A 40,654-nucleotide genomic window follows, 5' to 3' on the forward strand; every position below is an offset into this window, starting at 1 on the left:
GACCAGAAATGCAAACCAGCTTGCAATCCGGGAGGCGTCCACATAAGGCACTTTGAAGTACTGGCGCGGCATGGACAAGCATGAGCATTGCGAAGACGACGAAATGAAGCCCGGCAAGAGTTTCGGGGAGCCGTTCATAGTCACGCGCGAGACGCCGGAAACGGTTGAGCCAGCCAAAGCTGCGCTCGACCACCCAGCGCCGGGGGAGCAGAACGAAACCCCTTTTCGTTTCGTCGAGTTTGATCACCTGTAGCTCAATGCCTTCGTCGAGTGCTGCCTGCGCTGGCTCCTGGCCCGTGTATCCCTGATCGGCGAATGCCACCTTGACCGTGCCTCCCGTTACCTGTTGGACCTGACGCGCAAGCTCTGTTACCTGCGCGCGTTCCTGCTCATTGGCCGGTGTTACGTGTACTGCGAGCAACTGTCCCAACGTGTCCACTGCAATATGTACCTTGCTGCCGCGTTTGCGCTTATAACCGTCATAGCCCGCACGCGGGCCGCTCTCGCAGGTCGACTGGATCGTGCGGCCATCGAGGATGATTGCGCTGGGCTGTCCCTGCCGGCCCTGTGCCACGCGTATCACCGAACGCAGGTCGCTCACCATGTTCTCAAAACAGCCTGCCTGCAACCAGCGTTGAGTCTGCTGATACACCAGTTCCCACGGTGGGAAATCATGGGGCAGCATCCTCCACGGCGCGCCGGCACGAGCCATCCAGCGCAAGGCATCAAACATGTTGCGCAGTTCGTATTTGCGCTGGGGTGCGTCAACGTCCATCAGCGTCAGATACGGGGCCGCGAAACTCCATTCCTCATCCGACACATCGGTCGGATAACCTCTGCGGTTTGTTCTTTTCATCCCGCCAGGATACCAGATCTAGACCGAAGTTCCTAACACGCTCTAGGCGCTACGCCGCGCGATCAGTCATACAAACAGCAACGGCAAACATCCGCGACAAACGGCTTCGCCCCACCACGTCACTACGTCACCACACAGCCACACCACCACCCGACAGCAAGTCCGAACCTCCCGACATCGTCGCTTCGTCATACGCGGCGATCCGCTCTTCGGGCATACCGCTTGCGCGTCAGGAAACCGAGCGCAATCCGCGACGATTCCGCCTAAGCTGAGTTGACGCCGCGTTTTTCGCGCGCATCCGCATCTGCCTCGCAATCACACGCTTCGCCACACCCTGGCCGCGCCTTGCATCGTGCGGTGCATGGCGTCCCGAATTGCGCCCCGAATCGCACCCCGAATCGTATCCCCCAAACACGCCTTGACCCGCCCCGCACGCCATGAGCGAAACCACCCCACGCCTGTTCATCGTCTCGCCCCATTTCGACGACGCCGTCTTCAGCTGCGGCGCGCTGCTCGCCGCGCATCCCGACGCCGCCGTCTGCACGGTGTTCGCCGCGTCGCCCGAGCACGACATGCGCACCGAGTGGGATAAAAAAGCGGGCTTCGCGAGCGCGCGCGAGGCGATCCGCGAACGCACGCGCGAAGACAATCGCGCGCTCGACGTGCTCGACGCGATTCCGCTGCGCATGCCGTTTCGCGACGGCCAGTACGCCGATTCGCCGTCGATCGGCCAGATGGCGGCCACGCTCGAGGAAACGATCTATCGCACGACCGCCAACACGCTGCTGATGCCGCTCGGCCTGCAACACGACGACCACGCGCGCGTGTTCGAAGCCTGCTGCGAAATCCTGCCGCGGCTCACGCATCTACGCTGGTTCGGCTACGAGGAAGCGATTCACCGGCTCACGCCGGGCGCGCTGCAGGCGCGGCTCGCCGATCTCGCGCGGCGCGGCATCGTCGCGACGCCGGCGCACCCGAGCGCGGACCATACGATCGACATGCAACGCCGCGCGCAACTCAAGCGCGAAGCCGTCAACGCCTACGCGAGCCAGTTGCGCGCGTTCGGCGCCGGCCATTACGACGACGTATTCGCAACCGAGCGCTACTGGCAACTGAGCGTCGGCCGCCGCGCGAAAAAATAGGGAAAAGTAGCCGACAGGAAGCGTGGCCAGCGCCTACGCTTGAATACAAAACGACGGAGACGGGCAGCGCATTTCGGCAGCGGCCCGCATGCATGGACCGTGTTGGCCCGCACTGGCCCTTACTGGCCCGCGGCAACCCCTCTCCGCCCGATTTCGCGCATTCCAACCGCAAAGGTGACGCCATGAGCGACGACCTGCACACGAGCCCGATTCCCGACCCGAACGCCGATCCGAACCGCGACCCCGAGGCCGATCCGCTCGTGCCGCCCGCGCCCGGCCATCATGTCGAGGAGCCGCAGCGGCCCGACGGACCGCCGGACAAAGACCCCGTATGAGCGATGCCGCTCACGGCGCCCCGGCATCGCACGCAGCGCGGGCCGCTCAGCGCATCAGGTCGGTAAAGCCCTGCAGCAGGCGGTCGATATCGGCCGCATGGATGTTGCCCATCGTCGAAATGCGGAACAGCTCCGCCGACAGACCGCCCTGCCCCGCATAGATGACGAAGCCGCGCGCCTTTAGCGCGTCGTGCAGTTGCGGATACGCGATGCCGTCCGGCAAGCGGTACGCGCGCAGCACCACCGACGACTGATCCGGCGGCAACACGCTACCGATGCCGCGCTCGGCGAGCCCCGCGCGCGCCTGCTCGGCGAGCCCCGCATAGCGCGCGTGACGCGCGCGCCAGCCGCCTTCGTCGGCGAGTTCGCGCAGCGCTTCGACGAGCGCGTAGTACGCGTGAACCGAGGGCGTGAACGGCGTATTGCGCTGATCCTGCAAGCGCGCGAGACGGCCGAGATCGAGGTAGTACGTGCGGCTCGCCGCCCGCGCGAGCGCCGCGCGCCGCACCAGCACGAACGACGCGCCCGGCACGCCGTGCAGACATTTGTTCGCGGTGGCAGCGACCGCATCGAGACTCGCGTCGGCGAAATCGATCGCCTCGGCGCCGAAGCTGCTCACGCCGTCCACCAGCAGACGCAGGCCGCGCGCGCGGCACAGGGCGCCGAGCGCGGCGATGTCGTTCAGACGCCCCGTGGTCGTCTCGTGGTGGATCACCGCGACGTGCGTGAACGACTTGTCGGCGTCGAGCCGCCCGGCGATCTTCGCGAGATCGGGCGCGTCCATCCAGTCGTGCTTCAGCGCTTCGTGCGCGATGCCGTATTGCGTCGCGATCTGCGCGATGCGCTCGCCGTACACGCCGTTTTCGACGACAAGCAGCTTGCCGCCCTGCGGCACGAGCGCGGCCGTCATGCTTTCGACGGCGGCCGTGCCGGAGCCCGTCATCAGCACGGCCTGCCATTCGTTCGGGTCGAGCCCGTACACGTCGACAAGACGCGTGCGCGCCTCTTCCTGCAAATCGAAAAACTCGCTTTCGCGATGGCACAGGTCCGTCTGCAACAGGCTGTTGCGGACGCGCTCGGTGAGCGTCACCGGGCCGGGGTTGAGCAGCAGCATGGGGGTTCCTTCAATTGCGATGGGTTCAGGCGGCGCCGATGTGGCGCATCAGGCGCATCTTCACATCGGGCGGCGTGATGGTCGGGCGCGGCAGGCCGTCGGGCGTGCCGCGGCGGATCGTCAGGCGTGCGAAGCGCGGACCGTCGAGCGGCGGCGCGGCAAACAGCGCGTCGAGCACGGCCGGATCGTCGCTCTCGACCGCCGACGCATAGCCGCACGCGGCCGCCACGCCCGCGAACGACACCTGCGCCGACACCGTCGCCTGGCCGCCGGTCGAATCGTGCGCGCCGTTGTCGAGCAGCACGTGCGTGAGGTTCGCCGGACCGTATGCGCCGAGCGTCGCGAACACGCCCATGCGCATCAGCGCGGCGCCGTCGCCGTCGAGCGCGACCACGCGCAGGTCCGGCCGCGCGAGCGCAAGACCGAGCGCGAACGGCGTCACGCAGCCCATCGAGCCGACCATGTAGAGCTGGTTCTCGCGATCGTCGATGGCATAGAGTTCGCGGCCGCAAAAGCCGGTCGAGGCAAGCACCACGGTCGAGTCGAGCGGCGTATGCGCGATGACCTTTTGCAGCGCATCGTGACGCGTCGCAAGTTCGTTGGCGGCGACGCCGCGGAACTCAGCGCGCGGCGCCACCGGCGTCTTGCGCGCGGGCGCGCCGCCGTCCTTCAGTTCGTACGGCGCGACGCTGCCCTTTTGCATCACGAGCGCATACGGGCGGCCGGTCGCGTCCATGTGCGCGACCGCGCGCTCGAGCGCCGGGCCAATCGCATCCGCCTCGGTCGGGAAGGTCTCCCATGGGATTTCCATCGTGTCGAGCATCGCCGGCGTGATCGGGCCCATCAGCGCGTGCTGCGGCTCGTCGGCGACGCCGGGCTGGCCGCGCCACGTGACGATCAGCAGTTGCGGCAAACGGAAGGTCCATGTCAACGAGGTCAGCGGACTCACCGCGTTGCCGAGCCCCGAGTTCTGCATCATCGTGATGCCGCGCCGGCCGTTGCGCGCGCCGAGCGTGACGCCCGCGATCAGCGCGACCGCGTCGCCCTCGTTGGCCGCCGATACGTAGTGCAGCGAGTCGTCCTGCAACACGTAGTTGATGAACGGCGTCAGATATGAGCACGGCACGCCCGCGTACCAGTCGAAACCGCGCTCGCGCGCCGCCTCGACGAACTGTGCGGCTTCGATCATCGCGCGTCTCCGTGTGCTTCCTGCTGTGCTTCATGCTTCGCTACCGCGCCCTCCGCCGTCGCGAACGGCGCCTGCGCGTGGGCGAAATCGCCCGCGCGGCGAAAGTCGTCGAGATCGTTGACACCGCGCCAGTGACCATGCACGTATTGCACCTCGATCGATTCGCCGGCTTCGATCAGCGCATTGAGCAGCGCGGGCATGTCGAGCGAGGCGAAATCCGCCCGTGCCTGCAACTGCGCCATCACGGCCTGCAAGCGCTCGCGCCCCGCGCCGCGCACGTTCAGCAGACCGACCCAGCGGCCATGCGGCGCCTGTGCGGCGCTCGCCGCCGCCGACTCAGCCTGAGCCTGCCCGCTCGCGACATGCCGCAGCACGACCTTCGTGCCGAACAGGCCGCGGTCGTCGACCGCCGAGCACCACGCGAAATCGCGCACGCTCGCGTTTTCCGCGTCGGTCAGCGACGAATCGACGACCACGCTGAAGGCCGCCTCGCTCTCCACCAGATCGCGCATGATATAGCTGCGGAACAGCAGATCGCCGTACGAGATCACGGTATCGCCGCTCAGCGTGTCGAGCGCGCACGCGAGCGACGCGAGTTCGCCAGTCTGCGCATGTTGTTCGTTGACGACGAGCTTGATGCCGGCCGTTTCGATCGCGTCGGCGCGATAGCCGCCGACCACCGTGATGTCGTTGACGCCCTGCTTCTTGAACGCATCGACGAGCCAGCGCAGCAGCGGCTTGCCCGCGATCGGCAACATGACTTTCGGACGATCCTCCGTGACGGCTTCAAGCCCCTTGCCGCGGCCCGCCGCGAGCACGACGGCGGAGCCGGCCGCACGGCCGCTCGACAGATAGCGGTCTTCGGCTTCCGAGTATTCGTCCGCATCCTGCAGGCGGAAGATTTCGTTGACGGCGGCGATGCTGTCCTCGACGTTGACGAGCGTTTCGCTCGCATGGATGTCCTTCGCGACCGCCTGCATCGCCGAGGTGGACGCGCGGATCAGATGGTTCGCCCAGATCACGGCGCTGATGCCCGCCTCGCGGAACACGTCGGTCGGCGTGCTGTAGTACTTGGTCGGCACGATCACGAGCGGCGCGCGGCCGGCCCATTCGCGCGCGAATTCGAGAATCTCGTCGGGGCGCGACAGCTTGCTGTGAATCAGGATCGCATCGGCGCCGGCCTGGCGGTAGGCTTCGGCGCGGCGCAGCGCTTCGTCCATGCCCCAGCCCGCGATCAGCGCCTCGACACGCGCGACGATCGAGAAATGCTCGTCGTTCTGCGAGTCCTTGCCGGCTTTGATCTTGCCGCAGAATTCGTCGATCCCGGCAAGCGGCTGCGCCTCGCCGTTGATAAAGCTGTTGGTCTTCGGAAACTGCTTGTCTTCGATACACACGCCGGCGATGCCGCGCTGTTCGAGCTTGCGCACGAGGCGGCGCACGTTGTTGAAGTTGCCGTAGCCGGTGTCGCCGTCGAGCAGGATCGGCAGATCGCTCGCGTCGGCCATGAATTCGAGCGTGTCGACCACCTGAGTCCAGCTCGCCTCGTTGTTGTCGCGCACGCCGAATTGCGCGGAGATCGCGAGGCCCGAGCCCCAGATCGCCTTGAAGCCGGCTTCGCGAACGATGCGCGCGGACAGGCCGTTATGGGCCTCCATCATGAATTCGAGCTCGTTGCTGAGCAGCATCTGGCGCAGACGCGCACTGCGGGATTGGGAAACAAAAACGGGTTCGCGGGCGTTCATTTTCAATACTCCTGATGGCGGGCTTATTGGTGTTTTTCTATGCCCGGCTGGCGACGGGAAAAGCGCGACTATAACGGAATTCTTTATGGCGGGTTTTCTGGAATACACACGCATTTCCGGCGTTGCGATTAAGTGGAGAAATGTGCTGTTTTTTGCGCCTGCGGTCGAATAAAGGAGTTCTGTGTTTGTTTGGCGTTTTGTGGAGTCTTGATGCGATGGCTTACTGTGTGTTTTTCCATGAGCCTTTCTGGGTATGGCTCAGATGGGTATCTGGCTTACACGGTGGTTTTCTGGCGCCTATATTTACTCATGCTTTGAATCGTTATTTTTCACGGAGAATTGCTACTGAATTAAAATTCGCAAATATTATTTTTAAATACATATCAAATAATGCACCAATAACAGCACCAGAATCGCCACCACAAGCATCGGCTAAACCGTTTATAAACAGACACACAAGCCAGCGAATTGGCACGCAAAACGGCAGATTTTCCTGCTGGTAATCAAACCGAATTGCGCCGTCAACACAGCGAGCGGTGCATAAACAGCAATCCAATAGACGCTCGTGGTCCAAGCCCCGCTGCACCGGCTCCCGATTACAGTGACGCCCGGCGCGCTCGCGCCAGGCGTGATGCTGCTCGTGCAGCGGGTCACCCTATGCCATCGGTGCGCGAGCGGGCTAGTTGTCGGCTAACTTCCGCGAGACAACGTAGACATCCACGCTACCCATGGAACATTCGGCAGACGATGCTTCGCTTGACGTGATGACCTCGATCACGCGCCCCGACTTGTCATGGAACGTCATGTCGTACACATCGCGATAAAGGTCCTGGCCGACTTTCTGCGATGCGATGCGCACCGCTTGCGTTTTCGACGCGTCGAGCTTTGTGGGATCGATGATGCCTGCATTCCGCAGCTTCACTTCGGCGATGCTCCTGGGCCAGCTAACGCACTGCGCAGGTGAGCCCACCATGGCAAAGGCGGGAGCAGTGAGAAGGATAGATGCGGAGATGGCGATTGCTTTCATTCATGGCGTTGCAGCGTATAGGCGTCCGCGTGCTGGTCATTTCTCAAGCGCTCCTTCCCGTTGGTGAAAGCGTTCACCGTAGACGCACGGGCCGATAGCGTGCAATCGGACGACTCCTAAATGCGAGCGACAAGCCGGCGAGCAAGCAAAAAGAAGGCGCTCCACAGGCCGGGAGCGCCTCTTCAACACGCCGCGTCGGAGTTGACGCATCAATCGAACGAGCCAGCCGCGCCGATTTTGCAAGTCCGCGCGTTTTTTTATCTGGCCGGAACTGCCCCCACCTCTTTGCGCCTCGACCGCTCGCTCAGCCATCCTTGCATAAGCCTCGCCATTAAATTACGTTTTCTTTACAATCATGCAGCAGCGACGGTCCTCCCCATGCGCCCGCAGCGCCTTGCAATCGCGCAACCGGCAATGACCGTCGCCTCGCGCCGCCGGCCACGCCGCCCTTGCGTCCTGGCGTACCGGCGGCCTCGTTCAATCGAGAGTCCCGTTATTCGCGCCCATGATCCACAAGAAGAAACCGCCGTCGCTCGATCCCTACGCGCCCGTCGCGAAGAACCCGCTGCTCGCCGCGCGCCTGCCCGCGTGGCGCTCGACATTCGTCGTGCTGCTCGTGTTCGGCGCGTTCGCGGCGCTCGCGGGCCGCGCGTTCTGGGTGCAGATCGTGAACCAGGACTTCTACGCCGGCGAGGGGCAAAAGCGCTATCAGCGCGTGCTCGAACTCGATGCGACGCGCGGACGGATCGTCGATCGCCACGGCTCGATGCTCGCGGTCAGCCTCGCAACCTACGAAATCTGGGCCTCGCCGAAGCTGCTCGAAGAGGGCGCGCTCGCGCCGCTCGCGAAGCTGCTCGACCTGCCGCTCGCGGAGTTGCGCAGACGCGTCGGCGGCGAGCACAGCTTCGTGCTGCTCAAGCGCCAGGTCGATGCCGACACCGCCGCGCATCTGTCGCGGCTCGGGCTCGCCGGCATCACGCAGATCGCCGATTCGAAGCGCTTCTATCCCGAAGGCGAATCGGCCGCGCACGTGGTCGGCTTTACCGACATCGAGGACAACGGCCAGGAGGGCGTCGAGCTCGCCGCCAACGAACGGCTACTCGGCGTGCCGGGCCAGCGCGAGGTGATCCGCGACCGGCTCGGCCGCGTCGTGTCGGAGACCCGGCCGCTCGTGCCCGCGCGCAACGGCGACACGATCCACCTGACGATCGACCGGCGCATCCAGCAACTCGCGTACGCGCAACTGAAGGCCGCGATCGCGCAGCACAAGGCCGAAGCGGGCAGCGTGGTCGTGCTCGATGCGCGTAACGGCGAGATTCTCGCGCTCGCCAACTATCCGAGCTTCGATCCGAACAACCGCGCGCGCCTCTCCGGCCGGCAACTGCGCAATCGCGCGGTGATCGATACGTTCGAGCCCGGCTCGACGATCAAGCCGCTCGTCGTCGCGCTGTCGATCGACGAGGGCAAGGTGCGGCCGCACAGCGTCATCGACACGGCGCCGGGCTGGTACCGGATCGGCCCGGCCGTGATCCACGACACCTCGAATCACGGCGCGATGACGGTCGCCGAGGCGGTGCAGAAGTCGAGCAACATCGCGCTCGCGAAGCTCGCGCTGAACCTGCCGGCCGAAACCATCTGGATCAAGTACCGGCAATACGGGCTCGGCGCGAAGCCCGAGCTGACCTTTCCGGGCGTGGCCGCCGGCAAGGTGCGTCCGTACAAGCGCTGGCGTCCGATCGAACAGGCGACGATGGCGTACGGCTACGGGTTGTCGGTATCGCTGCTGCAGATCGCGCAGGTCTACACCGCCTATGCGGGCGACGGCACGATGCAGCGCGTGAGCCTGTTGCGCGATCCCGATGGCGCGGACAGCGCGGCCGGCGTGAACATGAACGCGGCCATGAACGCAAACGCCGACGATGCGCTGCTGGCCGCCGAACGCGGCGTGCCCGTGACGACGCCGGCGACCGCGCGCGCGATCCGCAATATGCTCGAAATGGCGACCGGCGCGGGCGGCACGGGCCGCGCGGCGACGGTGGACGGCTACCGCGCCGGCGGCAAGACCGGCACCGCGCGCAAACAGATCGGCGCGGGCTACGCGAAAAACCGCTATCGCGCGCTCTTCGTCGGCATGGCGCCGATGAGCGACCCGCGCCTGATCGTCGCCGTGATGATCGACGATCCGGCCGGCAAGGCGTTCTATGGCGGCACGGTGGCGGGGCCAGTGTTCAGCGGCGTGACGGGCGGCGCGCTGCAACTGCTCGGCGTGCCGCCCGATGCGGCGCAATCGCTCTGAGCGTCGGTGGGAGCGTCGGCGGACAGGTCAACGCGGCAAGGGTCGTGCTCACCTTCGCGAGACCGCACACGCGCCCGCACATCTGCGCGGCAGTGGCGCATCTTTTAAGTCTCGCTTAATTCTTCCCTGCAACTATCACGCAAACCATCCCCTGTTGAGCCGCCAGAACATCGGCGGCGCTTTTTCTCTCAACGGGTATCAAAGACGCGAGGCGAACGAGCCGATGGCCGCGAAGAAAAAGGAGGCACCCATGGTTGAAGAGATGGTTTTCGAACACCTGCGCGCCATGCCCGATCACGAATGGACTCGCCAGATCCACTCCTGCAAGGTCTCCGATCCGCTGCAACCGCCCTGGGGCCGCTCCTACCGGCTCGTCGAATGGACGATGAAGCACACGCCCGAAGCCAGCCGCCGCGTCGTTCCCGCCGAAAGTACTCCGCTCGAAATCGCACAGGCCGTGGTGTCCCACGTGCCGGGCCGGCGCTTCTGCCAGCACAGCGATTGATCTCCGCCTTCACGACACGCAGCGCGTTACCGCGTTGGCTGCGGCCTTGATTCCAGCCTTGATCCCGGCCTTGACTCGCACATCAACTCGCGCATTCACCCCGTCAGTTCCGCTCACCACTCGCCGGCATCGACACGCAGTAGTCCAACGCATCGTCCAGCCGGTCGTTACCCCAGAACATTTCCGCGCCGACAAAAAACATCGGCGCACCGAAAATGCCTCTCGCGATCGCCTCATCGGTCTGCTCGCGCAGGCGCAGCTTGTTGGCGTCGCTTTGCGCATCGGCGATCAGTTGCTGCGCCGGCAAGCCGAGCGCATCGAGGGCTTCGCTCACGACGTCGGGCGAACCGATGTCGCGGTCGTCGGCGAAATTCAGCTGCATGATCTTGCGGCAGTACGCGGCGATCCACGGCTCGTTCGCACCGAGCAGCGCCACGCGCATGGCCAGTAGCGCGGCGCGCGGAAACGTGCCCGGACGCGTGAGCGCGATGCCGTATTTGCGGCATTGCCGCTCCATGTCCTTCCACACGTACGCGCCTTTTTCCTTCTGCAGCACGAACGGCGAGTTGTCGTAGCCGAGCCTGCGAAACACGGGGCCGAGCAGGAACGGGCGCCATAGAACCCGCACGCCGCGCGCAGCCGCCAGCGCCTCGATGCGCATCATGCTCAGATAGCTGTAGTTGCTGCCGAAGTCGAACCAGAACTCGATGGCGCGCGGCGCCGTGACAGACGACGCCGACGCGGCAACCGGTGAAGACGCAACCTCATTCATGACTGTCTCCCGAATCATGAGCGATGCAACTCGCGCGTACCGCGGCATCGCTGCCTTGCAAAGCTTAACAGTTGCATGCAGCGCTTCTGCCTATGATGGCTTTTTGCGCTTCGCACGAGACGGCCACGCCATGAATTATCCGTACGACATGCTCACCGCAACCTGTCTGTTCATCATCGTCGTTTCGTCGCTGATTCTGCTCGCGTTGTCCTAAGCTCACTGAACTCACGGCAGTCCGCTTACGCGGCTTCAACAATCCCTATCTTTACGGCGCATCCCCATCCGCGGGACAGATTATACTGTACGCATATACAGTATTTTACATCTGAACAATGCGTCTTCCTCCCTTCGAGCCACCCACGCTCGTCGAACTGCGCAGTTGGTGGCGCACACGTGACGAGCAGGCCGTTCAACGGCTTATCCTCGAGATTCAGCGGCACAGGCTCGCGCTGCTGGAACTGCGCAGCCTGATCGACAACGGCGTTCAGCAGGCACGAGCCGCCGACCGCTCGCTCGTCGAGCACGGCCAGCCGCTGATGGCGCTACGCATCCGGATCGCGCAGGAAGTGCTGCGCGTCGGCGACATCGACGATACGCGGCAAAAAAGCCGCACCGAGCAGGAACGGCGCGCGCTTAGCACGCAAAACCAGATGGAGTACGCGCGCGAGGGCCGTTTGCGCAGACAGCGCCGCAATGTCTAGCGTGAAACGTGGCCCAGTCTCGATCGCGAAATGCCCTCGAAGCAGCCTCGCAGCGACCGCGAAACGTCCAGGACGCGTCCAGGAAGCGACCGAAGAAAAACGACCGGCTCGCCTCAGCGCGTCTGCACGGCCACGCGCAGCCCGAGCGAAATGAACAGCACGCCGATCAGCTTGTTCTGCCAGCGGGTCAGCCAGGTCAGGCGCTTGACGAGCTTGCCGAGCGGCCGCATGGTCAGCACGATCGACGTCGTATAGAGCGCGCTCATGCCGACGAAAATCAGCCCGAGCGTCACGAACTGCAGAAACGTCGAGCCGTGTTCGGGCCGTACGAATTGCGGCAGGAAGGCGAGGAAAAACAGCGCCGTTTTCGGATTCAGCACCTCGGCGGGAATCGCCTGAAAAAACGCTTTCGAGCCCGATACCGGTACGACGGCCGGCCTATGCGGACTCGCCTGCTTCTCGCGCAATGCGCGAATGCCCAGATAGACGAGATACGCGGCGCCGACGAATTTCACCGCGTTGAACGCGAGAGCGGATGTCATCAGCAGCGCGGAAAGACCCACTGCCGCGCCGAGCGTATGCACGAAATCGCCCGTTGCGATACCGAGGCCGGTGAGAATGCCGGCCTTGCGTCCGCCGTGCAGGGTGCGCGTCAAAACCAGCAGCACGGCCGGGCCGGGAATCAGAAAGAGCCCGAGCACGACGGCAACGAAAGTCCCCAACGTGGATAGATCAAGCATGTGGTCTCCTTGCGCGCGCTGAAGCGGGTCAATGGATGCGCGTTTAACGGGCCATTGTAGACGAAGCGCTCGCCCGCGCATCGCGCCTGCCCACGTGCCTCGCCTGCATCGCTTGCTTCGCCTGCCTCACTTGCCCCGCCTGCCTCGCGCTCCCCACGCGCCCGATGCATGGGCGATCCGTTACCATGGCGCGCACGGCCCCGCGCGCGGCCGCCTCTTTTCATCCACCGAAGTCTTTGCCTTGCCCACTTATACCCTACCCGCGCCGCTGAGCGCGGAACTCGAGATTCGCAAGAGCCGCTTCATCGCCCACGCGATACCGGTCGCCGATCGCGACGCCGCGATGGCCGAATTGCAGCGTCTGCGCGAACAGCATCCGGCCGCGACGCATGTCTGCTGGGCGCTGCTGGCGGGCGGCCAATCGGGCATGTCCGACGACGGCGAGCCGTCCGGCACCGCGGGCCGGCCGATTCTCGAAGTGTTGCGGCATCACGATCTCGACGGCGTGCTGGCCGCCGTGGTGCGCTATTACGGCGGCGTGAAACTCGGCGCGGGCGGCCTCGTTCGCGCGTACACCGACGCAATCGCATCGGCCCTGCTCGACGCGCCGCGCGTCGAGCGGATTGCTCAGGTGTCGTTGAGCGTCGAAGTGACTTATGCCGATGAAGCGAAGGTACGCAGATGGATGGACGCCGAGGGCTACGCGCTCGTGGAAAGCGCATACGGCATGCTCGTGAAAATGACGATGCGCGTGCCCGCGAATGCGCTCGACGAGGCGAAGCGAACGCTGATCGATATGACGCAGGGCAAGGCGGGTTTCTTCTAACAGCGCTGCCGGTTCAGCGCTTCCACCGTTGAAAAGGCGAGGAAGCGCGGCAAGCGGTTTCACGCTGCCCGCAGGCGTCACGACTGGCGATGTTCGCTCACGCCGCGCGCAAGCGCCATCCGCGCATATTCCCCGGTATCCATTGCAAACACGGCCAGGTATGATGAGCGCGTTTGTCGACTCGATGCGGTCGGCTCGATACGGCCGGCCCGCCAGGCGAATCAGCCACGGGACCGGTACGCGGGCCAGCAGTCCGGCCCATTGCTACCCTGCTGATTGTTCTCCAGCGCGATGACTTCATTTAAACGGGCAACTTCCCTCGCTTCGCTCGCATCCGTCTCCCGCATGGCTCGCGCGCATTCGCCGCTAGGAGCCGTCGTGCTCAGGGGTTGCGGCGTCATGATGCTGCCGCTGATGCTGTCCGCCTGCTCGTGGTCGTGGTTCGGTCTCAACAGCAGTGCCACGCACGCCAAAGCCCATGGCACAGGGTCGCTCAGCGTGGCGCCCGCCGACGACTTCGCCTACCTGCCCGCCCGCGCCGACCATATTTCGCCGAACCGCATCGAAAATACGGCGATGACCGGCATCGTGCTCAAGGACGATATCAACGAAGTCGTGCGCAAGCGCATCGCCTACAGTCTGCGTAGCGCCGGTTTTCGCATCGACGACAGGCGCCGTGTACTCAGCGGCAGCATTGAAACGTTTACGGTGGACGACATGCGTTCGCCGGCATTGTGGACGCTGAAGATACGCTACGTGGTCATCGATACGGCCACGCAGAGGGTCATGTTCACGACCGCCTGCACCGTCAAGCGAAAGGCGCCGAAGTTCACGAGCAATACGATCGCGATCGAAGACACGGTGCAACTGAGCATCGATACCTTGATCGGCGATCCGGGCTTTATCAAGGCGGTGAACTGAGCGAACGGCCCGCGAAAGTGCGCGGCGGCGTCGCTACCATGCCTCTGCGAGCGTCGCGCGATCCGCCGCCGCGCGCTGCACCGTCACCTCACGTTCGGAGTGCGAGCCGTCATGTCCCTCACCGCCTGGCTGTTCTTCCTGCCCGCCTGTTTCGCCATCAACCTCGCGCCCGGACCCAATAACCTGCTATCCATCAACGTGGCCGCGCGCCATGGTTTCGTGAAAGCGTTCGCCAGCGGCACCGGTCGCCTGCTCGCTTTCGCGATGATGCTGGTGCTGGCCGCCACCGGTCTCGCGGTCGTGCTGCACGCCTCCGAATGGATCTTTCTCGCGATCAAACTGGCAGGCGCGGCCTATCTGATCTGGCTTGCCATTCAATTGTGGCGCAGCGACGCACCCGCTATCGATACGTCGCAACCTCAGGACGCGGCGCTCATTCGCCTCGCGCGCCAGGAATTTCTCGTGGCCGCCGGCAACCCGAAAGCGATTCTGGTTTTCACCGCGTTTCTGCCGCAATTCGTCGACGTCTCGCAGCCGATACTCCCGCAGTTTGCCGTGCTCGGCGCGAGTTTTCTCGTGCTCGAATGGGTCGCGATCGCGCTGTACTCGTGGGCCGGCATGTATCTCGGCAAATGGCTCGGGCGCGCAAAAGTCCGCCGCTGGTTCAATCGCTGCTGCGGTGGATTTCTGGCGGCGATCGGAGTGAGTTTTCTGCTGGTTCGGCGTGGGTGAGGGACTGAAGTCAGGACGACTGTTCATGCTCGTTGACCTTTATATTTCCGAATCATGAACGGCGGAACGTTCGGCGATTCGATTCGTTATCTTTCCGGTTGGTCAGCCGAATGAAAAACACACATCCGTATAGCGGCAGATATTGACCGACGAGTCGGCTTCGTGGGTAGCTCGCGGCATCCGGTCTCGGCGTATCTGGCGCCCGACTGTCCGATCCCGGTATTCGTCGCGATGGGCCGATCCGGCACCCATACCACACCGGCCCATTCGTTTTTGCGTACGCATTTTTTGCATGTCCCGCCCGCCTCGGCCCGGTAAAACCACCACGGCAAACATTCCTCATTGCACGCCCATCCAGCTCAAACCGCACCGGTTTTCCCACGATTTGCGCAAAAGCGTACCTGACAGCCGCTTTTCACCAGGATGACACCTTATGCCATCGCATCTCATATTGCGAAGCCGCGACACACGTCCTATTGTCGTGCAAGGCGGGAATCCCGGAGCGGCGGGCCCAGGCTATATGAAATAGAAATACATATAGGAACGGCGCGATGACCTGTGCACGCTATACTCCGCCGCTTGAAGAAAATGTATGAAGCGCCGATAACAGAAGAATCTCACACACAACTACGTTGATGGGAGCGGGTCATCGCGCAAGCCTCGACCCCGCGCGCCAGCCCCGCCCCCAGTCCATAGGAGACTGACTATGAGCAGCATCAGCGAGCCTGACGGCCAGCAAAATTCCGCCCCATTCTTTTCCAAACAGGCCACCGTCGCCCAACCCGGTTTTTCACGCTGGATGGTGCCGCCCGCCGCGCTCGCCGTGCATCTGTGCATCGGCCAGGCGTATGCGTTCTCGGTGTTCAACGGCCCGCTCACGAAAGTGATCGGCATCACGCAGTCCGCCCCCGATGACTGGTCGCTGACCGCGCTCGGCTGGATCTTTTCGCTCGCGATCGTGTTCCTCGGTTTGTCGGCGGCATTCGCCGGCAAATGGCTCGAACACGTCGGTCCGCGCCGCACGATGTTCACGGCCGCCTGCTGCTTCGGCGGCGGCTTTCTCGTCTCCGCGCTCGGCGTGTATCTGCATCAGATCGTGCTGCTCTATCTCGGCTATGGCGTGATCGGCGGCATCGGGCTCGGCCTCGGCTACGTGTCGCCGGTGTCGACGCTGATCCGCTGGTTTCCGGACCGCCGCGGCATGGCGACCGGCATGGCGATCATGGGCTTCGGCGGCGGCGCGATGATCGCCGCGCCGCTCTCGGTCGCGCTGATGAACCACTTCCACAGCGCGACGAGCGTCGGCGTGGCCGAGACGTTCATCGTGCTCGGCATCGTCTATTTCATCTCGATGTCGATCGGCGCACTCGCCATCCGCGTGCCGCCGGCAGACTGGAAACCGGCCGGCTGGACGCCGCCTGAAACGACGCAGAACCGCCTGATCTCGCGCAATCACGTGCATATCGACCAGGCATTGAAGACGCCGCAGTTCTATCTGATCTGGCTCGTGCTGTTCCTCAACGTGACGGCCGGCATCGGCATTCTCGGCCAGGCCTCGGTGATGATCCAGGAGAGCTTCAAGAACTCGGTGACGGCGGCCGCCGCGGCCGGCTTCGTCGGCCTGCTGTCGCTGTTCAACATGGGCGGGCGTTTCGTGTGGGCGTCGGCGTCGGACTGGATCGGCCGCAAGAACACCTATGCGATTTTCTTCGTGCTTGGCGCGGTGCTCTATTACCTCGTGCCGAGCTTTGCCGCGAACGGGCAGATCGCGCTGTTCGTGCTCACGTACTGCATCATTCTGTCGATGTACGGCGGCGGCTTTTCGACAGTGCCGGCCTATCTCGCCGACATGTTCGGCACGGCGTTCGTCGGCGGCATTCATGGGCGTTTGCTGACGGCGTGGGCCGCGGCCGGCGTCGCGGGTCCGGTGCTCGTCAACTACATTCGAGCCTATGAAGTCGCGAACGGCGTCGCGAAAGCGGACGCCTACACGATGACCGTGCACATCATGGCCGTGCTGCTCGTGATCGGCTTTATCTGCAACCTGCTGGTCAAGCGCGTGGATGCGAAGCACCACATGACCGATGCACAAGTCGCCAAGGGCGCGTAAGGAGACCCGTATGTCGAACGTTCAAACCGCTCATCCGACCAACAAGGCGATGCTCGCCGTGTTCTGGCTCTACGTGATGATTCCGCTCGCGTGGGGCGTGATCAATACGCTGTCGCAGGCGATGAAGCTGTTCAGGTGAAGTCGCGCGCACCCCGTCCGTTCACGCGGTAGGGTGCGCGCAGTGCCTTGAGTCGTGCTTTGTCATGAGGCCGCAATGCGGCCTCTTTTCATTGGCCCGGCGAGCGGCGATGAGTTGCCGGCGAGCGTCGGCAGGCCGCCATCGCGCCGTGCCCGTCAGCCCTCAGATCTTCTCGAACACCACGTCCTGCGCGCCTTCCCACAGCACCTTGACGCCGAGTTCGCGCAGCTTCTCCTTGCCCTCGACGATCGTCAGGAAGTGATTGCCGGCAAGCTGTCCCAGCTTGCTTGCGAAGCAGCACGAACCATAGGCGAGGATGATCTCGGTTTCGCTATAGCCGCCCGGATAGAACAGGATGTCGCCGACCGACGGATGGCTCGTGTGATTCTCGAAGCCGACCGCGACGCCGTCGTTCTCGAGCCTGAAATCGCCGAGCGGCACCCAGCAACCCTCGCCGCTCCAGCGCACGTGAATGAGCTTCTGCCGATACGGCAGCAGCTTCAGGAACGCGGCCACCGTCTGCGGCGCATCGGGATGGGTTTCGGCGATAAAGGTGTGGCCGCAGGCGGTCATTCGGAGTCGGGTCATCGCGGGGTATCCGGTAGGGCGGGTTGAAGGGCAAGTCTGCAAGACAGCGGCGAACGGCGCGGTCGAGGCGGCCTGCTGAATCGATGTGCCAGATCGGCGTGCTGCCTGGAACCCTGAAGCGCGTTCAGCAAGATTACGCGAACTTCATTCTCCCTTTCGATACGGGATTTCGACAGATACAGTTGCCCACGCACTGGTCAGGCCAGTTAGACCTGTCCGGTTCGACCGGTTGCGGCCACACGGCAACGCGCCGCCCCGCGAAGGTTGTCGCATCGCGAAGCGACCCGGTAAATCGACGTCGTCAGCTCTTGAGCCGGTAACCCGTCCTGAAGATCCAGCCGACGATCACGAGAAACACCGCGAGAAACAGCAGCGTCATGCCGAGGCTCAGGCCCACATCGACGTCGCCGAGCTCGAAGAAGCTCCAGCGAAAGCCGCTCACCAGATAGACGATCGGATTGAACAGCGTCACGCCGCGCCAGAACGGCGGCAGCATGTTCACCGAGTAGAAGCTGCCGCCGAGAAACGTGAGCGGCGTGACGATCAGAAGCGGCACCAGTTGCAGCTTCTCGAAGCCGTCCGCCCAGATGCCGATGATGAAGCCGAGCAGACTGAACGTGACCGCGGTCAGCACGAGAAACAGCACCATCCAGAACGGATGCATGATCTGCAACGGCACGAAGAATCCCGCCGTCGCGAGAATGATGAGGCCGAGCAGGATCGACTTGCTGGCCGCCGCGCCAACATAGCTCACGACAATCTCGAGATACGACACCGGCGCCGACAATAGTTCGTAGATCGTGCCCGTGAAGCGCGGAAAGTAAATCCCGAACGACGCGTTCGCGATGCTCTGCGACAGCAACGACAGCATGATGAGCCCCGGCACGATGAACGCGCCATAACTGATGCCGTCCACTTCCTTGATGCGCGAACCGATCGCCGAGCCGAACACGACGAAGTACAGCGACGTGGAAATGACCGGCGCGATGATGCTTTGCATCAGCGTGCGCCACGTGCGCGCCATTTCGAACTTGTAGATCGCGCGCATTGCGTAGATGTTCATTGATCCCCCCGCAGCAGATTGACGAAAATGTCTTCGAGCGAACTCTGCGTGGTGTGCAGGTCCTTGAAGCGGATGCCCGAATCGTCGAGCGATTTGAGCAGCGCGATGATGTCGGTACGCCCGCCCTCGCCTTCATAGGTGTAGATCAACTCGTTGCCGCCCTTCGCGAGCGCGAGCGTGTAACCCGCGAGCGAGCCCGGCACCGCGTCGAGCGGGCTCTCCAGTTGCAACGTCAACTGCTTCTTGCCAAGCTTGCGCATCAACTCGGTCTTCTCTTCGACGAGCATGATCTCGCCCGCGTTGATGACGCCGATGCGGTCGGCCATCTCCTCGGCCTCGTCGATGTAGTGCGTGGTGAGAATGATCGTCACGCCGCTGCCCGTGAGCGAGCGCACGAGCTTCCACATGTCGCGCCGCAGTTCGACGTCGACGCCGGCGGTCGGCTCGTCGAGAAACAGCACGCGCGGTTCGTGCGACAACGCTTTTGCGATCAGCACGCGGCGCTTCATGCCGCCCGAGAGCGTCATGATCTTGTTGTTGCGCTTCTCCCATAGCGACAGGTCGCGCAACACTTTCTCGATGTAGGCCGGGTTCTTCGGCTTGCCGAACAGACCGCGGCTGAACGAGACGGTGGCCCAGACGGTTTCGAACGAGTCGGTGGTCAGCTCCTGCGGCACGAGGCCGATCAGCGAGCGGGCCGCGCGATAGTCGGCGCCGATGTCGCGGCCGTCGACCGTCACGCGGCCTTCGCTCGCATTGACGATGCCGCAAATGATGCTGATGAGCGTGGTCTTGCCCGCGCCGTTCGGTCCGAGCAAGGCGAAGATTTCACCACGGTTGATCGCCAGATTGATGTTCTTCAGTGCCTGAAAACCACTGGCATAGGTTTTCGACAGATTCGTGACGGAGACGATTGGCTGCATGGATTCGTTGATGGCCGACACCGATAACTGAGTGGAAGAAACGACGCGAGCGCGTCGCCGCTTCCGCAATGTAATGGAAAGTGCGAAAGCGTGCAGAGCAGGTGGACGAAGCGATGGCCGGTTGCCCCGCTGCGCATGCGTGGTCGACAAGCGGGTTCGAGGCAAGTCGATCGCTGACCGCCGCGCCGTTCCGGTTTGCCGAACCATCGGAATCGAGCCATGAAGCGCTCCCGAAGAAACCGGCGCATGGTGCCGTGGGCAGGCGTTATCGGTCCTCTCCGCAGGCACGGTATCATTCGCCCTCACTCACCGGCCGCTTCCCGCTCCGCGCGAGACGCGCAACCGAAGCGGCCGCACGATACCAGCAGACCACGCGCGACATCGCTCTGCCGATTCGCGCGCCTCATTCACGGATTGCCACCATGCCTCATTTCGACCTCGCCAGCGGCATACTGGGCTCAAGCCTGCAAACGCTCGATCTCTATGCGCTCATCGGCATCGTCGCCGCGCTGTTGATCGGCGGCATGGTCAAGGGCGTGGTCAGCATCGGCGTGCCGCTCGTCGCGATGCCGATCCTGAGCCACTTCCTGCCGATCAAGGCGGCCGTGCTGCTGCTGTCGATGCCGATCATCCTCGGCAATATTCCGCAGGCGCTCGAAGGCGGCGAACTGCTGCCGACGATGAAGCGCATCGCCGCACCGCTGATCGGCACGGTCATCGGCAATCTGGTCGGCGTGATGGTGCTGATCTCGCTTGCGCCGCATCGCGCGCAAGCGGCGGCCGGCGCCTTGCTGATGATCGCGGCCGTGCTGCTGCTCGCGGCGCCGCGGCTTACGTTGTCACCGGCATGGGCGAAGCCTGCGGGGCTCGCGCTCGGCTTTGGCGCGGCGTTGATGGAGAGCATCGCGTCGGTGCCCGGGCCGTTGCTCGCGATGTACCTGATCGCGACGGGCGCGACCGGCAAGGCGTTCACGAAGCAGATCGCGATCATCCTCGTGGTGTCGATCATCACGCTCGTCGCCGCGTTCAGCGGTGGCGCGCATGCAAGCTGGAGCGATCTGGCGATTTCGGTGTGCGCGAGCGTGCCCGTGATCGCGGGCATCCTGCTCGTGCGGCCGTTGCGCGACCGCCTGCCGCCGGCGGTGTTTCGTGTGCTGGTGCTGCTATTCGTGCTGGTCGCCGCCGCGCAGATGATCTGGAAATCGGGGGTTTTGCAGGCGTTGGTCGGCGGGCAATGAGCCGCTATGCGGGGTCTTTTGGCCTCTCCACATTCTTTCTGCTTGCCGTCTGCATCGTCGCCATCATCGTGGTGATTTCAACGTTCCGCGCCTTGTGCTTCATCTTTTCAGGCCAGAACGACCGTATGCAGCGTGCGAAGCAAATGCTCCGCGTATCGACACGACGCACGCTCATCAGCGTCGTCGCCGTGAGCGCAACAGGCCTTCTCTGGAGTGATGGGCAGGACATACGAACCCGCTCGTTTATCCGGCCGATCGATTGCACCGTTGAACGGTCGCCTGATAAAAGCTACGTAGTGCGCAGTTGTTATGCGGGTGAAAAAAGAATGATCAGAGTCTATGACCGGAATGGCTCACGACTCCTTGCCGAGCGAACCTACGTCGATCTATCGGACGACCCGGTCATCGCTGCAATACCCGGAGAACGACAATCTCGGCACGATAAAACTTCCGCCCTCGCTCTACGACCGCTTCATGGCGAAACTGCCCTGAAGCACGCATGACGCGATTCGTCGCCACTCCCGGGCTCGCTCATGCCGCGAGCTTTTTTTCCGCCAGGCACTCTGATCGGTAAAAGTGATCGCGATAGGCCAATACGAGCTATTCCCCCGCATAAAGGCATCCTACTATCGGCTGGACCGGAGACACCCCATTTTTCCCGACCATCCGATATGAAAAAAATACCGTCGATTCTGCTTTCCATCGCATTGGCTTTCAGCAGCAGCGCCTTCGCGCGCGAGGGCGACACCGTGCGCCTCGGCATCGATCCGACCTATCCGCCCATGGACGCCAAGGCGCCCGACGGCTCGCTCAAGGGCTTCGACGTGGACCTCGGCAACGAAATCTGCCGCCGCATTCACGCGCATTGCCAGTGGGTCGAACTGGAGTTCTCCGGCATGATTCCGGCACTGCAGGCGCGCAAGATCGACGCGATCATGTCTTCGATGGCGATCACGGCAAAACGCGAGCAACAGATTCTCTTCACGTCCAAGCTATACCAGTTCAAGTCGCGGCTCGTCGCGCGCAAGGGCGCCACGTTCGGCACCACCGGTCAGTCGCTGGCCGGCAAGTCGATCGGGGTGCAGTCGGGCACGCAGTTCGAAAGCTATGCGCTCGCGAACTGGGCGCCGGCCGGCGCGAACGTCGTCCCCTACAAGAGCCAGGAAGAAGTGTTCGCCGACCTGCTCAACGGGCGCCTCGACGCGGCGCTGCTCGGCTATGTCGAAGCCGATTATGGCTTCCTGCGCACGCCGCAGGGCAACGGCTTCGCGTTCGTCGGCGGTCCGCTCTCGATGGGCGACCGCGGCACGGGAATGGGCCTGCGCAAGGATGAAACCTCGTTGCAGGCGCAGATGAACGATGCGATCGCAGCGATGCTCAAGGACGGCACCTATGCGCAGATCGCACGCCGGTATTTCGATTTCGATCCGTACGGAAACTGAAAACTGGGGAAGGGAGCACTGGGCGCTGCGATTAGCGCCGCGCTTTGCGGCGCCGGTCATAACATGAGGATGGTCCTCACTGTCGCGGACAAAACGCCAACGGGTCGATGAGCGACGGGCCTCTGCGGGCCCGTTCGCATCATCGCCACTTTCTCTCAGGTCCTGCTTTTTTCGCCGATGCCGGCCCGCATCGGCGGTTCCTCGCCGCTTTACTTACCTGGGTCCTCGCGTCTAACTCCGTCCTACCGCATCCGGATTGGGCGCCTTGCTTCGCTGCGCCGCTTCTCTGTGCCGCTTCGACTCACTCTTCACGCAGGCGGCTCAAGCCTCCAAGCCCGACTCCACCGTCAGCCTGCCGCGCAATCTCGCGATACGGCTGCGCTGACTCGCAATCAGCTCACGCGTTTCTTCGAGTGCGCCAATGCGCGGCTCCCAATAGCCCTGATCAAACTTCGGCGGCGTGGCGCCTTCGCGCGTCACGTAGCCGATCATGTTCTCGAGATGCCGTCATTCGCTGTCCGCCAGATTGGCCGGACGCCGCCTGCCACGCTGCGCGGCTCGCGGCCTGCTCGTACCGTTCATCGTCGCTACCCCGTACCTTTCCTGCTGGCCGTCGATAGTCGTCGCATCGATCGCTCAACTGAAAGCGATCTGCAATCTAATCGTATGACCATAACGCACGTTTCCGGCACGGCTTGACCGTGTGTCTCAAAATTGGCCGCCGACACGCAAAATTCCGGCTTTCCGGGTATTCCCTCACTCTGCCCCGGGCTTTGCCGATGCGCTGGCCGCCCTCGCTTGCCCCATGCCGCCAGCCTCACCTCGCTTGCCCCACCTCGCTCTACTGACAACATTCCGCCGGACTGCCATCGCCCCAACGCGCGGGCCACGAGGCGAATGGCTCACTCGACGCGCGCTGCTACACTGGCGCGCATCCGTCATTCCCGCCCTCAACCCATGCTTCGATTCGACAACCTCAGCAAGCGCTACGGCGAACGCGTCCTCTTCGAGGGGCTGCATTACGACGCGTCGTCCGGATGCTTCGCGTTGAACGACGAGTCCGGCAGCGGCAAGTCGACGCTGCTCGGCATTCTTGCCGGCGCGCTCGAAGCCGATAGCGGCGACGTATGGCTCGGCGGCCATTCGCTGCGCGGCGCGCGAGCCGCCGCGCAGGCCGTGCTCACCTATGTGCCCGAGGACAGCATGAACTGGCCGGAACAGACGGGCCGCGAGTATCTCGCGCAGGTCGCGTCGACGAGAAAGACCGTGCTCGACGACGAGGTGCTTGCGCTCGCCGGGCGCTTCGGTCTCGCGCCTCATCTCGACAAGCGTTTCGAACAGATGTCCTACGGCAGCCGCAAGAAGGTGTTTCTGAGCGCGGCCATACTGGGCGACACGCGCGTGCTGATCGCCGACGAACCGGCCGGCGGCCTCGATGCATCGGCGCGTGGCGTGTTGGCCGAGCTGTTCAGAACGCTCGGCCAAACCCGCACGGTGTTTTTCACGAGCTACGACGAGGCCTTCACGCAAGCCTGCGAGGCGACGCGCATCGGCTTCGCCGATCTCTCCAGGGCTGCGTGAAAAAGGCCATCTGAAAAGGCCGCTTGAAACGGACGACTTCAAACAGGCCGCCTGAACAGGCTGCATGAACAGCGCTTGCCTGAAAAAAAGCGACCCGAGCCGCACCGGAACCGCCAGGCGGCACGTCACCGCGCACCGCTCAGATCGCGACGCAGATCTTGCCGAAGTGCGCGCCCGACGCTTCGTGACGGAACGCATCGGCCAGCTTGTCCAGTTCGAACGTGCTATCGATCACAGGCTTGATGCCCGTCGTTTCGAGCGCGCGAATCATCTCGATCTGATCGTGGCGGCTGCCGACGATCAGCCCTTGCAAACGCTGTTGCCGCGCCATCAGATGCGCGGTCGGCACCGGACCTTCACGGCCGGTCAGCACGCCGATCAGCGCGATATGGCCGCCGATCCGGCAAGCCGTGATCGATTGCGGCAACGTGCCGGGGCCGCCCACTTCGATCACGTGATCGACACCGCGCCCGCCGGTCAGTTGACGCACCTGCTTGCCCCACTCGGGATTCTCGCGATAGTTGATCGTATGGTCGGCGCCGAGTTCGCGCAGCTTCGCGAGCTTCCCGTCCGACGACGACGTCGCGATCACCGAGGCGCCCATCGCCTTCGCCAGTTGCAAGCCGAAGATCGACACGCCGCCGGTGCCGAGCACGAGCACCGTGCTGCCCGCCTTCAACTGACCATCGACGACGAGCGCGCGCCATGCGGTCAAACCGGCCGTGGTCAGCGTCGCGGCCTCGGCGTGACTGTAGCCGGCGGGCGCATGCGTGAAGTAATGGCTCGGCAGCACGACGGCCTCGCGCGCATAACCGTCGACGCCATCGCCCGGAGTCGTCGAAAAATCGGCGATCGGTGCGGGCCCGTTTTCCCACAGCGGAAAGAAGCACGACACGACGTGATCGCCTGGCTTGAACTCGCGCACGCCTTCGCCCACCGCTTCGACAATGCCCGCGCCATCGGCCATCGGAATGCGTCCGGCTTCGGCGGGCAGTACGCCGCTCACCACGCCGTAATCGTGAAAATTCAGCGAGCTGGCGCGAATGCGCACGCGAATCTGTCCCGCGGCGGGTTGACCGGGATCGGCGAGATCGACGACCTGAAGATGATCGACAGTGGCGGGCGAACCGATTCTGACGGCTTTCATGTTGCGTTCCTTGGTGAGTTGCGCAGGCGTTTCATGCAGCATTGCAAGCACTCGGCGCATGCCAGGTGCCTGAATACCTGAAGCAGTTGCCCGCATCGGGCATACCGGCCTATCCGTGCATCAGCACGTTGGCGAGAGCAGTTCGTCAAAGAATACCGCAAGCGGTTTTTATGCGTCGGCATCCATGCACACATTCATGTCAGGTGCATGTCAGATGCATGAGATTGCGCTTGACCTTGCCACTGCGGGAAGGTCCACGATGCATAAATCATTGCTGACCGGAGAGAGTCAATGGAATTCGTCATCCCCGACATGGCCTGCGGCAGCTGTGCGAAAGCCGTCGCGCATGCGCTGAACCGCATCGATCCCACGGCGAGAATCGACATCGACGTGGCCGTTAAAATCGCGAGAGTCACATCGGCGTTGCCCGCGCAACGGTTCGCCGACGCAATCGAGGCGGCGGGTTTTCATCCTTCGCACCGAAGCTGATTAGCTGATTCAACGTTTTCATCGCAGTAGCAGCGTGACCGAGGCTTCCCCCTATCAACAGGACACCACTATGAAAAACCTTCGCGCTTTCCGCGCTCTCTGTTTGTTCAGCGGTTTGGCCTTCGCGGTGGCGGCCATGCCGGCTCACGCGCAGCATCAGGGCATGCCCGGCATGGAGATGGAGGATTCGGAGCACGCCGGCGCGGGCGATTCGACGCAGGCCTTCAAGGCCGCCGACGAGCGCATGATGCACGACATGAGCGCCCCCGAATACACAGGCGACGCCGACCGCGACTTCGTCGCGCATATGATCCCGCATCATCAGGGCGCGATCGAGATGGCGCAGGCGGAACTGAAATACGGCAAGGACCCGGAGATCAAGCGGCTCGCGCGCAACATCATCAAGGCGCAGCACGATGAAATCGCGTTGATGAAACGCTGGCAGGACAAGCACGGCGACAAGTGAGCCGGTGAGATTCGACGGCGAGGCGCGCGCTTCGCTGTCGAATCTCCGTCGAATTGAAGTCGAACCGCTCAATACCGCATGAACGACTGCCATTGTGTGTCGAGCGGAATGCGCGAGCATTCCGCTCGGCCCCTTCGATCACGCGTGAAAAATCACCAGCGCGGCCGCTTGCGCAACAGCGGCGTCATCGCGATCAAACCGACAATCGGACCCGGCAGCAACAGCCAGGCCACGTGTACGTCGAGCGCGTGATAAACGCTCGTCGACCACAAGATCGAGCAGGCCGACAGAAAGAAGCCGAAGCTGTTCTGCAACGTCAGCGCGCCGCCGATCTTGTCGGCGGGACAGGCCTTGACCGACAGCGCTGAAAACTGCGGCGAATCGGCGATCACGCTGATGCCCCACACGAGCAGCAGCGCAAGCTGCGCGGCGGTGCCGAGCGAACTCGTCAGCGGATAGATCGCGCACAGCGTGCCCGATATCGTCAGCGCGAGTGCCGCCGTGCGCGCGCTGCCTACCGATTTGCTGAGCCTGCCGCCCGCGAGGCAACCAAGCGCGCCGATGGCGATAATCAGAAACGACCACCATGCCACTGTACTCGCGGGCGCTAGCACACCGCCCGTTGCGAAGGCCCGTTGCACGAGCAGCGGCGTGAGCGTCCAGAACGCGTACAGCTCCCACATGTGGCCGAAATAGCCGAGCGCGGCAGCGCGAAACTCGCCGATTCGCACCACCTGCCCGATGCCCGCCGACAAACCGAAGCGGCGATTGCCCGAGCGTCGCGCGTGCGGCCCTTCGCCGAGCGAAACGACCAGCAGCGCGCCGAGCACCGCGAGCACCGACGATGTCAGCACCACCGTTTGCCACGGCACCGTCGACAGCAACGCGCGAATCGCATGCACCGACGCCGTGCCGAGCGTCAGCATCGCGACGAGCAGCGCGAGCGTCTGCGCGGCGCGCTGCGGAGCCCACGTGACGAGCAGCTTCATGCCGAGCGGATAGATGCCCGCAAGCGCGACGCCCACGCCGAAGCGGAACGCGAGCGCCGAGGCGAGCCCGCCGCTGCACAGCGCGAACAGCGCATTCAGCGTCGCGCCGAGCACGCCGCAGACGGCGAACACCTTGCTGGCCGACACGCGATCGGCGAGTCCGGTCGTAGCGGACAGCAGCGTGCCGACGATAAAACCGGCCTGCACCGCATTCGTAAGCCAGCCGATACCCGATGCGCTCAGTTGCCACGCGACCTGCAAATCGCGCATCGCGCCGTTCGCGCTGAACCACAGCGAAGTGCCGAGCAGTTGCGCAATCGCAATAACGATAACCGCGCGATTCGCGCGCGCGGCCCTACGCGCCGCGTCTTCGGGATTGCCGGCGTCCGCCGCATCCAGCCTGTCCTGCATCGTGTCTCCTCTGCCTCCCGATTCTGATGCGCGTGCCGTGAGCCTTAAGCCGTCAGCCGCAATCGGCCGGTCACGCACGAGCGTGCTGCTCATTGTAGACGAGCGGCCGATTCGCTTTGCCGCGCAGCGGCGCGAACGGACTACGGCCAGCCCGGCGGAACCGACTTCTCGAACACGAGCCGGGTCCACGTCACGCCGTGATCGCGATTGGCCTGCTGCACCGATGAGGTCTGCAACTCGCACACGAGCCGCAAGCCCTGCATGCTCGCGAGGCGAATCGTTTCTTCCGGCGTGACGTCGAACATGCGGCGGCCCTCAGGCACCGGCCCGTGCCGTAGCGACATGATCGACACGCCGCCAGCGCGCAGCAACGACGCGATGCGAGGCATCGCGCGATGGCGCTGCTCTTCGTCGAGGTGCATCCACACGGCGGTCAGCATCACCGCATCGAAGGTCCCGCGCCGCGCCAGCAGAACGGCGAGATCGGGCAGGCTGTCGTCGAGCCATTCGACCGGCGCCGATGGATGCAACTCGCGCGCCGCCTCGCGTAGTTCATCGACCGGTTCGATGGCGACCACCGCATGCCCGAGCGCCGCGAGCGCGGCCGCATCGGTGCCGATGCCGCAACCGATATCGACGATTTTCGCGGGCGCGTCCGGCATGAAATGCAGGATCGGGCCATGCTGCCCGGCAAACGAAATCGCGCGCCATTGCTCGCGCAGCGCCGGCGCGCGCTCCGCGTAACCCTCGGTGCCGCTGACGTTGATGGACATCGGTTGCGCGCGATGCCTCAGCCCTGCTGCGGCACCCTCACCCAGCCTTCCATCAGCACGCGCGCGCTGCGGCTCATCAGCGCCTTCGTCACGACCCACTCGCCGTTTTCGAGGCTCGCCTGCGCGCCCACGCGCAGCGTGCCCGACGGATGCCCGAAGCGCACCGACTCGCGCTCGCCGCCGCCCGCGGCCAGATTGACAAGCGTGCCCGAAATCGCCGCGGCCGTGCCGATCGCGACGGCCGCCGTGCCCATCATCGCGTGATGCAGCTTGCCCATCGACAGCGCGCGCACCAGCAGATCGACGTCGCCCACCTCGACCGGCTTGCCGCTCGACGCCACATAGCTGGCCGGCTTCGCGACGAACGCGACCTTCGGCGTGTGCTGGCGCGTCGCGATCTCGTCGAGATGCCTGATGAGACCCATGCGCAGCGCACCGTGCGCGCGAATCGTCTCGAACATCGCGAGCGCCTTTTCGTCGCTGTTGATCGCGTCCTGCAACTCGGTGCCCTTGTAGCCGATGTCCTCGGCGTTGAGGAAGATCGTCGGAATGCCCGCGTTGATCATCGTCGCCTTCAGCGTGCCGACGCCGGGCACGTCGAGATCGTCGACGAGCTTGCCGGTCGGGAACATCGCGCCGCCCGCGCCGTCTTCCTCGGCGGCCGGGTCCATGAATTCGAGCTGCACTTCGGCGGCCGGGAACGTTACGCCGTCGAGTTCGAAGTCGCCGGTTTCCTGCACCGCGCCATCGGTCATCGGCACGTGCGCGACGATCGTCTTGCCGATGTTGGCCTGCCAGATGCGCACGGTCGCGAGGCCATCGCGCGGCACGCGGCTCGCCTCGACGAGACCCGCGCCGATCGCGAACGGCCCGACCGCCGCCGACAGATTGCCGCAATTGCCGCTCCAGTCGACGAACGCCTTATCGATCGACACCTGGCCGAACAGATAGTCGACGTCGTGATCGGGCCGGCTGCTGCGCGCCACGATCACGGTCTTGCTCGTGCTCGACGTCGCGGCGCCCATGCCGTCGATCTGCTTGCCGTACGGGTCGGGGCTGCCGATCACGCGCATCAGCAGCGCGTCGCGCGCGGCGCCCGGCTGTTGCGCGGCCTCGGGCAAGTCCTGCAAGCGGAAAAACACGCCCTTGCTGGTGCCGCCGCGCATATAGGTGGCCGGAATCTTGATCTGGGGAAGGTGGGCCATGAGAGTGTCCTGAGATGAAATCGTCTTCGATGGGAGGCGATGCGGCATCGTCGGGCCGCATCGCATTGTTCTGCTTCGTGTTCGCCGCAATCACGCTTGCGGCGCAAACCGCCGGTACCGGTCGTAAAACCCAGCGACGTCAAACCATCAAATCATCGGGCCGCCGCTTGCGTCGATTCGAGAAAGTCCTGCGCGAAACGCTGCAACACACCGCCCGCTTCGTAGATCGACACTTCCTCGGCCGTATCGAGCCGGCACGTCACGGGCACTTCGACACGTTCGCCGTCCTTGCGATGAATCACGAGCGTGAGGTCCGCGCGCGGCTTGCGCTCGCCGGTCACGTCGAAGGTTTCGGTGCCGTCGATGCCGAGCGTCAGGCGGTTCACGCCGTGCTTGAATTCGAGCGGCAACACGCCCATGCCGACGAGGTTCGTGCGGTGAATCCGCTCGAAGCCTTCCGCAACGATCGCTTCGGTGCCGGCCAGACGCACGCCCTTCGCGGCCCAGTCGCGCGACGAGCCCTGGCCGTAGTCGGCGCCCGCGATCACGATCAGCGGCTGCTTGCGCTCCATGTAGGTTTCGATCGCTTCCCACATGCGCGTGACCTGGCCTTCGGGTTCGATGCGCGCGAGCGACCCGGCCTTCACCTGGCCGTTGTCGAGCACCATCTCGTTCTTCAGCGTCGGGTTCGCGAAGGTCGCGCGCTGCGCGGTCAGATGATCGCCGCGATGCGTCGCGTAGGAATTGAAGTCCTCTTCGGGCAGGCCCATTTTCGTCAGGTATTCGCCGGCCGCACTGTCCGGCAGAATCGCATTCGACGGCGAAAGATGGTCCGTCGTGATGTTGTCGCCGAGTACGGCCAGTGCGCGCATGCCCCTGAGCGTGCGCTCGCCCGCGAGCGCGCCTTCCCAATACGGCGGACGGCGAATATAGGTGCTCGTCTCGCGCCACTCGTAAAGCGGATTCGCCTGCTCGCCGCTCTCGGCAGCGAGCGCGAACATCGGTTCATACACCTTGCGGAATTGCTCGGGCTTCACGCTCGCGGCGACGATCGCATCGATCTCCGCATCCGACGGCCAGATGTCTTTCAGCGTGACCGCATTTCCATCGGCATCGATACCGAGCACGTCCTTCTCGATGTCGAAGCGGATCGTGCCCGCAATCGCATAGGCGACGACGAGCGGCGGCGAGGCCAGAAACGCCTGCTTCGCGTACGGATGAATGCGCCCGTCGAAATTGCGGTTGCCCGACAGCACGGCGGTCGCATACAGATCGCGCTCGATCACTTCCTTCTGGATTGCCAGGTCCAACGCGCCGGACATGCCGTTGCACGACGTGCAGGCATACGCGACCACGCCGAAGCCGAGCTGTTCGAGTTCCGGCAGCAGCCCCGCCTCTTCGAGGTACAGCGTGACCGCCTTCGAGCCCGGTGCGAGCGAGGTCTTCGCCCACGGCTTGCGCGTGAGTCCGCGACGGTTCGCGTTGCGCGCGAGCAGGCCCGCCGCGATCATGTTGCGCGGGTTGTTCGTATTCGTGCAGCTCGTGATCGCGGCGATGATGACCGCGCCGTCCGGCATCAAGCCGGGCTCGTTCTCGACCTTGCCGCTGATGCCGCGCGCGGCGAGGTCCGCCACCGGCAAACGGCGATGCGGATTCGACGGCCCCGCGAGCGTGCGCACGACCGTCGAGAGATCGAACTTCAGCACGCGCTCGTATTCGGCATGCCTGAGCGTATCGGCCCACAAGCCGGTTTGCTTCGCATAGGTTTCGACGAGCGCAACGAGCGCGTCGTCGCGGCCCGTGAGCTTCAGATACCTGATCGTCTGTTCGTCGATATAGAACATCGCGGCGGTCGCGCCGAATTCGGGCGCCATGTTCGCGATGGTCGCGCGATCGCCCAGGGTCAGGTTCGCCGCGCCCTCGCCGTAGAACTCGAGGTAGGCGCCGACCACTTTTTCCTTGCGCAGGAATTCGGTCAGCGACAGCACCACGTCGGTCGCGGTGATGCCCTCGCCCGGCTTGCCCGTCAACTCCACGCCGACGATATCGGGCAGCCGCATATACGACGCGCGGCCGAGCATCACGCTCTCCGCTTCGAGGCCGCCCACGCCGATCGCGATCACGCCGAGCGCATCGACCATCGGCGTATGCGAGTCGGTGCCGACGAGCGTATCGGGAAACGCGACGCCGTCCTTCACCTGCACGACCGGGCTCATGCGTTCGAGGTTGATCTGATGCAGGATGCCGTTGCCGGGCGGAATCACGTCGACGTTGCGAAACGCGCGCTTGGTCCAGTTGATAAAGTCGAAGCGGTCTTCGTTGCGGCGGTCTTCGATCGCGCGGTTCTTCGCGAACGCATCAGGATCGAAGCCGCCGCATTCGACGGCCAGCGAGTGATCGACCACGAGCTGCGTCGGCACGACCGGATTGACGAGCGACGGGTCGCCGCCTTGCGCCGCAATCGCATCGCGCAGGCCGGCGAGATCGACGAGCGCGGTCTGCCCGAGAATGTCGTGACAGACAACGCGCGCCGGAAACCATGGGAAATCGAGTTCGCGCTTGCGGCCGATGATCTGCCTGAGCGATGCCGCGAGCGTCGCCGGATCGCAGCGGCGCACGAGATTTTCGGCAAGCACGCGCGACGTGTACGGCAGTTTGTCGTAAGCGCCGGGTTCGAGCGCATCGACCGCGGCACGCGTATCGAAGAAGTCGAGTTCGGTGCCGGGAAGGCGTTTGCGGTTGGCAGTATTCATGGCGTAGGGGACAGGACAGTTATCGGCCGCCGAGGGAAAGTCCGGCTGCGGCCGGCGCGTCGAGCGCGCGGCCGGCCGGACAGTGCAGGTAGTTTAGCTCGCTGCTGGCGTGTTGCTGAATTGCGGGTGTTTTGATGCGTGTTTTGCTGCGTGCTTTGACATGTGCTTCGCGGCTTATTTCGCTCAATACCGGGCGGCACGCGTGACACAGGCCGCCCGGGACTGGCCTCAAACGCGCTTCGCAAGCGGCACGAACGGCAGGTCGTCCGGGCCGGTGTAATTCGCGCTCGGCCGGATGATCTTGTTGTCGATGCGTTGCTCGATGATGTGCGCGCTCCAGCCCGCCGTGCGCGCGATCACGAAGATCGGCGTGAACATCGCGGTCGGCACGCCCATCATGTGATACGACACCGCGCTGAACCAGTCCAGATTCGGGAACATCTTCTTCGCTTCCCACATCACCGCTTCGAGCCGCTCCGCAATCGAGAACAGCTTCGTGTTGCCTGCTTCCTTCGAGAGCTTCTGCGCCACATCCTTGATGACCTTGTTGCGCGGGTCCGAGATCGTGTACACCGGATGGCCGAAGCCGATCACGACTTCCTTGTTCTCCACGCGGCGACGGATGTCCGCCTCGGCTTCGTCGGGCGTCGGGTAGCGCGACTGGATCTCGAAGGCGACCTCGTTGGCGCCGCCATGCTTCGGACCGCGCAGCGCGCCGATGGCACCGGTGATCGCCGAATACATGTCCGAGCCCGTGCCCGCGATCACGCGGCCCGTGAACGTCGAGGCGTTGAACTCGTGTTCGGCGTAGAGATTAAGCGAGACGTGCATCGCATCGACCCACGACTTCGGCGGCTCGACGCCATGCAGCAGATGCAGGAAGTGGCCGCCGATCGAATCGTCATCGGTTTCGACCTCGATGCGTCTGCCGTTGTGCGAGTAGTGATACCAGTAGAGCAGCATCGAGCCGAGCGAGGCCATCAGCTTATCGGCGATATCGCGTGCGCCGGCCAGGTTGTGGTCATCCTTCTCGGGCAGCACGGTGCCGAGTACGGAAACGCCGGTACGCATCACGTCCATCGGATGCGCGGCGGCCGGAATCCATTCGAGCGCGGCCTTGACGTTGGCGGGCAGTCCGCGCAGGCCCTTGAGCTTTGTTTTATAAGCCTTCAGTTCGGCGGCGGTCGGCAGCTTTTCGTGGACCAGCAGATAGGCGATCTCCTCGAATTCGCAGGCACCGGCGATGTCGAGAATGTCGTAGCCGCGATAGTGAAGGTCGTTGCCGGTCTTGCCGACCGTGCACAGCGCGGTATTGCCCGCGGTCACGCCCGACAGCGCGACGGATTTCTTCGGCTTGAATGCGCCCGCGTTCGGCGTGCTGTTGTCTGCTTCGCTCATCGATTGTCTCCAGATACGGGTGGGGCGTTGGACTTGGAACCGTGGACCGCAGCTTCAAATGCAAAGAATGGGCCAGCCCCTGCCCGGCTCGCCAGGTGCCGGCTAAGTGCCTGATTTAACGGGCGACTGCCGCCACCGACTGCGTACGGCTCATCGTATTTCATTTCATAAATGAAATGCTAATTTCAAATCAGCAACGAATGCTCGCATAATAGGCACTCTAGGTACTTCCACTCTCCCGCGAGCCGACCGCCTTGAGCACGCCACTTTACGAACCGGCGCAGCGCCCGCGCATCTGGGCGCTCTCCATCAGCCGCCTGCGCGACCTGTTCTTCGAGATCGCCGGCGAATACGTCGAGCGCGCGGATCTGCGCATCGTCTCGCACGGCTTCGAGGACGCGGTGCGCGAGATCGAAGGCGCGGGCGCCGCGCGGCCCGACGTCGTGATCGCGGGCGGCTCGAACGGCGCGTATCTGAAGACGCGCGTGTCGGTGCCGGTCGTGCGGATCAACGCGACCGGCTTCGACGTGATGCATGCGCTCGCGCGCGCGCGTCGCGAGGGCAAGCGTGTCGCGCTCGTCACGCACGGCGACACGCCCGACGAAGTGCGCCGCTTCATGGCCGCCTACACGCTCGACGTGACGTTCGCGTCGTATCAATCGGCGCAGGACGCGGAAAGCGTCGTGCTCGACCTCAGCGATCGCGGCATCGACGTCGTGGTCGGCCCCGGCCTCGTCACCGATCTGGCCGCGAACGCGGGCATGGGCGCGGTGTTTCTCTATTCGCGCGCCTCGATACGCGCCGGCTTCGCGACCGCGCTCGAAGTCGCACAGGCGACGCGCCGCGAAACCGTGCGCCGCCAGCGGCTCGACACGCTGCTGCAACATCTGCGCGACGGCGTCGTCGCGCTCGACGCGCAAGGCCGCGTCGAGGTGATGAACCAGCGGCTGGCCGGCGTGCTCGGCATCGATCCCGCGAAGGCGGTCGGGCGCACGCTGCTCGAACTCGCGCCCGACCTCGCCGGCAGCCTGCCCGATGCGGACGGCGACAGCTTCTGCACCGTGCGCGGCGCGAGCTACGTCGTGCATCGCGGACCGCTCGCGAGCAATAGCGCGGCAGGCGGCACCGTACTCACGTTTCAGGAATCGCGCGCGCTCGAGCGGCTCGACCGCACGCTGCGCTCGCGCCAGCGCGTGCAGCAGTTCACCGCGCGCTACCGGCTCGACGATATCGTCGGCGTGTCGGAGCCGATCCAGCGCGTGCGCGCGCTCATCGCGCGTTATGCGAAGTCGGACGCAACCGTGCTGATTCTCGGCGAGAGCGGCACCGGCAAGGAAATGGTCGCGCAGAGCATGCATCAACTGAGCGCGCGGCACGACTTCGCGTTCGTCGCGATCAATTGCGGCGCGTTTCCCGAAGCGCTGCTCGAAAGCGAGCTGTTCGGTTACGAGGAAGGCGCGTTTACGGGCGCGCGCAAGGGCGGCAAGGCGGGGCTCATCGAGGTCGCGCATCGCGGCACCCTGTTTCTCGACGAGATCGGCGAGATGCCGTTGTCGCTGCAAAGCCGCCTGCTGCGCGTGTTGCAGGAGCGCGAGGTGGTGCGGCTCGGCTCGACGGAGCCGGTGCGCGTCGATATTCGCGTCGTCGCGGCGACGCATCGCGCGCAGACCGAAAGCGTCGCGAACGGCAGTTTTCGCGCGGACCTGTACTACCGGCTCAATATCCTCAGCATTGCGCTGCCGCCGCTGCGCGAACGGCCCGGCGATTTACTGCCGCTCGCGGCCGAACTGCTGCGCCAGGCCACCGCGCGCGAACCGAGGCTGGCGGCGCGCGTGCCTGACGCGGAGACCGCCGCGCGCATGCTCGCGGGACTCGGCGCGACATTGCGGCGCTATGCGTGGCCGGGTAATGTGCGCGAATTGCAGAATGTGATCGAGCGGATTGCGGTGGAGCTTGCGGATGCGGGTGCCTGTGCGTATGCAGAAAGCGATGCTGATTTCGCGGCAGGCAGCGGTGCGAACGCAAATACGAGTGCGAACGCCCTGCCGAAAGACTCGGCCATCGTTACGCGCGAGATGCTGCGTTCGGTCGCACCGGAAATCGTCGAACCCGTCGCGCGCGCGAAGCCCGCCGTGCTGACGCTGCGCGAACGCAGCCGTCATGTCGAAGCCGATGAAATCCGCGCGGCGCTCGCAGCGCATGGCGGTGATCGCGATGCGGTGTGTGCGGCGCTCGGCATCAGCAAGACGACGTTGTGGCGCAGGCTGAATGCGGCGGGTCGTTAGGCAAGGTATCGACGGTGCGCACGTTGAAACCGCTGTGCGGATGACAACGCCTGCCCGCTAATTCGATCTGCTCTGCCGATAGGTGCAAAGCCTTGTCTAGTAGCCTTTTTATTTCGGGTATGTGGCCGGAAACATGGGCCTGTCAGTAATTTCGTGTTCAAGGCATATGATGCTCCCCAGGAGAATATATGCCTCGCAAACCAAAGACCCCACCGGCCGATCTGCCGGCAATTCCCGCCGAGCTGCTTGAACAGTTTGGCAACGGCCCGATGACGGCCGACGCGATCAATGCCGCGACGCTGGCCCTGAAGAAGGCGCTGATCGAGCGTGCGCTGGGTGGCGAGATGAACCATCATCTCGGCTATCCGCCTGGCGCCGTGAAACCGGCCGCTGTTACCAACCAGCGCAACGGCACAGGCGCCAAGACCGTGCTGACCGAAGACGGCCCGATTCGTATCGAGGTGCCCCGCGACCGTGACGGCAGCTTCGAACCACTGCTGATTCCCAAACACGAACGCCGCTTTACCGGCTTCGACGACAAGATCGTCGCCATGTACGCCCGGGGCATGACCGTGCGCGAGATTCAGGGATTTCTGCAGGAGCAGTACGGCACGGCGGTCTCTCACGACTTCATCAGTTCAGTGACCGACGAGGTCATGGCCGAAGTGACGGCATGGCAGGCCCGCCCGCCTGAGCCGATGTACCCGGTGGTGTTCTTCGACGCGCTGCGGGTCAAGATCCGCGAAGACGCCGTGGTGCGCAACAAGGCGATCTACCTTGCGCTGGGTGTCCTGCCCGACGGTACACGCGATATCTTGGGCCTGTGGATCGAGAACACCGAGGGCGCCAAATTCTGGATGAAGGTCTTCAACGATCTGAGGACGCGCGGCGTCAATGACATCCTGATTGCTGTCACCGATGGGCTCAAAGGCATGCCCGCAGCGCTGGCGGCCGTGTTTGCCGCAACCACGCTTCAGACCTGCATCGTTCACCTGATCCGCAACAGCCTCGATTACGCGAGCTGGAAAGACCGCCGGGGGCTGGCTGCAGCGATCCGCCCGATCTACACCGCGCCGAGCGCGGAAGCGGCCCAGGCGCAACTCGATGCCTTTGCCGACGGGCCATGGGGGCAGAAATTCCCGCCAGTCAGCGCGGCGTGGCGCAACGCCTGGGACCGCGTGATTCCGTTCTTCGCCTTTCCGCCGGCCGTTCGCAAGGTTATATATACGACCAACGCCATCGGGAACATCAATTCGCAGTTGCGCAAGATCATCAAAACGCGGGGCCACTTCCCGACCGACGAGGCCGCGACGAAACTCATCTGGCTGGCACTACGCAACATCACTGCTGACTGGGGACGCGCCGCTCATGATTGGAAGTCGGCCATGAACCAGTTCGCGATTCTTTATGAGGATCGATTCGTTCGACCATCCGTGTGAATTTCAACCCGCCTTGAACACGGAAATTCTGACACTCCCGCGAGGCCCTACACAGCGCGGCAGCACGGCAACACAACAAGCGTCATACCGCAAAGCCCCCTAAAACCCCGCCTCCCTCTGCAAAATCGCCACAACATAGCGCACACCGCGCCCGATAAAACTCTCGCGCCCCGCTCCCAACCGCACCGTCCCGCTCACCTCGCGCCCGATCGCCGGCACACCGTCGCACGCATCGAAGCGCACCTGCCACGTCGCCTGCAACGGCACCAGCTGATGCGTCTTCGCATCGTACTCGGCCGGAATCGGCCCGCCGTAAGTACTCGCAACCGAAGGCTGATCGAGCGTCGCCACGTTGACCTTGTCGATCGCCTCAATACGGCACGCGCGACGCGGCAGCTCCGCAACGTTCGCCACGAACACCGCGCGCTGCCCCGCCCTCAGGCGCGCCACGTCGCTCTCGCCGACAAACGCAAAACCCTTCACGCCAGTCGGCGCGATCAGATCGAACAAGCGCTCGCCGCGCGGCAGCCACATGCCCGCGGCCAGCGCATCGCCGGCAATCTGCACGTGGCCGTCGAACGGCGCGCGAATCGTCAGCTGCGCAATCTGCGCCTGCAAGCCTGCCACCGTCTCGCGCGCAGCGTCCCAACGGCGCGCGAGCGCCGTGCCCTGGCGTTGCAAGCGCTCGTCAAACGGTTGCTGTTCGACTTCCCAGCGCAATTGCGCTTCGTCGGCCTGCGCGGCCTTCAGCCGATAGTCGAGATCGGGCGACACCAGCACCGCCAGCGTCTCGCCCGCATGCACGAACTGGCCGTCGCGCGCGGGCGGCGGCTCGGCGGCGAGGTAGCCGGGTCCGACCGCGTAGAGTCCCTGCGCGCGTTGCGGCCCGAGCACTGCGGGCGCGCTCACGCCCGCGTGCCACGGCACCGCGAAAAAGATCAGCAGCGCCGCGCCGAGCAGAACACTCCTGTGTGTCTCGCGCCGCCAGCGCAATTCGTCGCGCCGCTGCCAGCTCGCGGCGGCCTCGCGCCAGATCGGCCGCACGATGAACCAGCCGAATTCGACGAAGAACAGCAGCATGCCGAGCAGCTTGAAAAACGCGTGATAGACGACGAGCGCAATCGACATGAACACGACGAGCCGGTACAGCCATGTCGCAAACGAAAAGCCGATCAGAAAGCGCCGCCGCGCGGCCGAACACGGCTCGGGCTGCGGATCGCCGAGGCCGAACAGCCCTTCGCGCAGCCACCAGCGGCCGAGCGCGAACGCGCGGTCGTGCAGGTTCGGCATGTCGAGCCAGTCCGACAGCAGGAAGTAGCCGTCGAAGCGCATGAACGGACTCGCGTTGATCGCGAGCGTCGCGATCCAGGTCGTGGTCGCGAGCAGGAACGCGCCGGCGCGCAGCGGTCCGTCGGGCAGCACGCTCCACGCCAGTGTCGCGAACGCGGCGAGCGCGATTTCGCTCAGCATGCCGGCCGCGCCGATCCACAAGCGGTTCTTGCGCTCGGGCACTTTCCACGCTTCGGTCGTATCGGTGTAGAGCACGGGCAGCATCACGAGCAGCGCGACGCCCATCGTCGGCACGCGGCAGCCGTAACGCTGCGCGGTAAACGCATGGCCGAATTCGTGCAGCACCTTCGCGCAGCCGAGCGCGATGCCCACGCCGATCAGGCCGCGCCAGTCGGCGTAACCGTGGAACGTGTGCAGGAACTCGTCCCAGCGGCGCGAGGCGAGAAACAGCCCGGCCAGCGCGCACACCGCCACCACGCACCAGAACGCGGGCCGGTACGCGAACCCGGCGAAGCGCGCGGCGCGGCGCAGAAACGGCATCGGGTGCCAGAGCGGAATGCGGATCATCAGATAGTGCTTGAGCAGCCACATCGCCCGCGTCGTGCGATGCGCGTCGGCGTGCTGTTGCAGGCGCGCGGTGTCGGCGGCGCTCGCGGCGATCAGCAGATTCTGCTGACGCAGCATGCGCACGAGCAGGTCGAGATCGTCGGATGTGACGGTAAGCGTCGTGTCGCGGTTCACGCTCTCGACAATCGCGCGCGGATCGTCGAGCGGCCAGCGCGACAGCAGTTCGAACGCGGGCCAGCCGAGCTGGAAAAAGCGGTTCGCGGCGGGATCGTGCAGCATCCAGGTCGGCGCACCCTCGGGGGTCGCGGCGCCTCGTGTGAGCGTCAGTTCCTGACGCAGTTGCGGAAGTCGGGCCATGATGCGATGAATTGACGCTGTCGAACGGGCGCGCCGCGCCTCACCAGCCGAGCCACTGACGCGCGAGCGTCAACGGGCGGCGCAGCACGTAGTAGATCGCCGGCACCCACGGGCCGCGAATGCGCGCGGTGCCCATCGCGCCGAGCGGCGCATTGGCGTCGGCCGCGACGAAGCTCGCGCGCACACGGTACGCGAGCACGCCGTCGGGCGTCGGCTCCGCGCGGTACGCGATCGAATCGATACGCGCCTCGTAGCTCGACAGCGGCGAACTCTTCGGATACAGCGTGAGCGTCGCGCCCGGCTTCACGTCGATGTTGTCGGCAACCGGCAGCCACGCGGTCAGCTCAACGCGCGCAGGGTCGGCCAGCAGCAGGATCTTTTCGCCGACCGCGACCGCCTTGCCGGTCCATTCGTTCGGATCGCTGAACACTGCCACCCCCGCGCGCTCGGCGTTCACCTTCACGCGCGCCAGCTGCTGCGCGGTGTAGTCGAGCTGCACCTGGCTCTGGTCGAGCTTGCCTTTGCGCTCGGCCATGTCGAGCCGCGTGCGGTCGTCGGTGACGGCAAGCTGCGCGGTCTGGCGGAACTCTTCCTGTTCGGCATCGAAGTCCTTGCGCGCGAGCGCGTAGCGCGATTGCAGCGCGGTCGCGTCGAGGCCGAGCAGCGGCGTGCCGCGCTGCACCGGCTGATTCGGCTTCACGTAGAGGCGGTCGATCACGCCGTCGAGCGGCGCGCGCACGACGAACGGATCTTTCGGTGTGACCTCGGCGGGCGCGAGCACGGTGAGGCGCAACGGAATCACGCAGGCCACCGCGAGCCCGATCAGCACGCGGCGCTGCTGACGGCCGGGCCGCAGCACGGCGCGCGCGCGTTCGAGCCACGAGGCGCGCGGCGCGAACGCCTCGAAGGCATGCGCCCAAACCTGACCCAGTTCGGTGAGCAGCGCGCAGTCGGTCGCGCTCCCGGCTGCTTCGCGTGCGACCACGACGCCGCCGAGCGCATGCCCCGCGCGGTCGGTGAGCGGCAGCCACGCACCGTGTGCGGGCCACCATGCGGACCAGTCGCTCGCGACGTGCGGCGCGTCCGCTTCGAGATCGGCGGCC

The 40,654-nt window shown here is 64.5% G+C and carries 39 protein-coding genes; 19 read left to right on the forward strand and 20 right to left on the reverse strand.

Going from position 1 to position 40,654, the window contains the following annotated elements; translation table 11 throughout:
* The coding region (locus GXB81_RS18900; protein ID WP_241016434.1) for an IS5 family transposase at window positions 1–856 on the reverse strand (856 nt) is incomplete at its 3' end.
* A gap of 437 nt (window positions 857–1,293) precedes the next feature.
* Between GXB81_RS18900 and GXB81_RS18905 the strand changes: the two genes are divergently transcribed.
* Together GXB81_RS18905 and GXB81_RS18910 are read left to right on the forward strand one after the other, a co-directional pair.
* Complete coding sequence (locus GXB81_RS18905; RefSeq protein WP_205990030.1) at window positions 1,294–1,998, forward strand: PIG-L family deacetylase; 705 nt, start codon at window positions 1,294–1,296, stop codon at window positions 1,996–1,998.
* Between the two features lie 182 nt (window positions 1,999–2,180).
* Window positions 2,181–2,333 carry a hypothetical protein gene (locus GXB81_RS18910; protein ID WP_167039654.1) on the forward strand — a complete coding sequence of 51 codons (153 nt, stop codon included), beginning with the start codon at window positions 2,181–2,183 and terminating at the stop codon, window positions 2,331–2,333.
* A 46-nt stretch (window positions 2,334–2,379) separates the two neighbouring features.
* Here the strand turns inward: GXB81_RS18910 and GXB81_RS18915 are convergent, their stop codons facing one another.
* The 5 genes from GXB81_RS18915 to GXB81_RS18935 all read right to left on the reverse strand — a co-directional run bounded on the left by GXB81_RS18915 (window position 2,380) and on the right by GXB81_RS18935 (window position 7,405).
* Window positions 2,380–3,447: a 2-aminoethylphosphonate aminotransferase gene (locus tag GXB81_RS18915; RefSeq protein ID WP_205990031.1), complete on the reverse strand. Its 1,068-nt coding sequence runs from the start codon at window positions 3,445–3,447 to the stop codon at window positions 2,380–2,382.
* Window positions 3,448–3,472: 25 nt separating this feature from the next.
* Window positions 3,473–4,636 (reverse strand): phosphonopyruvate decarboxylase, encoded by a 1,164-nt coding sequence (gene aepY, locus GXB81_RS18920; RefSeq protein WP_205990032.1) that lies wholly within the window; start codon window positions 4,634–4,636, stop codon window positions 3,473–3,475.
* A complete protein-coding gene (gene aepX / locus GXB81_RS18925; RefSeq protein WP_205990033.1) occupies window positions 4,633–6,378 on the reverse strand; it encodes a phosphoenolpyruvate mutase in 1,746 nt (581 codons plus the stop codon). The genes aepY and aepX overlap by 4 nt, the downstream gene beginning before the upstream one ends.
* A 322-nt stretch (window positions 6,379–6,700) precedes the next feature.
* Window positions 6,701–6,952, reverse strand: a complete 252-nt coding sequence (locus GXB81_RS18930; protein ID WP_205990034.1) for a hypothetical protein — start codon at window positions 6,950–6,952, stop codon at window positions 6,701–6,703.
* A gap of 105 nt (window positions 6,953–7,057) precedes the next feature.
* Window positions 7,058–7,405, reverse strand: coding sequence for a hypothetical protein (locus GXB81_RS18935; RefSeq protein WP_167283665.1), 348 nt, complete (start codon window positions 7,403–7,405; stop codon window positions 7,058–7,060).
* Between the two features lie 505 nt (window positions 7,406–7,910).
* On the opposite strand from GXB81_RS18935, the gene GXB81_RS18940 reads away from it, so the two are divergent.
* Window positions 7,911–9,701, forward strand: a complete 1,791-nt coding sequence (locus GXB81_RS18940; protein WP_205990035.1) for a penicillin-binding protein 2 — start codon at window positions 7,911–7,913, stop codon at window positions 9,699–9,701.
* 250 nt (window positions 9,702–9,951) lie between these two features.
* Window positions 9,952–10,206, forward strand: coding sequence for a DUF2866 domain-containing protein (locus tag GXB81_RS18945; protein WP_205990050.1), 255 nt, complete (start codon window positions 9,952–9,954; stop codon window positions 10,204–10,206).
* A 103-nt stretch (window positions 10,207–10,309) separates the two neighbouring features.
* Here GXB81_RS18945 and GXB81_RS18950 read toward each other — a convergent pair whose 3' ends face one another.
* Window positions 10,310–10,978, reverse strand: a complete 669-nt coding sequence (locus tag GXB81_RS18950) for a 2-hydroxychromene-2-carboxylate isomerase (protein WP_205990036.1) — start codon at window positions 10,976–10,978, stop codon at window positions 10,310–10,312.
* Window positions 10,979–10,994: 16 nt separating this feature from the next.
* On the opposite strand from GXB81_RS18950, the gene GXB81_RS18955 reads away from it, so the two are divergent.
* Together GXB81_RS18955 and GXB81_RS18960 are read left to right on the forward strand one after the other, a co-directional pair.
* On the forward strand, window positions 10,995–11,192 hold the full coding sequence (locus GXB81_RS18955; protein WP_205990037.1) for a hypothetical protein: 198 nt from the start codon (window positions 10,995–10,997) through the stop codon (window positions 11,190–11,192).
* Window positions 11,193–11,310: 118 nt separating this feature from the next.
* A complete protein-coding gene (locus tag GXB81_RS18960; RefSeq protein WP_167039637.1) occupies window positions 11,311–11,679 on the forward strand; it encodes a hypothetical protein in 369 nt (122 codons plus the stop codon).
* A gap of 113 nt (window positions 11,680–11,792) precedes the next feature.
* Here GXB81_RS18960 and GXB81_RS18965 read toward each other — a convergent pair whose 3' ends face one another.
* Window positions 11,793–12,419: a LysE family translocator gene (locus GXB81_RS18965; RefSeq protein WP_167039635.1), complete on the reverse strand. Its 627-nt coding sequence runs from the start codon at window positions 12,417–12,419 to the stop codon at window positions 11,793–11,795.
* 241 nt (window positions 12,420–12,660) lie between these two features.
* Between GXB81_RS18965 and GXB81_RS18970 the strand changes: the two genes are divergently transcribed.
* The 5 genes from GXB81_RS18970 to GXB81_RS18990 all read left to right on the forward strand — a co-directional run bounded on the left by GXB81_RS18970 (window position 12,661) and on the right by GXB81_RS18990 (window position 17,147).
* A complete protein-coding gene (locus GXB81_RS18970; RefSeq protein WP_167039633.1) occupies window positions 12,661–13,245 on the forward strand; it encodes a YigZ family protein in 585 nt (194 codons plus the stop codon).
* A 345-nt stretch (window positions 13,246–13,590) separates the two neighbouring features.
* Window positions 13,591–14,166: a hypothetical protein gene (locus tag GXB81_RS18975; protein ID WP_205990038.1), complete on the forward strand. Its 576-nt coding sequence runs from the start codon at window positions 13,591–13,593 to the stop codon at window positions 14,164–14,166.
* Window positions 14,167–14,277: 111 nt separating this feature from the next.
* Entirely contained in the window at window positions 14,278–14,898 is a 621-nt protein-coding gene (locus tag GXB81_RS18980) for a LysE family translocator (protein ID WP_167283662.1), read from the forward strand.
* A gap of 706 nt (window positions 14,899–15,604) precedes the next feature.
* Window positions 15,605–17,008, forward strand: coding sequence for an OFA family MFS transporter (locus GXB81_RS18985; RefSeq protein ID WP_167039627.1), 1,404 nt, complete (start codon window positions 15,605–15,607; stop codon window positions 17,006–17,008).
* Window positions 17,009–17,018: 10 nt separating this feature from the next.
* Window positions 17,019–17,147, forward strand: coding sequence for an oxalate:formate antiporter (locus tag GXB81_RS18990; protein WP_167283660.1), 129 nt, complete (start codon window positions 17,019–17,021; stop codon window positions 17,145–17,147).
* 162 nt (window positions 17,148–17,309) lie between these two features.
* Here the strand turns inward: GXB81_RS18990 and GXB81_RS18995 are convergent, their stop codons facing one another.
* The 3 genes from GXB81_RS18995 to GXB81_RS19005 form a co-directional block, all read right to left on the reverse strand.
* On the reverse strand, window positions 17,310–17,735 hold the full coding sequence (locus GXB81_RS18995) for a DUF3830 family protein (protein WP_167039623.1): 426 nt from the start codon (window positions 17,733–17,735) through the stop codon (window positions 17,310–17,312).
* 301 nt (window positions 17,736–18,036) lie between these two features.
* Entirely contained in the window at window positions 18,037–18,798 is a 762-nt protein-coding gene (locus GXB81_RS19000) for an ABC transporter permease (RefSeq protein ID WP_167039621.1), read from the reverse strand.
* Window positions 18,795–19,721, reverse strand: a complete 927-nt coding sequence (locus GXB81_RS19005; RefSeq protein ID WP_167039619.1) for an ABC transporter ATP-binding protein — start codon at window positions 19,719–19,721, stop codon at window positions 18,795–18,797. The genes GXB81_RS19000 and GXB81_RS19005 overlap by 4 nt, the downstream gene beginning before the upstream one ends.
* Window positions 19,722–20,143: 422 nt before the next feature.
* On the opposite strand from GXB81_RS19005, the gene GXB81_RS19010 reads away from it, so the two are divergent.
* The 3 genes from GXB81_RS19010 (at window position 20,144) to GXB81_RS19020 (ending at window position 22,401) form a co-directional block, all read left to right on the forward strand.
* The gene (locus GXB81_RS19010) at window positions 20,144–20,959 is read left to right on the forward strand and encodes a sulfite exporter TauE/SafE family protein (protein WP_167039617.1); all 816 of its coding nucleotides are present in this window, start codon (window positions 20,144–20,146) and stop codon (window positions 20,957–20,959) included.
* A complete protein-coding gene (locus GXB81_RS19015; RefSeq protein ID WP_205990039.1) occupies window positions 20,956–21,462 on the forward strand; it encodes a hypothetical protein in 507 nt (168 codons plus the stop codon). Before GXB81_RS19010 ends, GXB81_RS19015 begins: the two co-directional genes overlap by 4 nt.
* A gap of 168 nt (window positions 21,463–21,630) precedes the next feature.
* The gene (locus GXB81_RS19020) at window positions 21,631–22,401 is read left to right on the forward strand and encodes a transporter substrate-binding domain-containing protein (RefSeq protein WP_205990040.1); all 771 of its coding nucleotides are present in this window, start codon (window positions 21,631–21,633) and stop codon (window positions 22,399–22,401) included.
* Between the two features lie 321 nt (window positions 22,402–22,722).
* Here GXB81_RS19020 and GXB81_RS19025 read toward each other — a convergent pair whose 3' ends face one another.
* Window positions 22,723–22,893, reverse strand: a complete 171-nt coding sequence (locus GXB81_RS19025) for a hypothetical protein (RefSeq protein ID WP_241016435.1) — start codon at window positions 22,891–22,893, stop codon at window positions 22,723–22,725.
* 465 nt (window positions 22,894–23,358) lie between these two features.
* On the opposite strand from GXB81_RS19025, the gene GXB81_RS19030 reads away from it, so the two are divergent.
* Entirely contained in the window at window positions 23,359–23,982 is a 624-nt protein-coding gene (locus tag GXB81_RS19030) for an ABC transporter ATP-binding protein (protein ID WP_205990041.1), read from the forward strand.
* A gap of 139 nt (window positions 23,983–24,121) precedes the next feature.
* Here GXB81_RS19030 and GXB81_RS19035 read toward each other — a convergent pair whose 3' ends face one another.
* Complete coding sequence (locus GXB81_RS19035) at window positions 24,122–25,129, reverse strand: NAD(P)-dependent alcohol dehydrogenase (protein ID WP_205990042.1); 1,008 nt, start codon at window positions 25,127–25,129, stop codon at window positions 24,122–24,124.
* 291 nt (window positions 25,130–25,420) lie between these two features.
* Here GXB81_RS19035 and GXB81_RS19040 point away from each other — a divergent pair, with 291 nt between their 5' ends.
* Both GXB81_RS19040 and GXB81_RS19045 read left to right on the forward strand, forming a co-directional pair.
* The gene (locus tag GXB81_RS19040; RefSeq protein ID WP_167039607.1) at window positions 25,421–25,618 is read left to right on the forward strand and encodes a heavy-metal-associated domain-containing protein; all 198 of its coding nucleotides are present in this window, start codon (window positions 25,421–25,423) and stop codon (window positions 25,616–25,618) included.
* Window positions 25,619–25,688: 70 nt separating this feature from the next.
* Complete coding sequence (locus tag GXB81_RS19045; RefSeq protein WP_167039605.1) at window positions 25,689–26,084, forward strand: DUF305 domain-containing protein; 396 nt, start codon at window positions 25,689–25,691, stop codon at window positions 26,082–26,084.
* Between the two features lie 152 nt (window positions 26,085–26,236).
* On the opposite strand, the gene GXB81_RS19050 is transcribed toward GXB81_RS19045, so the two are convergent.
* The 5 genes from GXB81_RS19050 to prpC all read right to left on the reverse strand — a co-directional run bounded on the left by GXB81_RS19050 (window position 26,237) and on the right by prpC (window position 33,613).
* Window positions 26,237–27,484 (reverse strand): MFS transporter, encoded by a 1,248-nt coding sequence (locus GXB81_RS19050; protein ID WP_167039603.1) that lies wholly within the window; start codon window positions 27,482–27,484, stop codon window positions 26,237–26,239.
* 140 nt (window positions 27,485–27,624) lie between these two features.
* Window positions 27,625–28,257 carry a class I SAM-dependent methyltransferase gene (locus tag GXB81_RS19055; protein WP_167039601.1) on the reverse strand — a complete coding sequence of 211 codons (633 nt, stop codon included), beginning with the start codon at window positions 28,255–28,257 and terminating at the stop codon, window positions 27,625–27,627.
* 17 nt (window positions 28,258–28,274) lie between these two features.
* Complete coding sequence (gene prpF, locus GXB81_RS19060) at window positions 28,275–29,462, reverse strand: 2-methylaconitate cis-trans isomerase PrpF (protein WP_205990043.1); 1,188 nt, start codon at window positions 29,460–29,462, stop codon at window positions 28,275–28,277.
* Window positions 29,463–29,614: 152 nt separating this feature from the next.
* Window positions 29,615–32,215 carry a Fe/S-dependent 2-methylisocitrate dehydratase AcnD gene (gene acnD / locus GXB81_RS19065; RefSeq protein ID WP_205990044.1) on the reverse strand — a complete coding sequence of 867 codons (2,601 nt, stop codon included), beginning with the start codon at window positions 32,213–32,215 and terminating at the stop codon, window positions 29,615–29,617.
* Between the two features lie 228 nt (window positions 32,216–32,443).
* Window positions 32,444–33,613 (reverse strand): 2-methylcitrate synthase, encoded by a 1,170-nt coding sequence (prpC, locus tag GXB81_RS19070; protein WP_205990045.1) that lies wholly within the window; start codon window positions 33,611–33,613, stop codon window positions 32,444–32,446.
* Between the two features lie 254 nt (window positions 33,614–33,867).
* Between prpC and prpR the strand changes: the two genes are divergently transcribed.
* Window positions 33,868–35,898 carry a propionate catabolism operon regulatory protein PrpR gene (gene prpR / locus GXB81_RS19075; RefSeq protein ID WP_205990046.1) on the forward strand — a complete coding sequence of 677 codons (2,031 nt, stop codon included), beginning with the start codon at window positions 33,868–33,870 and terminating at the stop codon, window positions 35,896–35,898.
* 188 nt (window positions 35,899–36,086) lie between these two features.
* Window positions 36,087–37,337, forward strand: a complete 1,251-nt coding sequence (locus GXB81_RS19080) for an IS256 family transposase (protein ID WP_205990047.1) — start codon at window positions 36,087–36,089, stop codon at window positions 37,335–37,337.
* Between the two features lie 99 nt (window positions 37,338–37,436).
* Here GXB81_RS19080 and GXB81_RS19085 read toward each other — a convergent pair whose 3' ends face one another.
* Together GXB81_RS19085 and GXB81_RS19090 are read right to left on the reverse strand one after the other, a co-directional pair.
* Window positions 37,437–39,551 carry an HlyD family efflux transporter periplasmic adaptor subunit gene (locus tag GXB81_RS19085; RefSeq protein ID WP_205990048.1) on the reverse strand — a complete coding sequence of 705 codons (2,115 nt, stop codon included), beginning with the start codon at window positions 39,549–39,551 and terminating at the stop codon, window positions 37,437–37,439.
* A gap of 40 nt (window positions 39,552–39,591) precedes the next feature.
* Window positions 39,592–40,654: HlyD family efflux transporter periplasmic adaptor subunit (locus GXB81_RS19090; protein ID WP_205990049.1), on the reverse strand; the 1,063-nt coding region annotated here is incomplete at its 5' end.

This window comes from Paraburkholderia sp. Ac-20336, assembly GCF_017105025.1.
Lineage (GTDB): Bacteria > Pseudomonadota > Gammaproteobacteria > Burkholderiales > Burkholderiaceae > Paraburkholderia.

Coding starts and splice junctions, on each gene's coding strand:
- GXB81_RS18985 (WP_167039627.1), top strand. CDS start 15,605: ATGAGCAGCATCAGCGAGCCTGACGGCCAGCAAAATTCCGCCCCATTC.
- prpF (WP_205990043.1), bottom strand. CDS start 29,462: ATGGCCCACCTTCCCCAGATCAAGATTCCGGCCACCTATATGCGCGGC.
- GXB81_RS19050 (WP_167039603.1), bottom strand. CDS start 27,484: ATGCAGGACAGGCTGGATGCGGCGGACGCCGGCAATCCCGAAGACGCG.
- GXB81_RS18950 (WP_205990036.1), bottom strand. CDS start 10,978: ATGAATGAGGTTGCGTCTTCACCGGTTGCCGCGTCGGCGTCGTCTGTC.
- aepY (WP_205990032.1), bottom strand. CDS start 4,636: ATGATCGAAGCCGCACAGTTCGTCGAGGCGGCGCGCGAGCGCGGTTTC.
- GXB81_RS18980 (WP_167283662.1), top strand. CDS start 14,278: ATGTCCCTCACCGCCTGGCTGTTCTTCCTGCCCGCCTGTTTCGCCATC.
- acnD (WP_205990044.1), bottom strand. CDS start 32,215: ATGAATACTGCCAACCGCAAACGCCTTCCCGGCACCGAACTCGACTTC.
- GXB81_RS18945 (WP_205990050.1), top strand. CDS start 9,952: ATGGTTGAAGAGATGGTTTTCGAACACCTGCGCGCCATGCCCGATCAC.
- GXB81_RS19000 (WP_167039621.1), bottom strand. CDS start 18,798: ATGAACATCTACGCAATGCGCGCGATCTACAAGTTCGAAATGGCGCGC.
- GXB81_RS19045 (WP_167039605.1), top strand. CDS start 25,689: ATGAAAAACCTTCGCGCTTTCCGCGCTCTCTGTTTGTTCAGCGGTTTG.
- GXB81_RS19025 (WP_241016435.1), bottom strand. CDS start 22,893: ATGATCGGCTACGTGACGCGCGAAGGCGCCACGCCGCCGAAGTTTGAT.
- GXB81_RS18995 (WP_167039623.1), bottom strand. CDS start 17,735: ATGACCCGACTCCGAATGACCGCCTGCGGCCACACCTTTATCGCCGAA.
- GXB81_RS18975 (WP_205990038.1), top strand. CDS start 13,591: ATGGCTCGCGCGCATTCGCCGCTAGGAGCCGTCGTGCTCAGGGGTTGC.
- GXB81_RS18915 (WP_205990031.1), bottom strand. CDS start 3,447: ATGCTGCTGCTCAACCCCGGCCCGGTGACGCTCACCGAGCGCGTCCGC.
- GXB81_RS19010 (WP_167039617.1), top strand. CDS start 20,144: ATGCCTCATTTCGACCTCGCCAGCGGCATACTGGGCTCAAGCCTGCAA.
- prpC (WP_205990045.1), bottom strand. CDS start 33,613: ATGAGCGAAGCAGACAACAGCACGCCGAACGCGGGCGCATTCAAGCCG.
- GXB81_RS18910 (WP_167039654.1), top strand. CDS start 2,181: ATGAGCGACGACCTGCACACGAGCCCGATTCCCGACCCGAACGCCGAT.
- GXB81_RS18990 (WP_167283660.1), top strand. CDS start 17,019: ATGTCGAACGTTCAAACCGCTCATCCGACCAACAAGGCGATGCTCGCC.
- GXB81_RS18905 (WP_205990030.1), top strand. CDS start 1,294: ATGAGCGAAACCACCCCACGCCTGTTCATCGTCTCGCCCCATTTCGAC.
- GXB81_RS19035 (WP_205990042.1), bottom strand. CDS start 25,129: ATGAAAGCCGTCAGAATCGGTTCGCCCGCCACTGTCGATCATCTTCAG.
- GXB81_RS19020 (WP_205990040.1), top strand. CDS start 21,631: ATGAAAAAAATACCGTCGATTCTGCTTTCCATCGCATTGGCTTTCAGC.
- GXB81_RS19030 (WP_205990041.1), top strand. CDS start 23,359: ATGCTTCGATTCGACAACCTCAGCAAGCGCTACGGCGAACGCGTCCTC.
- GXB81_RS18965 (WP_167039635.1), bottom strand. CDS start 12,419: ATGCTTGATCTATCCACGTTGGGGACTTTCGTTGCCGTCGTGCTCGGG.
- GXB81_RS19055 (WP_167039601.1), bottom strand. CDS start 28,257: ATGTCCATCAACGTCAGCGGCACCGAGGGTTACGCGGAGCGCGCGCCG.
- GXB81_RS19005 (WP_167039619.1), bottom strand. CDS start 19,721: ATGCAGCCAATCGTCTCCGTCACGAATCTGTCGAAAACCTATGCCAGT.
- GXB81_RS19080 (WP_205990047.1), top strand. CDS start 36,087: ATGCCTCGCAAACCAAAGACCCCACCGGCCGATCTGCCGGCAATTCCC.
- GXB81_RS19015 (WP_205990039.1), top strand. CDS start 20,956: ATGAGCCGCTATGCGGGGTCTTTTGGCCTCTCCACATTCTTTCTGCTT.
- GXB81_RS19085 (WP_205990048.1), bottom strand. CDS start 39,551: ATGGCCCGACTTCCGCAACTGCGTCAGGAACTGACGCTCACACGAGGC.
- aepX (WP_205990033.1), bottom strand. CDS start 6,378: ATGAACGCCCGCGAACCCGTTTTTGTTTCCCAATCCCGCAGTGCGCGT.
- GXB81_RS19040 (WP_167039607.1), top strand. CDS start 25,421: ATGGAATTCGTCATCCCCGACATGGCCTGCGGCAGCTGTGCGAAAGCC.
- GXB81_RS18955 (WP_205990037.1), top strand. CDS start 10,995: ATGAGCGATGCAACTCGCGCGTACCGCGGCATCGCTGCCTTGCAAAGC.
- GXB81_RS18940 (WP_205990035.1), top strand. CDS start 7,911: ATGATCCACAAGAAGAAACCGCCGTCGCTCGATCCCTACGCGCCCGTC.
- GXB81_RS18960 (WP_167039637.1), top strand. CDS start 11,311: ATGCGTCTTCCTCCCTTCGAGCCACCCACGCTCGTCGAACTGCGCAGT.
- GXB81_RS18935 (WP_167283665.1), bottom strand. CDS start 7,405: ATGAAAGCAATCGCCATCTCCGCATCTATCCTTCTCACTGCTCCCGCC.